58 protein-coding genes (2 of these 58 cut by a window edge) are annotated in these 56372 nt (G+C 64.2%); 39 read left to right on the top strand and 19 right to left on the bottom strand.

All coding sequences use genetic code 11. The features are described 5' to 3' along the window. On the bottom strand, positions 1-140 hold the 5' portion of the coding sequence (gene hemC / locus AKG11_RS22825; RefSeq protein WP_050745548.1) for a hydroxymethylbilane synthase. It extends 790 nt beyond the left edge of the window; only the first 140 of its 930 coding nucleotides appear in the window; the start codon lies at positions 138-140; its stop codon lies off the left edge, out of view. A 75-nt stretch (positions 141-215) separates the two neighbouring features. Between hemC and tsaD the strand changes: the two genes are divergently transcribed. The 5 genes from tsaD (at position 216) to AKG11_RS22800 (ending at position 3795) form a co-directional block, all read left to right on the top strand. Next, a complete protein-coding gene (gene tsaD / locus AKG11_RS22820; protein WP_050745547.1) occupies positions 216-1310 on the top strand; it encodes a tRNA (adenosine(37)-N6)-threonylcarbamoyltransferase complex transferase subunit TsaD in 1095 nt (364 codons plus the stop codon). After that, entirely contained in the window at positions 1307-2293 is a 987-nt protein-coding gene (locus AKG11_RS22815; protein ID WP_050745546.1) for an NAD(P)H-dependent glycerol-3-phosphate dehydrogenase, read from the top strand. Before tsaD ends, AKG11_RS22815 begins: the two co-directional genes overlap by 4 nt. 43 nt (positions 2294-2336) lie before the next feature. Next, positions 2337-2630 (top strand): YciI-like protein, encoded by a 294-nt coding sequence (locus tag AKG11_RS22810; protein ID WP_050745545.1) that lies wholly within the window; start codon positions 2337-2339, stop codon positions 2628-2630. Positions 2631-2636: 6 nt separating this feature from the next. Then, complete coding sequence (locus AKG11_RS22805; RefSeq protein WP_050745544.1) at positions 2637-3068, top strand: EVE domain-containing protein; 432 nt, start codon at positions 2637-2639, stop codon at positions 3066-3068. A gap of 64 nt (positions 3069-3132) precedes the next feature. Next, the gene (locus tag AKG11_RS22800; RefSeq protein WP_050745543.1) at positions 3133-3795 is read left to right on the top strand and encodes a class I SAM-dependent methyltransferase; all 663 of its coding nucleotides are present in this window, start codon (positions 3133-3135) and stop codon (positions 3793-3795) included. Positions 3796-3810: 15 nt separating this feature from the next. Here AKG11_RS22800 and AKG11_RS22795 read toward each other — a convergent pair whose 3' ends face one another. Then, positions 3811-4275 carry a hypothetical protein gene (locus AKG11_RS22795; protein ID WP_050745542.1) on the bottom strand — a complete coding sequence of 155 codons (465 nt, stop codon included), beginning with the start codon at positions 4273-4275 and terminating at the stop codon, positions 3811-3813. A gap of 299 nt (positions 4276-4574) precedes the next feature. Here AKG11_RS22795 and sdhC point away from each other — a divergent pair, with 299 nt between their 5' ends. The 17 genes from sdhC (at position 4575) to AKG11_RS22710 (ending at position 22273) form a co-directional block, all read left to right on the top strand. Beyond that, on the top strand, positions 4575-4967 hold the full coding sequence (gene sdhC, locus AKG11_RS22790) for a succinate dehydrogenase, cytochrome b556 subunit (RefSeq protein WP_050745541.1): 393 nt from the start codon (positions 4575-4577) through the stop codon (positions 4965-4967). Between the two features lie 10 nt (positions 4968-4977). Beyond that, positions 4978-5358: a succinate dehydrogenase, hydrophobic membrane anchor protein gene (gene sdhD, locus AKG11_RS22785; protein WP_023514882.1), complete on the top strand. Its 381-nt coding sequence runs from the start codon at positions 4978-4980 to the stop codon at positions 5356-5358. Positions 5359-5364: 6 nt separating this feature from the next. Then, a complete protein-coding gene (gene sdhA / locus AKG11_RS22780; protein ID WP_023514883.1) occupies positions 5365-7206 on the top strand; it encodes a succinate dehydrogenase flavoprotein subunit in 1842 nt (613 codons plus the stop codon). 18 nt (positions 7207-7224) lie between these two features. After that, positions 7225-8004, top strand: coding sequence for a succinate dehydrogenase iron-sulfur subunit (locus AKG11_RS22775; RefSeq protein WP_023514884.1), 780 nt, complete (start codon positions 7225-7227; stop codon positions 8002-8004). Positions 8005-8147: 143 nt separating this feature from the next. Next, positions 8148-8690 (top strand): AprI/Inh family metalloprotease inhibitor, encoded by a 543-nt coding sequence (locus AKG11_RS22770; RefSeq protein WP_023514885.1) that lies wholly within the window; start codon positions 8148-8150, stop codon positions 8688-8690. Positions 8691-8728: 38 nt separating this feature from the next. After that, a complete protein-coding gene (gene zapE, locus AKG11_RS22765; protein WP_050745540.1) occupies positions 8729-9922 on the top strand; it encodes a cell division protein ZapE in 1194 nt (397 codons plus the stop codon). A 167-nt stretch (positions 9923-10089) separates the two neighbouring features. Next, entirely contained in the window at positions 10090-11052 is a 963-nt protein-coding gene (mdh, locus tag AKG11_RS22760; protein ID WP_023514887.1) for a malate dehydrogenase, read from the top strand. Positions 11053-11119: 67 nt separating this feature from the next. Further along, positions 11120-12313, top strand: a complete 1194-nt coding sequence (gene sucC, locus AKG11_RS22755) for an ADP-forming succinate--CoA ligase subunit beta (protein WP_023514888.1) — start codon at positions 11120-11122, stop codon at positions 12311-12313. A gap of 18 nt (positions 12314-12331) precedes the next feature. Continuing rightward, positions 12332-13234, top strand: coding sequence for a succinate--CoA ligase subunit alpha (sucD, locus tag AKG11_RS22750; RefSeq protein ID WP_023514889.1), 903 nt, complete (start codon positions 12332-12334; stop codon positions 13232-13234). A 141-nt stretch (positions 13235-13375) separates the two neighbouring features. Continuing rightward, positions 13376-16372 carry a 2-oxoglutarate dehydrogenase E1 component gene (locus tag AKG11_RS22745; protein ID WP_050745539.1) on the top strand — a complete coding sequence of 999 codons (2997 nt, stop codon included), beginning with the start codon at positions 13376-13378 and terminating at the stop codon, positions 16370-16372. Between the two features lie 51 nt (positions 16373-16423). Continuing rightward, a complete protein-coding gene (gene odhB / locus AKG11_RS22740) occupies positions 16424-17659 on the top strand; it encodes a 2-oxoglutarate dehydrogenase complex dihydrolipoyllysine-residue succinyltransferase (protein WP_023513142.1) in 1236 nt (411 codons plus the stop codon). A 104-nt stretch (positions 17660-17763) separates the two neighbouring features. Then, entirely contained in the window at positions 17764-18177 is a 414-nt protein-coding gene (locus AKG11_RS22735) for an MAPEG family protein (RefSeq protein ID WP_023513143.1), read from the top strand. Between the two features lie 198 nt (positions 18178-18375). Then, a complete protein-coding gene (locus AKG11_RS22730; protein WP_050745538.1) occupies positions 18376-19020 on the top strand; it encodes a LysE family translocator in 645 nt (214 codons plus the stop codon). Positions 19021-19023: 3 nt separating this feature from the next. After that, complete coding sequence (locus AKG11_RS22725) at positions 19024-19512, top strand: hypothetical protein (RefSeq protein WP_023513145.1); 489 nt, start codon at positions 19024-19026, stop codon at positions 19510-19512. Continuing rightward, positions 19509-20261, top strand: a complete 753-nt coding sequence (locus AKG11_RS22720; RefSeq protein ID WP_050745537.1) for an SDR family oxidoreductase — start codon at positions 19509-19511, stop codon at positions 20259-20261. The genes AKG11_RS22725 and AKG11_RS22720 overlap by 4 nt, the downstream gene beginning before the upstream one ends. Positions 20262-20285: 24 nt before the next feature. Then, positions 20286-21692 carry a dihydrolipoyl dehydrogenase gene (lpdA, locus tag AKG11_RS22715; protein ID WP_050745536.1) on the top strand — a complete coding sequence of 469 codons (1407 nt, stop codon included), beginning with the start codon at positions 20286-20288 and terminating at the stop codon, positions 21690-21692. An 83-nt stretch (positions 21693-21775) separates the two neighbouring features. After that, positions 21776-22273, top strand: a complete 498-nt coding sequence (locus AKG11_RS22710) for a DUF2867 domain-containing protein (RefSeq protein ID WP_050745596.1) — start codon at positions 21776-21778, stop codon at positions 22271-22273. Between the two features lie 3 nt (positions 22274-22276). Here AKG11_RS22710 and AKG11_RS22705 read toward each other — a convergent pair whose 3' ends face one another. Both AKG11_RS22705 and AKG11_RS22700 read right to left on the bottom strand, forming a co-directional pair. Then, positions 22277-23359: a TraB/GumN family protein gene (locus AKG11_RS22705; RefSeq protein ID WP_050745535.1), complete on the bottom strand. Its 1083-nt coding sequence runs from the start codon at positions 23357-23359 to the stop codon at positions 22277-22279. 141 nt (positions 23360-23500) lie between these two features. Beyond that, a complete protein-coding gene (locus AKG11_RS22700) occupies positions 23501-24436 on the bottom strand; it encodes a tyrosine recombinase XerC (protein ID WP_024271130.1) in 936 nt (311 codons plus the stop codon). Positions 24437-24582: 146 nt separating this feature from the next. On the opposite strand from AKG11_RS22700, the gene AKG11_RS22695 reads away from it, so the two are divergent. The 9 genes from AKG11_RS22695 (at position 24583) to AKG11_RS22655 (ending at position 35571) form a co-directional block, all read left to right on the top strand. Then, positions 24583-25719, top strand: a complete 1137-nt coding sequence (locus AKG11_RS22695) for an AAA family ATPase (protein WP_050745534.1) — start codon at positions 24583-24585, stop codon at positions 25717-25719. Between the two features lie 58 nt (positions 25720-25777). Next, positions 25778-27982 (top strand): primosomal protein N', encoded by a 2205-nt coding sequence (locus AKG11_RS22690; protein WP_050745533.1) that lies wholly within the window; start codon positions 25778-25780, stop codon positions 27980-27982. Positions 27983-28086: 104 nt separating this feature from the next. Then, positions 28087-28470: an AGROH133_08824 family phage infection protein gene (locus tag AKG11_RS22685; RefSeq protein WP_050745532.1), complete on the top strand. Its 384-nt coding sequence runs from the start codon at positions 28087-28089 to the stop codon at positions 28468-28470. 262 nt (positions 28471-28732) lie between these two features. After that, the gene (locus AKG11_RS22680; protein WP_024271131.1) at positions 28733-29299 is read left to right on the top strand and encodes a F0F1 ATP synthase subunit delta; all 567 of its coding nucleotides are present in this window, start codon (positions 28733-28735) and stop codon (positions 29297-29299) included. Next, positions 29299-30828, top strand: a complete 1530-nt coding sequence (atpA, locus tag AKG11_RS22675) for a F0F1 ATP synthase subunit alpha (protein ID WP_050745531.1) — start codon at positions 29299-29301, stop codon at positions 30826-30828. The genes AKG11_RS22680 and atpA overlap by 1 nt, the downstream gene beginning before the upstream one ends. A gap of 116 nt (positions 30829-30944) precedes the next feature. Then, complete coding sequence (locus tag AKG11_RS22670; RefSeq protein WP_023516620.1) at positions 30945-31826, top strand: F0F1 ATP synthase subunit gamma; 882 nt, start codon at positions 30945-30947, stop codon at positions 31824-31826. 26 nt (positions 31827-31852) lie between these two features. After that, the gene (atpD, locus tag AKG11_RS22665; RefSeq protein WP_023516621.1) at positions 31853-33382 is read left to right on the top strand and encodes a F0F1 ATP synthase subunit beta; all 1530 of its coding nucleotides are present in this window, start codon (positions 31853-31855) and stop codon (positions 33380-33382) included. 122 nt (positions 33383-33504) lie between these two features. Further along, on the top strand, positions 33505-33912 hold the full coding sequence (locus AKG11_RS22660) for a F0F1 ATP synthase subunit epsilon (RefSeq protein ID WP_050745594.1): 408 nt from the start codon (positions 33505-33507) through the stop codon (positions 33910-33912). A gap of 222 nt (positions 33913-34134) precedes the next feature. Continuing rightward, positions 34135-35571, top strand: a complete 1437-nt coding sequence (locus AKG11_RS22655) for a mannose-1-phosphate guanylyltransferase/mannose-6-phosphate isomerase (RefSeq protein WP_050745530.1) — start codon at positions 34135-34137, stop codon at positions 35569-35571. On the opposite strand, the gene AKG11_RS22650 is transcribed toward AKG11_RS22655, so the two are convergent. The 4 genes from AKG11_RS22650 to AKG11_RS22635 all read right to left on the bottom strand — a co-directional run bounded on the left by AKG11_RS22650 (position 35568) and on the right by AKG11_RS22635 (position 38829). After that, the gene (locus AKG11_RS22650) at positions 35568-36317 is read right to left on the bottom strand and encodes a metallophosphoesterase family protein (protein WP_050745529.1); all 750 of its coding nucleotides are present in this window, start codon (positions 36315-36317) and stop codon (positions 35568-35570) included. The two genes, AKG11_RS22655 and AKG11_RS22650, sit on opposite strands and share 4 nt — an antisense overlap. 57 nt (positions 36318-36374) lie before the next feature. Then, positions 36375-36998: a thermonuclease family protein gene (locus AKG11_RS22645; protein ID WP_050745528.1), complete on the bottom strand. Its 624-nt coding sequence runs from the start codon at positions 36996-36998 to the stop codon at positions 36375-36377. Then, positions 36995-37756, bottom strand: coding sequence for a DUF6030 family protein (locus tag AKG11_RS22640; protein ID WP_050745527.1), 762 nt, complete (start codon positions 37754-37756; stop codon positions 36995-36997). Before AKG11_RS22640 ends, AKG11_RS22645 begins: the two co-directional genes overlap by 4 nt. A 149-nt stretch (positions 37757-37905) precedes the next feature. Continuing rightward, a complete protein-coding gene (locus tag AKG11_RS22635) occupies positions 37906-38829 on the bottom strand; it encodes a LysR substrate-binding domain-containing protein (protein WP_245290186.1) in 924 nt (307 codons plus the stop codon). A gap of 91 nt (positions 38830-38920) precedes the next feature. Between AKG11_RS22635 and AKG11_RS22630 the strand changes: the two genes are divergently transcribed. The 4 genes from AKG11_RS22630 (at position 38921) to ubiG (ending at position 43612) form a co-directional block, all read left to right on the top strand. After that, positions 38921-40063 (top strand): iron-containing alcohol dehydrogenase, encoded by a 1143-nt coding sequence (locus AKG11_RS22630; RefSeq protein WP_050745592.1) that lies wholly within the window; start codon positions 38921-38923, stop codon positions 40061-40063. A gap of 8 nt (positions 40064-40071) precedes the next feature. Then, complete coding sequence (locus tag AKG11_RS22625; protein WP_050745526.1) at positions 40072-41571, top strand: aldehyde dehydrogenase family protein; 1500 nt, start codon at positions 40072-40074, stop codon at positions 41569-41571. Between the two features lie 72 nt (positions 41572-41643). After that, a complete protein-coding gene (locus AKG11_RS22620; protein ID WP_050745525.1) occupies positions 41644-42768 on the top strand; it encodes a mandelate racemase/muconate lactonizing enzyme family protein in 1125 nt (374 codons plus the stop codon). 94 nt (positions 42769-42862) lie between these two features. Next, a complete protein-coding gene (ubiG, locus tag AKG11_RS22615; protein WP_050745524.1) occupies positions 42863-43612 on the top strand; it encodes a bifunctional 2-polyprenyl-6-hydroxyphenol methylase/3-demethylubiquinol 3-O-methyltransferase UbiG in 750 nt (249 codons plus the stop codon). Positions 43613-43638: 26 nt separating this feature from the next. On the opposite strand, the gene AKG11_RS22610 is transcribed toward ubiG, so the two are convergent. From AKG11_RS22610 to AKG11_RS22590, 5 genes are read right to left on the bottom strand one after another with little or no spacing between them, the layout of a single operon-like run. Beyond that, positions 43639-44217, bottom strand: coding sequence for a DUF3291 domain-containing protein (locus AKG11_RS22610; RefSeq protein ID WP_050745523.1), 579 nt, complete (start codon positions 44215-44217; stop codon positions 43639-43641). Next, positions 44217-44645: a DUF1178 family protein gene (locus AKG11_RS22605; protein ID WP_050745522.1), complete on the bottom strand. Its 429-nt coding sequence runs from the start codon at positions 44643-44645 to the stop codon at positions 44217-44219. Before AKG11_RS22605 ends, AKG11_RS22610 begins: the two co-directional genes overlap by 1 nt. Beyond that, a complete protein-coding gene (locus AKG11_RS22600; protein WP_050745521.1) occupies positions 44642-45499 on the bottom strand; it encodes a carbon-nitrogen hydrolase family protein in 858 nt (285 codons plus the stop codon). Before AKG11_RS22600 ends, AKG11_RS22605 begins: the two co-directional genes overlap by 4 nt. A gap of 10 nt (positions 45500-45509) precedes the next feature. After that, positions 45510-45767, bottom strand: coding sequence for a glutaredoxin 3 (gene grxC / locus AKG11_RS22595; protein ID WP_050745520.1), 258 nt, complete (start codon positions 45765-45767; stop codon positions 45510-45512). A 35-nt stretch (positions 45768-45802) separates the two neighbouring features. Continuing rightward, positions 45803-46594 (bottom strand): ComF family protein, encoded by a 792-nt coding sequence (locus AKG11_RS22590; protein ID WP_050745519.1) that lies wholly within the window; start codon positions 46592-46594, stop codon positions 45803-45805. Positions 46595-46656: 62 nt separating this feature from the next. Here AKG11_RS22590 and AKG11_RS22585 point away from each other — a divergent pair, with 62 nt between their 5' ends. Next, entirely contained in the window at positions 46657-47526 is an 870-nt protein-coding gene (locus AKG11_RS22585) for a methyltransferase domain-containing protein (protein WP_050745518.1), read from the top strand. Between the two features lie 5 nt (positions 47527-47531). Here the strand turns inward: AKG11_RS22585 and AKG11_RS22580 are convergent, their stop codons facing one another. The 6 genes from AKG11_RS22580 to AKG11_RS22555 all read right to left on the bottom strand — a co-directional run bounded on the left by AKG11_RS22580 (position 47532) and on the right by AKG11_RS22555 (position 51577). Further along, entirely contained in the window at positions 47532-47714 is a 183-nt protein-coding gene (locus AKG11_RS22580; protein WP_023514891.1) for a Flp family type IVb pilin, read from the bottom strand. A gap of 39 nt (positions 47715-47753) precedes the next feature. Next, positions 47754-48071 (bottom strand): hypothetical protein, encoded by a 318-nt coding sequence (locus tag AKG11_RS22575; protein WP_023514890.1) that lies wholly within the window; start codon positions 48069-48071, stop codon positions 47754-47756. 112 nt (positions 48072-48183) lie between these two features. Next, entirely contained in the window at positions 48184-48606 is a 423-nt protein-coding gene (gene mutT / locus AKG11_RS22570) for an 8-oxo-dGTP diphosphatase MutT (protein WP_050745517.1), read from the bottom strand. Then, complete coding sequence (locus AKG11_RS22565) at positions 48603-49382, bottom strand: GNAT family N-acetyltransferase (protein WP_023515896.1); 780 nt, start codon at positions 49380-49382, stop codon at positions 48603-48605. Before AKG11_RS22565 ends, mutT begins: the two co-directional genes overlap by 4 nt. A gap of 12 nt (positions 49383-49394) precedes the next feature. Next, complete coding sequence (gene argJ / locus AKG11_RS22560; RefSeq protein ID WP_050745516.1) at positions 49395-50627, bottom strand: bifunctional glutamate N-acetyltransferase/amino-acid acetyltransferase ArgJ; 1233 nt, start codon at positions 50625-50627, stop codon at positions 49395-49397. 50 nt (positions 50628-50677) lie between these two features. Continuing rightward, positions 50678-51577, bottom strand: coding sequence for a peptidylprolyl isomerase (locus tag AKG11_RS22555; RefSeq protein WP_050745515.1), 900 nt, complete (start codon positions 51575-51577; stop codon positions 50678-50680). A gap of 238 nt (positions 51578-51815) precedes the next feature. On the opposite strand from AKG11_RS22555, the gene secA reads away from it, so the two are divergent. The 3 genes from secA to AKG11_RS22540 all read left to right on the top strand — a co-directional run. Then, a complete protein-coding gene (gene secA / locus AKG11_RS22550) occupies positions 51816-54542 on the top strand; it encodes a preprotein translocase subunit SecA (RefSeq protein ID WP_050745514.1) in 2727 nt (908 codons plus the stop codon). 254 nt (positions 54543-54796) lie between these two features. Beyond that, positions 54797-56224, top strand: coding sequence for a lipopolysaccharide biosynthesis protein (locus AKG11_RS22545; protein ID WP_050745513.1), 1428 nt, complete (start codon positions 54797-54799; stop codon positions 56222-56224). Further along, positions 56214-56372 carry the beginning of a GNAT family N-acetyltransferase gene (locus AKG11_RS22540; RefSeq protein ID WP_082342596.1) on the top strand. The gene runs 1110 nt beyond the window's last position, so 159 of the gene's 1269 nt are visible here — the first part of the coding sequence; it begins with the start codon at positions 56214-56216; the stop codon falls past the right edge of the window. The genes AKG11_RS22545 and AKG11_RS22540 overlap by 11 nt, the downstream gene beginning before the upstream one ends.

Here is a 56372-nt window from a genome sequence, read left to right as displayed (position 1 = left end):
CCCTTCGTTGAAAGCACGACGATCTCGAACATGTCTTCCGGCAGGCCGTGGGCAGCCATCAGGCGTGAGCGGGTCTCGTAGGCCTGGGCGAGCGCCAGCGGGCTACCCCGTGTGCCGATCCTGAAAGGTTTTGTTTGCATCCGCCTTGATCCGTTGTTACCGGGATGTCTCGTAACCGGGTTTCCGGCCCATCGCAATCAATTCCCAAGTGCTACATGTCGTCCCATCTGACCATTCTGGGCATCGAAACGAGCTGCGACGAGACCGCGGCGTCCGTCGTCGTGCGTGATGCCGAAGGCCGGGGCGCGATTCTTGGCGAGGTGGTGCTGAGCCAGCTCGAGGAACACAGCTCCTATGGCGGCGTGGTGCCGGAGATTGCCGCGCGCGCCCATGTGGAAGCGCTGGACAGCCTGATTTCCGAAGCCTTGCTACGGGCCGGCCGCTCGCTCGAGGATGTCGATGCCATTGCCGCGACCAGCGGTCCGGGGCTGATCGGCGGCCTCATCGTCGGGCTGATGACCGGCAAGGCGATCGCCCGGGCGACGGGCAAGCCGCTCTACGCCGTCAACCATCTCGAAGGTCATGCGCTGACGGCGCGGCTGACGGACGGGCTCCCCTTTCCCTATCTCATGCTGCTCGTCTCCGGTGGTCACACGCAGCTCGTGCTGGTGCGCGGCGTCGACGACTACGAGCGCTGGGGCACGACGATCGACGATGCGCTCGGCGAAGCCTTCGACAAGACGGCCAAGCTGCTTGGCCTGCCCTATCCGGGCGGACCGGCCGTGGAGCGCATGGCGAAGAGGGGCAATCCGGAGCGCTTCACCTTCCCGCGGCCGCTCGTCGGCGAAGCGCGGCTCGATTTTTCCTTTTCCGGCCTCAAGACGGCGGTGCGGCAGGCCGCGCAGTCGATCGAACCGGTGACGGAGCGGGACATCGCCGATATCTGCGCCTCCTTCCAGCGCGCCGTCTCGCGCACGCTGAAGGACCGTATCGGCCGCGGTCTCGAGCGCTTCCGCACGCTGTTTCCGGATGCCGGGGCACCGGCGCTGGTCGTTGCCGGCGGGGTGGCGGCCAATGCAGAGCTGCGTGCGACGCTGCAGGCGCTGTGCGACAAGCAGAAATTTCGCTTCATCGCGCCGCCGCTGGCGCTGTGCACCGACAATGCATCCATGATCGCTTGGGCGGGGCTGGAGCGTATGGCGGCCGGTTTTCCGCCCGATGACCTTGCCGTCGCGCCGCGTTCGCGCTGGCCGCTTGACCGCGAGGCGGCAACCGTTCTCGGATCCGGCAAACGGGGAGCCAAGGCATGAGCACCAGTCCGAGGATTGCTGTCGTTGGTGCAGGCGCCTTCGGGACGGCGCTGGCGAGCGTGGCCGCGGCAAGCGGCGGTGACGTCACCCTGATCGGCCGCGACAAGGCGGCCGTCGATCTGATGTGCACCTCGCGGCGCAACGAAAAGGCGCTGCCCGGCATCGACCTGCCGCCGGCGCTTTCCTTCAGTGCCGATGCGGAGGCGATCCGCGGTGCGGGTATCGTGCTGTTCGCCATGCCCTCGCAGGCCCAGCGTGATGCGGCGCGGTCCCTTGCGCCCCTGCTTGCGCCGGGTGCGGCTGTGGTGATCTGCGCCAAGGGCATGGAAAAGGGCACCGGGCGGTTGCTGACGGAGGTTCTGGAGGAAGAGCTTCCCGGCCGCGAGGTCGCCGTGCTTTCCGGCCCCGGCTTTGCAGCCGACATCGCGAAAGGCCTGCCGACGGCGATGGTGGTCGCCGCGCGTACCGCCGAAACCGGCGCGGCGCTGGCGCAGGCCCTTTCGGGACCGACATTCCGGCTCTACCCTTCGACCGATCGCATCGGCGTTCAGCTCGGCGGCGCGCTGAAGAATGTGCTGGCGATCGCCTGCGGCATCATCGAAGGCGCCGAACTCGGCGATTCGGCACGGGCGGCGCTGATTTCGCGTGGACTTGCGGAGCTGTCCCGCTTCGTCGCGGCCCATGGCGGGGAGGGCATCACGGTCACCGGGCTCTCTGGCCTCGGCGACCTCGTGCTGACGGGAACGAGCCACCAGTCGCGCAATTTGCGTTTCGGCATCGCGCTCGGCCGTCATGGCAACGCCGCCGGCTGGTCGGGCGATCTCGTGGAAGGCGCCTTTGCCGCCTCGGTCGCATCCGGTGTTGCCGCTGAAAAGGGTATCGACATGCCGATCACCGATGCGGTCGCCCGCATCATCGACGGCAGCCTCGACGTGAAGACCGCCATAGGGCAGCTGATGACGCGCCCGATCACCCAGGAATGACAGAGCGGCCAGGAACAGCCCGGAACAGAAAAAGGATCGTTTCATGCATTTCGCATTTCTCTGCCAGGACAAGCCCGGTGCGCTGCAGGTGCGCCTCGATACGCGCCCGGATCACCTCGCCTACCTGAACGGCCTGAATGCCGACGGCAAGCTCGCCTTCGCCGGTCCCTTCCTCGGCGATGATGGCAAGCCGACCGGCAGCCTGGTGGTGGTCAAGGCGGAGACGATCGAAGAGGCCCGGCAGATCGCCGAAAACGATCCCTACGCCAAGGCCGGCCTTTTCGCCTCTGTCGAGGTAAAGGCCTGGAACTGGGTCTTCAACAATCCGGAGGCCTGATTTTCCATGGCATACTGGCTCTACAAGTCCGAACCCTTCAAATGGTCCTGGCAGATGCAGAAGGATGCCGGCGAGGCGGGCACCGAATGGACGGGCGTACGCAACTATCTCGCGCGCAACCACATGCGGGCGATGACGATCGGCGACAAGGGCTTCTTCTACCACTCCAACGAGGGATTGGAGATCGTCGGCATCACCGAGGTCTGCGCGCTTTCGCATCCCGATTCGACGGCCGGTGAAGACCCGCGCTGGGATTGCGTCGATATCCGCGCCGTGCGCGACATGCCCAAGCCCGTCTCGCTGAAGGACGTCAAGGCCAACCCGAGGCTGGCCAACATGTCGCTCGTCACCTCCATGCGTCTTTCGGTGCAGCCGGTGACCGAGGAAGAGTGGATCGAGGTCTGCCGCATGGGCGGTCTCGACAAGCCGCCGCGCTGATGGTTCGGCCCTTCGCCCGCCACATTGCTTTCCTTAGAGGCCGACGCCGCGGAGCGATGTTTCCGTGAAGACGGATCCCGAGGTCTTCATTCGCGACAACACCGACGTGCTCTCTCCGCCGCATGTGCCGGAGGTGAGGCTGCGGCTTGCCACGGAGGCGCATGACCTCTGGCTGAAGACCGAGGAGGAGCTGCAGGAGATCGGCCTGCCGCCGCCCTTCTGGGCGTTCGCCTGGGCGGGCGGACAGGGGCTTGCCCGGCACATTCTGGATCATCCCGCCCTGGTGACCGGAAAATCGGTGCTGGATTTTGCCAGCGGTTCCGGCCTTGTCGGCATCGCGGCGCGGCTCTCCGGTGCCTCATCCGTGCTGGCGGCCGATATCGACCCCTGGAGTGAAGCAGCTGTTCGCCTGAACGCCATCCTGAATGGTGTCGACCTCATCCACACTGCGGAAAACATGATCGGCCGGGACGAGGGCTGGGAGGTCGTGTTGGCCGGCGATGTCTTCTATGACCGCGGTTTTGCGGATGTGCTCATTCCCTGGCTCTCGACGCTAGCGGCACGGGGCGCCATGGTGCTCGTCGGCGACCCCGGCCGGGCCTACTGCCCGCGCGAGCGCATGGAGGCGCTCGCCACCTATACGGTGCCGGTGACACGGGCGCTGGAGGACAGCGAGGTCAAGAAGACGACGGTCTGGCGCTTTGGCGTAATCCCGCAAAAGGCGTAATGCTTTGCCCGACCGTCAAAGGCCCGGGCGGATGACGCAGACGCCGGCTTCCCACGAGCAGCTGTTCTGGCCTGGCGTCACCACAATGACTTTCGGTCCGCGGTTCTCGGCTAGGGGGGCATCGAACAGGTCGTCATAGTAACGCTCCCGATCGATATAGAAGTAGATGCTGTTGCCCTTGTCGCGATAGGCGGAGATGGCGCCGCCGTAGAAATTGCGGTCCTTGCGCCAGTGGCGATCGCGATGCCGCTCGACCCGGCGATCGTCGCGGTAGCGATCGCGTGGCCGCCATTGGCGGTGCTCACGCCGTTCGATGCTGCGGCCGATGAAGCTGCCTTTCGACCAGTTCGTGTCGGAATTGTCCGACCAGCCGGTATCGGGGGTACGGTCGCGGGCCGCGACGGGCGTCATGCCGCCGGCCGCAAGGGCGACCGCAAGCGCTAGAACTTTGGTCGCATGGGGCGCTGAAAACAGAGTCATTCTGTCGTGCCTTCCGGATTACGCTTAACAGATCCTTAACGGCAAGATGGGGCAGCGCCCGGCAAAAGTCACGGATTTGGTTATGATTTTTCCGGTTATCGTTAATTGGCGGAGCACGTCCCGGAATGGCACAAAAGCGGCAGGCGCTTAATCGATTAAATTCATTTTGCACTGCAAGAAGGCTTGTGGTTCCGCTTTCCGGTGATTAAACGTCGCAATCACTGCATTGTGCACAACATACTGCAATTCCGGAGAAATTCTGTCCAGTTTATGGCTCTCCGGGGTTCCGTGAGGTTCAGATGGCGAATGTCACTCGAAGCCGGCCGCTCTCGCCGCATCTCCAAGTCTACAAGCCGATCCCGACGATGGTCATGTCCATCGTGCATCGCATAACCGGCGCCGCCCTTTACTTCGGCACGGTGCTCGTTGCCTGGTGGCTCATCGCCGCCGCTTCGGGCGAAGCCTATTTCGATTGGGTCAACTGGTTTTTCGGCACGCTGATCGGGCGCCTCGTGCTCTTCGGCTACACCTGGGCGCTGATGCACCACATGCTGGGCGGTCTTCGCCACTTCATGTGGGACATGGGGCGCGGCTATGAAAAACACTTCAATACAAAGCTCGCCATCGCCACCCCGATCGTCTCCGTCGCCCTGACGGTTTTGATCTGGATCGTCGGTTACCTGGCGCGCTGAGGAGAAACCCATGGACATGCGCACTCCCCTCGGCAAGGTTCGTGGTCTCGGCTCGGCCAAGGATGGCACGGAGCATTTCTGGCGCCAGCGCCTGACGGCCGTTGCCAACGTTCCGCTACTCTTGTTCTTCGTCGGCTTCCTGATCTGCTACAACGGCGCGTCCTATGCGGAAGTCACCGCGGCGCTGTCGAACCCGATCGTCGCCGTGCTCATGGGCCTTGTCGTCGTCTCCGGCCTCATCCACATGAAGCTCGGCATGCAGGTCATCATCGAGGACTACGTGCATGCGGAAGGCGTGAAGATCGCGCTCCTCATGCTCAACACCTTCTTCGCGATCCTGGTCGGCGGGCTCTGTCTTTTCGCCGTCCTCAAGATCGCCTTCGCAGGATAATCCATCATGGCAGCGAACTCCTCCCCGGCGGCCAACGGCAAGGCCTATACTTATGTGGACCACTCCTTCGACGTGATCGTCGTCGGTGCCGGCGGCGCGGGCCTGCGCGCCACGCTCGGCATGGCCGAACAGGGGCTCAAGACCGCCTGCATCACCAAGGTTTTCCCGACACGCTCGCACACGGTCGCTGCCCAGGGCGGCATCGCGGCCTCGCTCAGGAACATGACGCCGGACAGCTGGCAATGGCACCTCTACGACACCGTCAAGGGTTCCGACTGGCTCGGCGACGTCGATGCCATGCAGTATCTCGCCATGGAAGCGCCGAAGGCGGTCTATGAGTTGGAGCACTACGGCGTTCCCTTCTCGCGCAATGCGGAAGGAAAAATCTACCAGCGGCCGTTCGGCGGCCACATGCAGAATTACGGCGAAGGCCCGCCGGTGCAGCGCACCTGCGCTGCCGCCGACCGGACCGGCCATGCCATCCTGCACACGCTCTACGGCCAGTCGTTGCGCAACAATGCGGAATTCTTCATCGAATATTTCGCGCTCGACCTGATCATGTCGGCCGACGGCCGCTGCACCGGCGTCGTCGCCTGGAACCTCGATGACGGCACGATCCACCGTTTCGCCGCCAAGATGGTGGTGCTGGCGACCGGCGGCTACGGTCGCGCCTATTTCTCGGCCACCTCGGCGCACACCTGCACGGGTGACGGCGGCGGCATGATCGCCCGCGCCGGTCTGCCGCTCCAGGACATGGAATTCGTCCAGTTCCACCCGACCGGCATCTATGGCGCCGGCTGCCTTATCACCGAGGGCGCGCGCGGCGAAGGCGGCTATCTCGTCAATTCGGAAGGCGAGCGCTTCATGGAGCGCTATGCGCCGTCGGCCAAGGACCTGGCGTCTCGCGACGTCGTCTCGCGCTGCATGACGATGGAGATCCGCGAAGGCCGCGGCGTCGGCAAGAACAAGGACCACATCTTCCTGCATCTCGACCATCTCGATCCCGCCGTGCTGCACGAGCGCCTGCCGGGCATTTCCGAGAGCGCGAAGATCTTTGCCGGCGTCGACGTGACGCGCGAGCCGATCCCGGTCCTGCCGACCGTGCACTACAACATGGGCGGCATTCCCACGAACTACTGGGGCGAAGTGCTGAACGCCGACAGCCAGAACCCGGAGCGCCTGGCGCCCGGCCTGATGGCGGTAGGCGAGGCCGGCTGCGCCTCGGTGCACGGCGCCAACCGCCTCGGCTCCAATTCGCTGATCGACCTCGTGGTCTTCGGCAGAGCCGCCGCGATCCGCGCAGGTCAGGTGATCGACCGCGCCGCCCCCGTTCCGGCACTCGACATCGCTGCCTGCGACAAGATCATGGACCGCTTCGATCGCCTGCGGAACGCCAATGGCGGCACGCCGACGGCAATCCTGCGCGACAAGATGCAGCGCACCATGCAGGACGACGCGGCCGTGTTCCGCACCCAGGAATCGCTCGAAAGCGGCTGCCGCCGCATGAGCGAGATCTGGAAGGAAATGCCCGACATCAAGGTCACCGACCGCTCGATGATCTGGAACTCCGATCTCGTTGAGACGCTGGAACTGGAAAACCTGATGGCCAACGCCATCACGACCGTCTACGGCGCCGAGGCCCGCAAGGAAAGCCGCGGCTCGCATGCCCGTGAAGACTATGTCGACGGCCCCTTCGCCGGCCGCGACGACGTCAACTGGCGCAAGCACACCCTGGCCTGGGTAAGCGAGGCGGGCGACGTCAAGCTCGACTATCGCCCTGTTCACACCGACCTTATCGCCGACGGCATCGATCCCCAGAAGATCGCGCCCAAGGCCCGCGTCTATTGATCCCGAGGAGAACAGGACATGGTTGAACTCGCTCTCCCGAAAAACTCGCAGATGACCGAAGGCAAGGTCTGGCCGAAGCCGGCCGGCGCCGCGAACACCCGCGAGTTCCGCATCTATCGCTGGAACCCCGACGACGGCAAGAACCCGTCGATCGACACGTTCTACATCGACGTCGACGATTGCGGCCCGATGGTGCTCGACGCGCTGCTCTACATCAAGAACAAGATCGATCCGACGCTGACGCTGCGCCGCTCCTGCCGCGAGGGCATCTGCGGTTCCTGCGCCATGAACATCGACGGCACCAACACGCTCGCTTGCACGAAGGGCATGGACGAGGTGAAGGGTGCGGTGAAGGTCTATCCGCTGCCGCATATGCCGGTCGTAAAAGATCTCGTTCCCGATCTCACCAACTTCTACGCCCAGCACCGTTCGATCGAGCCCTGGCTGAAAACCGTCTCGCCGACGCCGGCCAAGGAATGGAAGCAGAGCCATGAGGACCGTCTCAAGCTCGACGGCCTCTATGAGTGCATTCTCTGCGCCTGCTGCTCGACCTCCTGTCCAAGCTATTGGTGGAACGGCGACCGCTATCTCGGCCCGGCCGTCCTCCTCCAGGCCTATCGCTGGCTGATCGACAGCCGCGACGAAGCCACCGGCGAGCGCCTCGACAATCTGGAAGACCCCTTCCGTCTCTACCGCTGCCACACGATCATGAACTGCGCCCAGGCTTGCCCGAAGGGGTTGAACCCGGCGAAAGCGATCGGCGAAATCAAGAAGATGCTGGTCGAGCGCCGGCTCTGACCCATATGATAGGCATTCACGAAACGTGAGGAGGCGGCTCGACTATTCGGGCCGTTTCGTCTTGATTCGTGCGGGCGATTCACGTTAATTCGGCGGAAATTGCTGCATGGCAGCAGTATCGGGCAGATATCGGGAGTAACGACATGCGGATTCACCATGTGGCAGGCGGGCTGATGATGGCGCTTGCTCTGGCCGGTTGCCAGCGCACGTCGATGGACAGCGTCAACACGCAGCAGAATATTACGCCGCTGCAGGCCCAGCCGATCGGCAGCGTTTCCTCCAGCCAGCTGCCCGACCCGACGACGGACACGTCGCAGTTCCCGGAAAAGCCGACGACCGACACGGCCATGGCGACCGGAACGGGTGTTGCCGGCGGTGCGGCGGATGCGGCAGCTGCGACGGCGCTCGACGTCACGAAGGAATCCATGGTCGGCAACTGGCGTGTGGCAAGCGGCCCGTCTTCCTGCGACATGTTCCTGACGCTCACCAATCTCGGCAGCGGCTCGCGCGGCGGCACGCGTGGTTGCGCCGGCGAGCTGACGACGATGGGCTCCTGGGAAGTTGCCGGCAAGCAGGTCGTGTTGAAGGACCGCAACGGCAATTCCATTGCCCGCCTCTACAAGTCTGCAGACGCTCGCTTTGACGGCACGACCAATTCCGGCCAACCCGTCAGCCTTTCGCGCTGATCCCGTCCTTCCGACACCGACACGGATAAAACCCGCCCATGGGCAAGGACTGGGACAGCGGATCGACACATCCGGACCATGGCGTTTCGGATAGGCTGCAGGCCCTTGTCCAGAGTGGCGAGCTGAAGCCGGACCCGGCGCAGAAGGCCATGGCCGCGCGCTTCGACCGGCTGCTTCTCGACCTGCACGCCCAGCGCCCGGCGCGCAAATCCAGCGCGCTCGGCTGGCTCTTCGCCTCCCGCAAACCCGAAACCGTCAGCGCCCCCAAGGGCCTTTACATCTATGGCGGCGTCGGGCGCGGCAAGACCATGCTGATGGACATGTTCTTCGAGCTGGCGCGGGTGAAGCGCAAGCGTCGGGCGCATTTCCATGAGTTCATGGCCGACGTGCACGATCGCATCCACAAGCACCGCCAGAAGCTGAAGGCCGGGGAGACCAAGCAGGCCGATCCCGTACCGCCGGTGGCCGCAAGCCTCGTCGAGGAAGCGCGGCTGCTCTGCTTCGACGAGTTTTCCGTGACGGATATCGCCGATGCGATGATCCTGTCGCGCCTGTTCGGCGAGCTGTTCCAGCGCGGCTGCATCCTGGTGACGACATCGAACGTCGAGCCCGACAATCTCTACAAGGATGGCCTCAATCGCGGCTTGTTCCTGCCCTTCGTCGATCTCCTGAAACAATATGTCGAGATCGTTCCGCTGGATTCGCTGACGGATTACCGGCTGGAAAAGGACAGTGGCCTGCCGGTCTTCCGCTATCCGCTGACGCCGGAAGCCGACATGGCGATGGATGCGGCCTGGCGGCGCGAGGTGGCGGGCAAGACGGTCGATGCCGAGACGATCGCCTTCCGCGGCCGCAGCATAACGGTGCCGCAGGCATCAGCCCGGGCGGCGCGCTTTTCCTTCGCCGATCTCTGCCAGCGTCCGCTGGGGGCCGCCGACTATCTCGAAATCCTGTCGCGCTACGACACGCTGTTCGTCGACCACATCCCCTTGCTCGGCGCGGACAAGCGCAACGAGACCAAGCGCTTCATCAATCTCGTGGACACGGTCTACGACCATCGCGTCCGGCTGTTCGCCTCCGCGGCCGCCGCCCCGGAAGAGCTTCTGGTGACCCGCAAAGGCACCGAAGGTTTTGAATTCGATCGCACCGTCTCGCGCCTCATCGAGATCCGCAGTACGGAATATCTTGCAGATCATACGGCCCGATATGGCGATGACGTGACGAAAGCGTGACAGGAATTCTTACGTTTACGTAAGAATTTTTGCATCTAACCGATTGAAAAATTTCGATACAAAAGTATGTGTTGAATTTTTAACCCGAGGGGCGTAAGCCCTTGCGCCGAAAGGTCCCGCAATTGCGACATTGGGGGCCTGTTGATCGGAGCAAGAGGAAGCTTTTCATGGCCCGCAAGAAGATCGCACTTATTGGTTCTGGAATGATCGGTGGCACGCTGGCGCATCTCGCCGGCCTGAAGGAGCTGGGCGACATCGTCCTCTTCGACATCGCCGACGGCATTCCGCAGGGTAAGGGCCTCGACATTGCCCAGTCCTCGCCGGTCGAAGGCTTCAATGCCTCGCTGACGGGCGCCAGCGACTACGCCGCCATCGAAGGCGCTGATGTCTGCATCGTCACCGCCGGTGTTGCCCGCAAGCCCGGCATGAGCCGCGATGACCTGCTCGGCATCAACCTCAAGGTCATGGAACAGGTCGGCGCCGGCATCAAGAAGTACGCGCCAAACGCCTTCGTCATCTGCATCACCAACCCGCTCGACGCGATGGTCTGGGCGCTGCAGAAGTTTTCGGGCCTGCCGAAGAACATGGTCGTCGGCATGGCCGGCGTGCTGGACTCGGCGCGCTTCCGCCTCTTCCTCTCGGAAGAATTCAAGGTTTCCGTGCAGGACGTCACCGCCTTCGTTCTCGGTGGCCATGGCGACACGATGGTGCCGCTCGCCCGTTACTCCACCGTTGCCGGCATCCCGCTGACCGACCTCGTCAAGATGGGCTGGGTCACCAAGGAGCGCCTCGAAGAGATCATCCAGCGCACCCGTGACGGCGGCGCCGAAATCGTCGGCCTGCTCAAGACCGGCTCGGCCTACTATGCTCCGGCCGCTTCGGCGATCGAGATGGCCGAATCCTTCCTCAAGGACAAGAAGCGTGTCCTGCCCGTCGCCGCCCATCTCTCGGGCCAGTACGGCGTCAAGGACATGTATGTCGGCGTTCCCACGGTCATCGGTGCCGGCGGCGTCGAGCGCATCGTCGAAATCGACCTCAATAAGGCCGAACAGGAAGCCTTCGACAAGTCGGTCGCAGCCGTTGCCGGCCTGTGCGAAGCCTGCATCAACATCGCGCCCGCGCTGAAGTAATCCCGGCTCTTTTGTTTCACGCAATTCCAGCAGGTCCTGCTGGAATTGCTCAGACAGGATTTATCCCATGAACATTCATGAATATCAGGCCAAGGCTCTGCTCAAGAGCTTTGGCGCACCGGTCGCCGAAGGCGTCGCGATCTTCTCCGCCGACGAGGCGGAAGCGGCTGCCAAGTCGCTCCCCGGCCCGCTCTACGTGGTCAAGAGCCAGATCCATGCCGGCGGCCGTGGTAAGGGCAAGTTCAAGGAGCTTGGCCCGGACGCCAAGGGCGGCGTTCGCCTCGCTTTCTCGATCGACGAAGCCAAGGCCCACGCCAAGGACATGCTCGGCAACACGCTCGTCACCGCGCAGACCGGCGAAGCCGGCAAGCAGGTGAACCGCCTCTACATCGAGGACGGTGCCGACATCGACCGCGAACTCTATCTCTCGCTGCTCGTCGATCGCTCGGTCGGCCAGGTTGCCTTCGTCGTTTCGACGGAAGGCGGCATGGACATCGAGGCTGTTGCCCATGACACGCCGGAGAAGATTCTTACCGTCGCGATCAACCCGGAAGCCGGTGTCACCGCCGACGATCTGGCGAAGCTCACCTCGGCGCTGAAGCTCGAAGGCGAAGCCAAGGCGGATGCCGAAAAACTCTTCCCGATCCTCTACAAGGCCTTTGTCGAGAAGGACATGAGCCTGCTCGAGATCAACCCGTTGATCGTCATGAAGAACGGCCGCGTGCGCGTTCTCGACGCCAAGGTGTCCTTCGACGGCAACGCGCTGTTCCGCCACGACGACATCAAGGCGCTGCGCGACGAGACCGAAGAAGACGCCAAGGAAATCGAAGCCTCCAAGTGGGACCTCGCTTACGTGGCGCTCGACGGCAACATCGGCTGCATGGTCAACGGTGCCGGTCTTGCCATGGCGACGATGGACATCATCAAGCTCTACGGCAAGGAGCCGGCGAACTTCTGCGACGTCGGCGGCGGCGCCGGCAAGGAGAAGGTCGCGGCCGCCTTCAAGATCATCACGGCCGACCCGAAGGTCGAGGGGATCCTCGTCAACATCTTCGGCGGCATCATGAAGTGCGACGTTATCGCTGAAGGCGTGGTCGCAGCCGTGCAGGAAGTCGGCCTCAAGGTTCCGCTGGTCGTTCGTCTCGAAGGCACGAATGTCGAACTTGGCAAGAAGATCCTGAACGAATCCGGCCTGGCGATCACCGCCGCCGACGATCTGGACGATGCTGCCAAGAAGATCGTCGCCGCGATCAACGGCTAACCTGAAGGACCAGACCTCATGTCGATTCTCGTCAACAAGAACACCAAGGTCCTCGTTCAGGGCCTGACCGGCAAGACCGGGACCTTCCACACCGAACAGGCGCTCGCCTATTACGGCACGCAGATGGTCGGCGGCATCCACCCGAAGAAGGGTGGCGAAACCTGGACCGGCTCGAAGGGCGAAAGCCTGCCGATCTTCGCTTCCGTCGCCGAAGGCCGCGAGAAGACCGGTGCCGATGCATCCGTGATCTACGTTCCTCCGGCAGGCGCCGCGGACGCGATCATCGAGGCGATCGAAGCGGAAATCCCGTTCATCACCTGCATCACCGAAGGTATCCCGGTTGCCGACATGGTGCGCGTCAAGGCTCGCCTCGACCGCTCCTCCTCACGTCTGCTCGGCCCAAACTGCCCCGGCATCCTGACGCCGGAAGAATGCAAGATCGGCATCATGCCGGGCTCGATTTTCCGCAAGGGCTCCGTCGGTATCGTCTCGCGCTCCGGCACGCTGACCTATGAAGCGGTCTTCCAGACCTCCAACGAAGGCCTCGGCCAGACCACGGCCGTCGGCATCGGCGGCGACCCGGTCAAGGGCACGGAATTCATCGACGTGCTGGAGATGTTCCTGGCGGACGACGCCACGACCTCGATCATCATGATCGGCGAAATCGGCGGCTCGGCCGAAGAAGATGCGGCACAGTTCCTCATCGACGAAGCCAAGAAGGGCCGCAAGAAGCCGATGGCTGGCTTCATCGCGGGCCGTACCGCTCCGAAGGGCCGCACCATGGGTCATGCCGGCGCTGTCGTTTCCGGCGGCAAGGGTGACGCGGAATCCAAGATCGCGGCGATGGAGGCAGCGGGCATCCGTGTTTCGCCTTCGCCGGCGCGTCTCGGCAAGACGCTGGTCGAAGTCCTCAAGGGCTGAGAAACGAAACTGGGATTGGCCGGCTGAAAACGCCGGCCGATCCGTCTCTTCCTGGCGCTGGATAGAGCGCCGGGCGGCAAGCCGGGGAAAGCCCGGTCAACACGATCGTTCGGGAGGCGGGCGCGGCGCCCGCAAAACACCATGGCACGACTAGACGCCAACGAACAATTCCTGGCCACGTCCTTCCTCGATGGAGCGAACGCGGCCTATATCGAACAGCTCTACGCCAAGTATGAAGCGAACCCCGCCTCTGTCGGTGAGGAATGGCAGGCCTTTTTCAAGGCCCTCGAAGACCAGCCCTCCGACATCGTGAAGGCCGCCAGGGGCGCCTCGTGGCAGCGCGCCAACTGGCCGATCGCCGCCAATGGCGAACTGGTCTCGGCGCTTGATGGCAACTGGGGCGTCGTCGAGAAGGTTCTTGAAAAGAAGGTGCAGGCGAAGGCCGAGGCCGTTGCCGTGCAGACCGGCACGCCCGTCAACCAGGCGGACGTCAATCAGGCGACGCGCGATTCTGTTCGCGCCATCATGATGATCCGTGCCTACCGCGCCCGCGGTCACCTGCATGCCAAGCTCGACCCGCTCGGCCTTGCGGCGCCGGTTGAGGACTACAACGAGCTCTCGCCGTCGAACTACGGTTTCGAGGAGAAGGATCTCGACCGCAAGATCTTCATCGACAACGTGCTTGGCCTCGAATACGCGACCGTGCGCGAAATGGTCGAAATCCTCGAGCGCACCTATTGCTCGACGATCGGCGTCGAATTCATGCACATCTCCAACCCGGAAGAGAAGGGCTGGATCCAGGAGCGCATCGAAGGTCCGGACAAGGGCGTCGATTTCACGCCGGAAGGCAAGAAGGCGATTCTGCAGAAGCTGATCGAGGCTGAGGGCTTCGAGCAGTTCATCGACGTCAAGTACAAGGGCACCAAGCGCTTCGGCCTCGACGGCGGTGAAGCGCTGATCCCGGCGCTGGAGCAGATCATCAAGCGGGGCGGCCAGCTCGGCTTGAAGGAAATCGTTCTCGGCATGGCGCACCGCGGCCGCCTCAACGTTCTGACGAACGTGATGGCCAAACCCCACCGCGCCGTCTTCCACGAGTTCAAGGGCGGCTCCTACGCGCCCGACGAAGTGGAAGGCTCGGGCGACGTGAAGTACCACCTCGGTGCTTCTTCGGACCGCGAGTTCGACGGCAACAAGGTGCACCTGTCGCTGACCGCCAACCCCTCGCATCTCGAGATCGTCAACCCTGTCGTCATGGGCAAGGCCCGTGCCAAGCAGGACCAGATGGCGAAGGTCTTCGAGGGTGACATCATCCCGCTCTCCGAGCGCGTCCAGGTCATGCCGCTGCTGCTGCACGGCGATGCGGCCTTTGCGGGCCAGGGTGTGACGGCCGAAATCCTCGGCCTGTCGGGCCTGCGCGGCCACCGCGTTGCCGGCACGGTGCACGTCATCATCAACAACCAGATCGGCTTCACCACGAACCCGGCCTTCTCGCGCTCCTCGCCCTATCCGTCGGATGTGGCGAAGATGATCGAGGCGCCGATCTTCCATGTGAACGGCGACGATCCGGAAGCGGTGACCTACGCTGCCAAGATCGCGACCGAATTCCGCATGAAGTTCCACAAGCCGGTCGTGCTGGACATGTTCTGCTACCGTCGCTTCGGCCACAACGAAGGCGACGAGCCGGCGTTCACGCAGCCGAAGATGTACAAGGCGATCCGCGCCCACAAGACCGTGGTCAACCTCTATGGTTCGCGTCTCATTGGCGAAGGCGTGATCAGCGAGGGCGAATTCGAGAAGATGAAGGCGGATTGGCGCGCCAATCTCGAGCAGGAATTCGAGGCTGGCCAGTCCTACAAGCCGAACAAGGCCGACTGGCTGGACGGCGCCTGGTCGGGCCTGCGCTCGGCCGACAACCAGGACGAACAGCGTCGCGGCAAGACCTCCGTGCCGATGAAGCAGCTCAAGGAGATCGGTCGCAAGATCGCGACGATCCCGGAAGGCTTCAAGGCCCACAAGACCATTCAGCGTTTCATGGACAACCGCATGCAGATGGTGGAGACGGGCGAGGGTATCGACTGGGCGATGGCGGAAGCGCTTGCCTATGGCACGCTCTGCGTCGAGGGCACGAAGATCCGTCTCTCCGGCCAGGATTGCGAACGCGGCACGTTCTCGCAGCGCCATTCGGTTATCTACGATCAGGAGACCGAAGACCGCTACATCCCGCTTGCCAACCTCTCGCCCACGCAGGCGCGCTACGAGGTCATCAACTCGATGCTCTCGGAAGAGGCCGTGCTCGGCTTCGAATACGGCTATTCGCTGGCCCGTCCCAACGCGCTGACGCTTTGGGAGGCCCAGTTCGGCGACTTCGCCAACGGTGCGCAGGTCGTCTTCGACCAGTTCATCTCGTCGGGTGAGCGCAAGTGGCTGCGCATGTCGGGCCTCGTCTGCCTGCTGCCGCACGGCTATGAGGGCCAGGGTCCGGAGCACTCCTCCGCCCGCCTCGAACGCTGGCTGCAGATGTGCGCCGAAGACAACATGCAGGTCGCCAACGTCACGACGCCGGCGAACTACTTCCACATCCTGCGCCGCCAGGTGAAGCGCGACTTCCGCAAGCCGCTGATCATGATGACGCCGAAATCCCTGCTGCGCCACAAGCGCGCCGTTTCCTCGCTGTCGGAAATGGCGGGCGAGAGCTCGTTCCACCGTCTGCTGTGGGACGACGCCGAGGTGATCAAGGACGGTCCGATCAAGCTGCAGAAGGACGCCAAGATCCGCCGTGTCGTGATGTGCTCGGGCAAAGTCTACTACGACCTTCTGGAAGAGCGCGAAAAGCGCGGTATCGACGACGTTTATCTCCTGCGCCTGGAACAGCTCTATCCGTTCCCGGCCAAGGCGCTGATCAACGAGCTGTCGCGCTTCCGCAATGCCGAGATGGTCTGGTGCCAGGAAGAGCCCAAGAACATGGGTGGCTGGGCCTTCATCGATCCGTATCTCGAATGGGTGCTCGCCCATATCGACGCCAAGTACCAGCGCGTGCGCTACACCGGTCGTCCGGCCGCAGCCTCGCCGGCGACGGGCCTGATGTCGAAGCACATGGCGCAGCTCGCTGCTTTCCTCGAGGACGCGCTGGGCGGTTGATCCGCCCGGCTTCCCAGTAACCACGATAAGAATCACGAACGGAACACACTCATGGCTACCGAAATCCGCGTCCCGACTCTGGGCGAATCCGTCAGCGAAGCGACCGTCGGCACCTGGTTCAAGAAGGTCGGCGACGTCATCAAGGCCGACGAGCCGCTCTGTGAGCTCGAAACCGACAAGGTGACGATCGAAGTGCCGGCGCCGGCCGCCGGCGTCCTGTCGGAAATCACGGCCGCCGCCGGCGAGACCGTCGCCCCGGGTGGTCTGCTTGGCCAGATTTCTGCCAGCGGTTCCGCCGGTGCGAGCGCGCCTGCTGCTGCCGAAAAGGTCGAGAAGGTTGCGGCGGCTCCCGCTGCCGAAACCAAGCCCGCCGCGGCTGCGTCTTCCATGCCGGCTGCACCCTCGGCCGCCAAGCTGCTTGCGGAAAACAACATTTCCGCCGACCAGGTCGATGGTTCCGGCAAGCGTGGCCAGGTGCTGAAGGGCGACGTCATCGCAGCCGTTGCCAAGGGCATTACGGCGTCTACCGCTGCTGCCGCCGAACCGGTCAAGGTTGCCGCCCGCGTTCCGTCCTCCGAGGCGGACGCGCCGCGCGAAGAACGCGTGAAGATGACGCGTCTGCGCCAGACGATCGCCAAGCGCCTCAAGGATGCGCAGAACACCGCCGCCATGCTGACCACCTACAACGAGGTGGACATGAAGGCCGTGATGGACCTGCGTAATCGCTACAAGGACATTTTCGAGAAGAAGCATGGTGTGAAGCTCGGCTTCATGGGCTTCTTCACCAAGGCCGTCACGCATGCGCTGAAGGAACTGCCGGCCGTCAACGCCGAGATCGACGGCACCGACATCATCTACAAGAACTACTGCCATGTCGGCGTCGCCGTCGGCACGGACAAGGGTCTTGTCGTACCGGTCGTGCGTGATGCAGACCAGATGTCGATCGCCGAGATCGAGAAGGAAATCGGCCGCCTCGGCAAGGCCGCCCGTGACGGTGCGCTTTCCATGGCCGACATGCAGGGTGGTACCTTCACCATCTCGAACGGCGGCGTCTACGGCTCGCTGATGTCCTCGCCGATCCTCAACGCCCCTCAGTCCGGCATTCTCGGTATGCACAAGATCCAGGATCGCCCGGTCGTCGTCGGTGGCCAGATCGTCATTCGTCCGATGATGTATCTCGCGCTCTCCTACGATCACCGCATCGTCGACGGCAAGGAAGCCGTGACCTTCCTGGTGCGCGTCAAGGAAAGCCTGGAAGATCCGGAACGCCTCGTTCTCGATCTGTAATGAGACTGGCGGCGGGTGCTCTCTTCGGGCACCCGCTCCGTGCTCGTCGCCGACCGGCGGCGGGCTTCCCGTGATCGAGCCTGCGCCGGGATGAGCGAGGGGTGATGGAAGCAGCAGCAGCGTCGACGGAAATCTGGGTGCTCGGCTGGAGTGTCGTGCTTCTTATCGTGCACATCCTTGTTCAGGCATTGTCGCTCGATCTCGCCGGTGATCTCAGCGTCAAGTACCTGCTCGGCCCGCGCGACGAACAGCGCACGACGAAGAGCATCATGGCAGGGCGCCTGCTGCGCTCGCTGAACAACATGCTGGAGACCTATCCGGCCTTCATCGCGCTGGCGCTTGCGCTGGCCGTGACGGGCAAGACCGGAGGGCTCGGTGCGGCGGGGGCCGTGACCTGGATCCTGGCGCGCCTGGTCTTCACCTTCTTCTATGTTGCGGGCATTCCGATCCTGCGCACGGCTGCCTGGTTCGTCTCGATCATCGGGCTCGTCCTGATGGTCCTGCGCCTGATGCTATGACAAGCGCGGCCCGATGGCTTTCTCTCCTTCCACTATTCGGATGTCCGGCCGCATGCGTGACGGCGTGCCTGGTTCCTTGCCGCAGGGTGGAAGATCGACAGCGGCCGAACCGCAGGATACCCTCCGGCCAGCGCCCCTGATGCGCATGCAGCAACCCGCGGGTGCCGATAGGGCCCTCAACGCACCGGTGACGATCGTATGAGCCAATATCTCCTGGAACTTGCCTCGCTGATGGCGATCTTCGCCTTCGCCATCGTCTCGCCGGGTGCGGATCTCGCCATGGTCATGCGCCAGTCGATCGTGCATGGCCGGCGTGCGGCTGTCGTCACGTCCTTCGGCATCGGCACGTCGCTGATGTTCCACGTCACCTATACGATCCTCGGCCTCGGCCTTATCATTTCCCAGTCGATCTACCTCTTCAACATCGTGAAGTGGTGCGGCGTCGCTTACCTTGTCTATATCGGCATCAAGGCGTTGAGGGCCGGCAAGGCCGACCTTTCCGTGGAAGCGGTGAAGGGTCATGAAGAGGGCAGGGGCGGGCAATCGGCCGTCCGCGCCTTCGGCCTCGGTTTCCTTGCCAATGCGCTGAACCCCAAGCCGGTCTTCTTCTTCCTGTCGATCTTCTCGACGGTCGTCAGTGCCCATACGCCGATCGCGGTAAAATTCGGCTATGGCGTCGTCATGGCCACCTGCCTCATTGCCTGGTTCGTCGGCGTCTCGCTGTTCATGACGACGCCAAGGATGCGCGCCGCCTTCGCGCGCATGAGCCAATGGATCGACCGGGCCAGCGGCCTCGTCTTCATCGCGCTCGGCATCAAGCTCGCCACGGAAAAGGCTCACTGAGCCATGCGCGCCGCCCTCGTTGTTGCCGGATTGCTTGCCGCGACCGCCGCTTCTGCGGCGGAGTGCCGGCAGGACCGCGCGCTCTATGCGGATCGCGACGGGGGCTATGAGCTGGCATTCGAATCTGTCGGCTCGAATGCGGCGGCGACGAGCCATCATTTCAAGCTGAAGGTTCTGGCAAGCGGCGTGGTGCTTGACGGTGTCGTCATGCCGGGCGAACCCGCCCGCTCGAACGGCATGGCCATGTACAACTGCCCGGAAGGGGACGTCACCGGTGAGGAGATCGCCGCCTGCACCGTGTGGGAAGGCGTGATCTACGCGCTTGACGGCGCGGGCGATGCCGGCCTCCTGCCGGAGGAGGGGACTGTGGCAGCTGAAACCCTGCTTCTTTCCGGCTTCGGGCCGTCGGTCCGCTATTCGAAGCTGTGGGATGACGGCAAGGCGAGCGTTGCGCCCTGGGACGTCTTCATACGGAAGGGGTGTGCGGCATGACGGAGGCCCCTGTTCTTCTCGTTACCGGCGGCAGCCGCGGCATCGGTGCCAGTGTCTGCCGCATGGCGGGCGCCGCGGGCTGGCAAGTGGCGGTGAACTATGCCGCCAATCTCGAGGCAGCCGAGGCCGTGGTCGCCGATATCCGGGCGCTTGGCGGCTCGGCGATCCCGGTACAGGGGGATGTCGGCACGGAACTTGGCCTTGCCTCCATCTTCTCCACCATCGACGGCACCTTCGGTCGGCTCGATGGGCTGGTCAACAATGCGGGTATCGTTGCGCTGCCGCAGCGCGTCGACGAGATGTCCGCCGAGCGGCTGGAGCGTATGTTCGCCGTCAATGTGATGGGCTCGATCCGTTGCGCGCAGGAGGCTGTGCGCCGCATGTCGATCCGTCACGGCGGCAAGGGCGGCTCGATCGTCAACATCTCCTCCGTCGCTGCGCTGCTCGGCGCGGCCGGGCAATATGTCGATTATGCCGCCAGCAAGGGCGCCATCGAGAGTTTCACCGTCGGCCTCGCGCGCGAGGTCGCGGCGGAGGGCGTGCGCGTCAATCTCGTGCGACCCGGCATCATCGACACCGACATCCACGCCTCCGGCGGCCTGCCGGACCGGACGCGCGACATGGCATCGCTGATCCCGATGCAGCGGCCGGGCACGGCCGATGAAGTCGCCCATTCCATTCTCTATCTTCTCTCCGATGCGGCATCCTATGTGACGGGTGCCGCCCTCAACGTCAGCGGCGGGCGCTAGGCCCCCGCGCAGGAAGGACTTGTCATGGCATATGATCTCATCGTTATCGGTTCCGGCCCCGGCGGCTACGTGTGCGCCATCAAGGCGGCCCAGCTCGGCCTCAAGGTCGCGGTCGTCGAAAAGCGCGCCACCTATGGCGGCACCTGCCTCAATGTCGGCTGCATCCCCTCCAAGGCGCTGCTGCATGCGTCCGAAACCTACAGCCATGCCGCCCACGGCATGGACGCGCTCGGCATCGAGGGCGTCACGCCCACGCTGAACCTCGGCAAGATGATGGCGCACAAGGATGCGACGGTGAAGTCGAATGTCGACGGCGTCGCCTTCCTGTTCAAGAAGAACAAGATCGACGGCATCCAGGGCATCGGCAAGGTGCTCGCCGCGGGCAAGGTTTCCGTCACCAGCGACAAGGGTGAGGAGCAGGTTCTCGAGACGAAGAACATCGTCATCGCCACGGGCTCCGATGTCGCCGGTATTCCGGGCGTTCCGGTCGAGATCGACGAGAAGGTCATCGTCTCCTCCACCGGCGGTATCGCCCTCGACAAGGTGCCGGGTCACCTGATCGTCGTCGGCGGCGGTGTCATCGGCCTCGAGCTCGGCTCCGTCTGGGCTCGCCTCGGCGCCAAGGTCACCGTGGTCGAGTATCTCGACACCATCCTCGGTGGCATGGACGGCGACGTCTCCAAGCAGTTCCAGCGCATGCTGGTCAAGCAGGGCATGGAGTTCAAGCTGGGCGCCAAGGTGACGGGTGTCGAGAAGGCGGCTTCCGGTGCCAAGGTAACCTTCGAACCCGTCAAGGGCGGCGACGCGACCACGATCGAAGCCGATGTCGTGCTGATCGCTACCGGCCGCAAGCCCTATACCGAGGGCCTCGGCCTCAAGGAAGCCGGCGTCGTGCTGGACAACCGCGGCCGTGTCGAGATCGACAACCACTTCCAGACCAACGTTGCCGGCATCTATGCCATCGGTGATGTGGTGCGTGGCCCCATGCTTGCCCACAAGGCGGAAGACGAGGGCGTCGCCGTTGCCGAAATCCTTGCGGGCCAGGCTGGCCATGTGAACTATGACGTCATCCCGGGCGTCGTCTATACCCAGCCGGAAGTCGCCTCCGTCGGCAAGACGGAAGAGGAGCTGAAGGCCGCGGGCATCGCCTACAAGGCCGGCAAGTTCCCCTTCACCGCGAATGGTCGCGCCCGCGCCATGCTGGCGACGGACGGTTTCGTCAAGGTGCTGGCGGACAAGGAAACGGATCGTGTGCTCGGTGTGCACATCGTCGGCTTCGGCGCTGGCGAGATGATCCACGAGGCAGCCGTTCTGATGGAATTCGGCGGCTCCTCGGAAGACCTCGGCCGCACCTGCCACGCGCACCCGACCATGTCGGAAGCCGTCAAGGAAGCAGCGCTCGCAACCTTCTTCAAGCCGATCCACATGTGATCCGGTCAGGCGGCTGCGACAACCGGCCGCCTGTCTTCATCCGGTGAAGCGGGGCACCATGGAAGCCTTAAAGGATGGCCTTCATGTCCCCCGTTTCGAGACCGGTCTCGCTTCCACATCCGCTTCTGCCTGCCGCCGACTGGGCGGATCGCTTTACGTTGGGCCTGCCGGTCGAGCACCTCACGGCGCGGGAGGCGGCGCGGCTGGCGCTCGAACATCCCCCCGGCTGGGTGCGCCGCCTCATGGTGCTGCGCAATGCGCTCGTCAGGCCCTTCGGTCTGAAAGGGGCGGCGGAGAGGGTCGCGACGTCGGAGACGGAGATCGGCGGCTTTCCCGTGGTCAGCGCAAGCGACGACCGGGTGGTGCTCGGCTTCGACGACCGGCACCTCGACTTTCGCATCGTCATCGATGTCCGGCAGGATCGGCCGAGCGGCCAGACGCTCAGCGTCATGACGCTCGTCCATCGCAACAATCTCCTCGGCCGGCTCTATCTTGCGGCCGTGATGCCCTTTCACAAACTGATCGTGCGCACGATGCTGGCAGGCATCGGCCGAAGGGTCTCGTCCGTCCGGAAGCCCTGAGGCTCAGGGCACCGCCGTGACGGTGAAGTCTTGCTTGCGCAGCAGTTCGACGACCCCTTCCGGGCCGGCGAGGTGCAGCGCACCGACGGCGATGAAGACATTGCCGCCGGTCAGGATCGGCACGGCGCGCTCTGCCATCGTGTGGTTGCGGTCGATGATGATGCGCTGTTCAAAATCGGCATAGGCCTTGGCGTCCGTATCCGTCTCGGGCGCGGCAGCGCGCATCATCGGCATGATCATGCCGGTATCACCGGAGAGGTAGAGCTGGCTCATCGTCTCGATGACGTCCGTCAGCGTATCGCCGAGTTCCAGCGTCTGGACGAGGCCCTGGACCTGCGGCTCGAGCGGCAGGGAATCGAGGGCGGAAATCTGCTCGACGAGCGTTTCGAGCCCCTTCAGCGTCTTGCCTTCGGTGAGCGCATCCTTGGCGAGGCGCTGGTCGAGGAAGGCCGCGCCTGCTGTCTTGCGGGCGATCTCGCAAGCGGGCAGCGCCACGAAGCTTGCGATCATCCACGGTTTCATGCGGCCAACGGCAGCGAGCGAAAGCCCACGGTTCTTCAGGCCCTCGGCCAGTTTCTCGGCGCCCTCCTTGTCGAGGAAATCGGTGATGGACTTGCCGTCGGTGAACATGGTGAGGTCGGGGCGCGTGAGTATCGCCGCGCCGGCCTTCTTCTCGTCGGCGATCTCGTCCGACTCGACCACGACAGTGGTCGCTGCAGCAAAGGCGGCGCGCGCGGCCTCCGGCATGGCCAGCACCCGCGGATCCGTCACATGCATGGTGCCGAGCAGCCAGGAGCTGGGCTGGCCGTCCTTCTCGATCTTCCAGAAGATGCCCTTGCCGTTTTGCACACCATCGGCTTCGGCGCGCAGTTTGGCGTAGCCTGCCGGATCGTCCTTCTCGAACTTCTCGAGCAGGTTGATGCCGCCGCAGGCCGGCGGTTCTTCCGCATGGGCCGGTGACAGGGCGGCGAGCACGAAGAGAAAGGAGAGCGCGACCAGCACATGGACGACCGCCACGCCCCAGAGGCCGGCATCGGCCAGCCGGTCGGCAAGCGCCGCGCGCTGTTTGCGAAGAAGGACTGTCATGGTCGAGCTCCCTGTCTTTTCGGTGACCCTGAAGCACGTTGCGACCCTTGAGAATCGCCCCTCGTGCTTTCGACATTGGTTTTACGCATGTCGTTCTCACAATCCCTTAACAGGCCAGCGCCCTTCGACATCGAAGGGGTCTTATGCCCGCGGGTGGGCGCGGTCGTAGATTTCGAGCAGCCGGGCGGAATCGACGCCGGTATAGACCTGCGTGGTGGAAAGGCTGGCATGGCCAAGCAATTCCTGGATGGTGCGCAGATCGCCGCCGCCGGCAAGCAGATGCGTGGCGAAGGAATGGCGCAGCGCGTGCGGCGTCGCGCTGTCCGGCAGGCCGAGCGCGCCGCGCAGCTTCTGCATCTCGCGCTGGAGGATCGCCGGCTGCAGGGGGCCGCCGCGGGCGCCGCGGAAGAGCGGACTGCCCTCCGCCAACGAGAAGGGGCAGAGTTTTACATAATCCCTCACGCCGGCAAGGGCCGGTGCGATCAGCGGCACGATACGGGTCTTGTCGCCCTTGCCGGTGATGCGCAGCGATGTCGGCGTGCCGGCAAAGTCGGCCGGCGTCAGCGACAGCGCCTCGGAGATACGCAGGCCGCAGCCGTAGAGGAGCGTTAGCACGGCGGCGTTGCGCAGGCGGATCCATGGCTCCTCCGCCAGCTGCTCGCCGGCATCGACGACGGCGATCGCCTGCCGGTCGGAGAGCGGCTTCGGCAGGGATTTCGGTTGTTTCGGCGAGCGCACGGCCGCGGCGCCGGCGGCGTTGGCAAGCCCCTTGCGCTCCAGATGGCGCAGGAACGAGCGTAGCCCTGCAAGGCCACGGCCGAGCGTGCGGGCGCCTGCGCCGTCGCGGCGGCGGGCGGCGAGAAAACCGCGCAGGTCCGCCGGCCGCAGCTCGCCGATGTCCTTCAGTCGCGCGGGGGCGGCAAGGTGCTGTGTCAGGAAGGCGAGGAATTGCCGGGTGTCACGTTCATAGGCATCCAGCGTGTTGCCGGAAAGCCGCCGTTCCTCCGCGAGCGTGGCAAGCCAGCCCTGGCGCTCGGCCATCAATGTCGGGTCGGCGATGATGAGAAGATCGGTCATGGGCGGCCCCTTGGCGTTTGTCGGAGCATCGGCGATTTCCGCTTAAGGTTTTGCTAACGTTCGCGTCGGGGCTGGGCAAAGCGGTCTGCCTTCCTCTAGACACGGTGGCTGGTATAGAGAGGGTCTTCCTCCATTCCGGGGCCATCATGCTTTTGCGTTCCATGTCCGCCGAAAACTATCGTTCGCTGCGCTCGATCCGCATGGATCTCGGCCGCGTGAACCTGTTCGTCGGTGAAAACGGAGCGGGCAAATCGAATCTCTATCGATCGCTCCAGCTGGTGCAGGCCGCGGTGCGCGGAAACTTCGCGCATGAGATCGCGGCGGAAGGCGGTATGGCCTCGGCGCTCTGGACGGGTCGGCGGCGGGCGAACGAGCCGGTGCGTATCCGCCTCGAAACCGAACTCCTCGACGAAGAACGGGCGATCACCTTCCGCTACCGTGTCGAGGCCGGTTTGCGCCCGCCGAAAGCCGCGGCGGGTTTCGCCTTCGAGCCGCAGGTGAAGGCGGAGGAGTTGACCATCGAGACCGGCCGCCGGCCGGTGACGGTGATGAAGCGCACCGGGCCGGGCATACTGGTGCGCGACGAGAGCGGCCGCATGGTCGAGCATCCCGAGCAGGCACTGACTTCGGAAACGGCCATCGCGCTGCTGGGTGATGCCGGCCACTATCCTGAGATCGGCACCTTCCGCCGTGCCGTCTCGCAATGGCGCTTCTTTCACGGCTTCCGCTCCGATCGGGATTCGGCGCTGCGCCAGCCGTGCCTTGCCGTTACCGCGCCATTGCTCGACCAGGACGGGGCGAACATGGCGGCGGTCTTTGCGACGCTCACCTGGACGCGGGAGGATACGCTCGATCTCGACCGAGCGGTGTCGGACGCCTTCGGCGGGGCGCGGCTTTCCGTACCGGAGCCGGAGGAGTTCGCGTCCTACGGTCTGGTGTTCCCGCAGTTTCCGCAGCGTGTCTTCCAGCCACGCGAGCTTTCGGACGGGCAGATCCGTTTCCTGGCGCTCGCCGCTGCCCTTCTTTCCTATCGTACGCCGCCCTTGATCGCGCTCAACGAGCCGGAGGCAAGTCTCCATCCGGACATGCTGCCGCCGCTGGCCGAGATGATCGCCCGGGCGGCGCAATCGAGCCAAATCTGGATCGTCACCCATTCCGAACGATTGGCGCAGGAGGTGGAGACGCGCTGCGGCGTCCGGGCGAAGCGTGTCATCCGCAATGACGGGGCGACCTGGATCGACGGCATGCGGCTGACCGGCGAAATGGCCGAGGACGACGAATGAGCGGGACGGCGATCTTTGCGGTTTTCTTCGCGCGGCGGTGGGGGCATCTTCGCGAGCGATGAGCAGCGATTCGATCGACCTTTTCGGGGAGAAACTCTTTCCGCGCACGGTGCCCGTGATGGTGCCGGTGCCGACGCCCGTGCCCTATTCCTATTCCGTGCCCGAGGGTATGGCGGTGGAACCGGGTTCGATCGTGCAGGTGCCGCTGGGGCCCCGGCTGGTGCCCGGTGTCGTCTGGGACGGTAGCGATGATGGAAGGGTCGATCCGAAGAAACTGCGGCCGATCGAAAAGGTGTTCGATTGCCCGCCGCTTTCGAAGGAGATGCGCGATTTCCTCGATTGGGTTTCCGCCTATACGGTGACGCCGCCCGGCCTCGTCGCCCGCATGGCGCTGCGCGCGCCGACCGCCTTCGATCCCGAACCCATGATCGAGGGGCTGCGTTTCACGGGCCATCGGCCGGAGCGGCTGACGAGTGCACGCGAGCGCGTGCTCGAGTTGATCGAGGACGGCATACCCTGGACGCGCTCCGGCCTTGCGCATGCCTCCGGCACGTCGACGAGCGTCATCGACGGACTGGTGAAGCAGGGCACCTTCGAGACGGTCTTCCTGCCGCCGCCGCCGGTGGTGGCTCTGCCGGACCCGGACTACGTCGCACCGCGGCTGGAAGGGCCGCAGACGGACAGCGCTGCGGAACTGGTCGAGAGCGTGCAAAAGGGGGAATTCTCCGTCTCGCTGATCGACGGCATCACCGGCTCGGGCAAGACCGAGGTCTATTTCGAGGCGATCGCCGAGACGCTGCGACGGGGCAAGCAGGTGCTTATCCTGCTGCCGGAAATCGCGTTGACGGCAAGTTTTCTCGAGCGGTTTCATGATCGTTTCGGAGCAAAGCCCGCGGAGTGGCATTCCGATCTCGCCCCGCGCACCCGCGAACGCGTCTGGCGGCAGGTGACGACGGGCGATGTGCGGGTCGTGGCCGGTGCGCGGTCGGCACTGTTCCTGCCCTTTGAAAATCTCGGCCTCGTCATCGTCGACGAGGAGCATGACCCGGCCTACAAGCAGGAGGACCGCGTCTTCTATAATGCCCGCGACATGGCGGTGGTCAGGGCGCGCATCGGTGATTTTCCGGTCGTGCTCGTCTCGGCGACGCCTTCGGTCGAAAGTCGCGTCAACAGCGATGTCGGGCGCTACCGCAAGCTGCACCTGCCGACGCGCTACGGCGATGCGGCGCTGCCCGATTTGCATCTCGTCGACATGCGCCGCCATCCACCGGCACGCGGCGGGTTTCTCTCGCCGGTCATGCTGCGCGGCATCCAGCGCACCATCGAGAAGGAACAGCAGGCGCTGCTCTTTCTCAATCGCCGGGGCTATGCGCCGCTGACGCTCTGCCGGGTCTGCGGCCATCGGTTCCAGTGCCCGCAATGTTCGAGCTGGCTGGTCGAGCACCGGTTCCGCGGGCAGATCCAGTGCCACCATTGCGGCCATGCCGAGCGCACGCCCGAGGCCTGCCCGGAATGCGGCACCTTCGACCACCTTGCTGCCTGCGGGCCGGGGGTGGAGCGTATCGCCGAGGAGGTGGAACGGCACTTTCCGGAGGCGCGCACCATCGTGCTTTCTTCCGATCTGATGGGTGTAAAGCGGCTCAGGCTGGAGCTGGAGGCGATCGCGCGCGGTGAGGCGGACATCGTCATCGGCACGCAGCTTGTCGCCAAGGGGCACAATTTCCCGCTGATGTCGCTGGTCGGTGTGGTGGATGCGGATCTGGGACTCTCGAACGGCGATCCACGCGCGGCGGAGCGGACCTTCCAGCTCCTCTCGCAGGTGACGGGGCGTGCGGGCCGCTCGGGCCTCAAGAGCCATGGTCTTATCCAGACCTACCAGCCGGCGCATCCCGTCATGCAGGCCATCGTCTCGGGCGACGCGCAGGCCTTTTACGATCGCGAGATCGGCGAACGGGAAAAGGCGCTGTTGCCGCCGTTTGGCCGGCTCGCCTCGGTCATCGTCTCCGCTGACACGCGCGGCGAGGCGGAGGCCCATGCTCGCGGGCTACGGCAGGCGGCACCGCAGGTCACCGGCATCTCGATCCTCGGCCCTGCGGAGGCGCCGCTGGCGTTGATCCGCGGCCGCCATCGTTTCCGTCTGCTGGTGCATGGGCGGCGCAACAGCGACATGCAGACTTTCCTGCGGACCATGCTCGCCAACGGGCCGAAGGAGCGGGCCTCGCTTCAGGTGCAGCTTGATATCGATCCGCAGAGTTTCCTCTAAGGCCGAGGGTTAACAAAGAGTTGTGCGAATGTTTCAGACGCGCTTCTGCCTGTCGGTTGCCTGTGCGATAGAGGGCGACGGGCACTGACGGGAGAAACGCTGCGATGGAATTCTACATCCCCACCGAGACGGGCGAGTTCCTGGCCTTCTGTGCAGCCGCTGTGACCGTGCTCTTCGGCCTTTTCGCTCTGTTCGCGCCGGGCACTGCGTTGAAGCTTGCAGGGCTCCAGATGCGGGACGGAAGCCGCGAGGGATATGCCTTCGCCCGCTCGGCCGGCGGCTTCTACGCGGGGATCGCCATCGTCGCGCTGTTGATGGCGCAGAGCTGGATCTACATGGCGATCGGCGGTGGGTTCGCACTGGCCGCTTTCGGCCGGATTCTCTCGTTGATGTCGGACGGTTCCTTCACAGCCAAGAACCTCCTCGTTCTCGCGGTGCAGGCGGTACTCGCCGCGCTGCCGCTCGGATATGCCTTCGGCTTCTTCTGAGCGCAAAAAGCGGCTTCTTACGCTCAAAGGTGAGAGAACATAGTCCGCGCAGTCAACTTTTGCCCCGACTGTGGCCGACTTATGGCGCATTCCTGCGCCCGGCGTGTTGCGAGTCCCGGTTTCCTATGCTAGACGAACCGCGAAATTCAGAAAAAGCGGGCGCCAAAGCCTGTAGGAACTGAAGATTACCGCAACGATTTCAGGTGGTTAGGACCGTAGCTCAGCTACTGCCCTGCCTCTTGAATGAAAAGAAGAGAAGCTTGTGCCCGTGGCAGACACATCCCAGCTTGTTTCCGGTGTTGCAGAAAGATACGCGTCTTCGCTTTTCGACCTCGCTCAGGAAGCCGGTTCGGCTGACAGTGTCGGTGCCGATCTTGCCCGTTTCCAGGCGATGATCGACGAAAGCGACGACCTGAAGCGGCTGATCGCCAGCCCCGTCTTCTCCGCCGAAGATCAGACCAAGGCCATTGCTGCCGTTGCCGCCAAGGCCGGCATTACGGGCCTCGTGGCAAACTTCCTCAAGGTGGTTGCGTCAAATCGCCGCCTCTTCGCCGTTCCGGGCATGATTAAGGCATACCGCGTCATCGCGGCCCGCGCCCGCGGTGAAATCACGGCCGAGGTCACCTCGGCCCATGCGCTGACCGCAGCGCAGGAAACAGAATTGAAGGCGGCGCTGAAAGGCGTCACCGGCAAAGACGTGGCGATTGCCGTCACCGTCGATCCGTCCATTCTCGGTGGTCTGGTCGTCAAGGTGGGATCCCGCCAGATCGACACGTCCCTTCGCACCAAACTCTCTACTCTTAAGCTTGCACTGAAAGAGGTCGGCTGATGGATATCCGCGCCGCGGAAATTTCCGCAATTCTCAAAGATCAGATCAAAAACTTCGGCAAAGAGGCGGAAGTCTCGGAAGTCGGCCAGGTGCTCTCCGTCGGTGACGGTATCGCCCGCGTTTACGGCCTCGACAATGTCCAGGCCGGCGAAATGGTCGAGTTCCCCGGTGGCATCCGCGGCATGGCGCTGAACCTGGAAAGCGACAACGTCGGTGTCGTTATCTTCGGTTCCGACCGTGACATCAAGGAAGGCGACACCGTCAAGCGGACCGGCGCCATCGTGGACGTGCCGGTTGGTCCGGAGCTGCTCGGCCGCGTCGTTGATGCGCTTGGCAATCCGATCGACGGCAAGGGCCCGATCAATGCCAAGCAGCGCGCCCGCGTTGACGTCAAGGCTCCGGGCATCATTCCGCGCAAGTCGGTGCATGAGCCGATGTCGACCGGCCTCAAGGCCATCGACGCCCTCATCCCGGTCGGCCGCGGCCAGCGCGAGCTGGTCATCGGCGACCGCCAGACCGGCAAGACCGCCATCATTCTGGACACGATCCTGAACCAGAAGGCGATCCACGACAACGGCCCGGACGGCGACAAGCTGTACTGCGTCTACGTCGCTATCGGCCAGAAGCGCTCGACCGTCGCCCAGTTCGTGAAGGTTCTCGAAGAGCGCGGCGCTCTCCAGTACTCGATCATCGTTGCTGCTACCGCCTCCGACCCGGCGCCGATGCAGTACCTCGCGCCGTTCGCCGGCTGCGCGATGGGCGAATACTTCCGCGATAACGGCAAGCACGCCCTCATCGGCTACGACGACCTTTCCAAGCAGGCCGTTTCCTATCGCCAGATGTCGCTCCTGCTGCGCCGCCCGCCGGGCCGCGAAGCCTATCCGGGCGACGTCTTCTATCTGCACTCGCGTCTCCTCGAGCGCGCTGCAAAGCTCAACGACGAGATGGGCGCTGGCTCGCTGACGGCTCTGCCGGTCATCGAAACCCAGGGCAACGACGTTTCGGCGTTCATCCCGACCAACGTGATCTCGATCACCGACGGCCAGATCTTCCTTGAAACGGACCTGTTCTACCAGGGTATCCGCCCGGCCGTGAACGTCGGCCTGTCGGTTTCCCGCGTCGGCTCGTCCGCTCAGATCAAGGCGATGAAGCAGGTCGCCGGCTCGATCAAGGGTGAGCTCGCCCAGTACCGCGAAATGGCAGCCTTCGCCCAGTTCGGCTCGGACCTCGACGCCGCAACGCAGCGCCTGCTCAACCGCGGTGCCCGCCTGACCGAACTCCTGAAGCAGCCGCAGTTCTCGCCGCTGAAGACGGAAGAGCAGGTCGTCGTGATCTTCGCAGGCGTCAACGGCTACCTCGACAAGCTGCCGGTCGCCCAGGTCGGCAAGTTCGAGCAGGGCCTGCTCGGCTACATGCGTTCCGAGGGCAAGGCGATCCTCGACACGATCCGCACCGACAAGGCGATCAGCGACGACACCAAGGGCAAGCTCAAGGCTGCTCTCGATGCCTTCGCCAAGAGCTTCGGCTGAGACCTAACGGTTCGAGCCCTGCGCGCCTCCGGCGCGCAGGCAGCCCGGGAACTTTGATTGACGCATGATCCGCTGAGGGAACCTTCTCCCGGATCGTGTTACAGGACGGAAAACGGATGCCTTCACTTAAGGATCTGAAAAACCGGATCGCCTCCGTCAAGGCGACGCAGAAGATCACCAAGGCGATGAAGATGGTCGCCGCGGCAAAGCTTCGGCGTGCCCAGGAAGCGGCCGAGGCCGCCCGGCCCTATTCGCAGCGCATGAGCGCCGTTCTCGCCAACATCGCCCAGGCTGTCGGCCAGGACGATTCGGCGCCGCGCTTGATGACCGGTACGGGCAAGGACCAGGTTCATCTCCTCGTCGTCTGCACGGCCGAACGTGGCCTTTGCGGCGGCTTCAACTCGCAGATCGCGCGTCTGGCGCGTGACCATACCCGCAAGCTTCTGGCGAGCGGCAAGACGGTCAAGATCATCTGCGTCGGCAAGAAGGGTTTCGATATCCTGCGGCGCGAATTCGCCTCGCTGATCATCGACCGTGTGGACTTGCGTGAAGTCAAGAAGATCGGCTTCGCCAATGCAGACCAGATCGGCCACAAGGTCATCGGTCTGTTCGAGCAGGGCGAATTCGACGTCTGCACGCTCTTCTATTCCGAGTTCAAGTCGGTCATCGCGCAGATCCCGACAGCGCTCCAGCTCGTTCCGGCGTCCGCTCCTGCGGTTGCTGCCGAGACGACGGGCGCGACGGCGATCTACGACTACGAGCCGGATGCTGGCGCGATCCTCGGGGATCTCATCCCGCGCAACATTTCCGTCCAGATCTTCCGGGCCCTGCTCGAGAACGTCGCCGGCGAAATGGGTGCCAAGATGAGCGCCATGGACAACGCGACCCGCAATGCTGGTGAGATGATCAACAAGCTGACGCTCAACTACAACCGTCAGCGTCAGGCTCAGATCACCAAGGAACTCATCGAAATCATCTCGGGCGCTGAAGCGCTCTAAGGACCAGGACAAAGAGGGTAAGATACATGGCTAAGGCAGCTACCCCGAAGGAAACCGCCGCAGTAGAAAAGAAGCCGGCAGCTCGCAAGCCGGCAGCAAAGACGGCTGCTGCAACCAAGGCGGCGGCTCCGGTCGCAGCCGGTGCAACCGGTCGCGTTACCCAGGTTATCGGCGCCGTCGTTGACGTCGCCTTCGACGGCGACCTGCCGCTCATCCTGAACGCGCTGGAAACCGACAACAACGGCAACCGCCTCGTTCTCGAAGTCGCCCAGCACCTCGGTGAGAACACGGTTCGCACGATCGCCATGGACTCGACCGAAGGTCTCGTCCGCGGCCAGCCGGTCACCGATACCGGTGCTCCGATCACTGTTCCGGTCGGCGACGAGACGCTCGGCCGTATCATGAACGTCATCGGCGAGCCCGTCGACGAAGCCGGCCCGCTGGTCACCTCCGGCCGCCGCGCCATCCACCAGGACGCACCGGCCTATGTCGAGCAGTCCACGGAAGCGCAGATTCTCGTCACCGGCATCAAGGTCGTCGACCTGCTCGCGCCTTACGCAAAGGGCGGCAAGATCGGCCTCTTCGGCGGCGCAGGCGTCGGCAAGACCGTTCTCATCATGGAACTGATCAACAACGTCGCCAAGGCGCACGGTGGTTACTCGGTGTTTGCAGGCGTGGGTGAACGCACCCGCGAAGGCAACGACCTCTACCACGAAATGATCGAATCCGGCGTGAACAAGCACGGCGGTGGCGAAGGCTCCAAGGCTGCCCTCGTTTACGGCCAGATGAACGAACCGCCGGGCGCCCGCGCTCGCGTCGCCCTGACGGGCCTGACGATCGCCGAAGACTTCCGCGACAAGGGCCAGGACGTTCTGTTCTTCGTCGACAACATCTTCCGCTTCACCCAGGCAGGCTCCGAAGTGTCGGCTCTGCTCGGCCGTATCCCGTCGGCCGTGGGCTACCAGCCGACGCTCGCCACGGACATGGGCCAGATGCAGGAACGCATCACCACCACGACCAAGGGCTCGATCACCTCGGTTCAGGCCATCTACGTTCCCGCCGACGACTTGACCGACCCGGCGCCGGCAACCTCGTTCGCCCACCTGGACGCCACGACGGTTCTGTCCCGTTCGATCGCCGAAAAGGGCATCTACCCGGCCGTCGACCCGCTCGACTCGACCTCGCGCATGCTTGACCCGATCGTTGTCGGCGAAGAGCACTACGAAGTCGCCCGTAAGGTCCAGACGACCCTGCAGCGCTACAAGGCCCTCCAGGACATCATCGCCATCCTCGGCATGGACGAACTGTCGGAAGACGACAAGCTGGCCGTTGCCCGCGCCCGCAAGATCGAGCGCTTCCTGTCCCAGCCGTTCTTCGTCGCCGAAGTCTTCACCGGTTCGCCGGGCAAGCTCGTCGCTCTCGAAGACACGATCAAGGGTTTCAAGGGCCTCGTTAACGGCGAGTACGATCACCTGCCGGAAGCCGCCTTCTACATGGTCGGTTCCATGGAAGAAGCGATCGAGAAGGCCAAGAAGCTGGCTGCTGAAGCCGCTTGATGAACTTAGGGCGCCCGTCAAGGGCGCCCTCTCATATTCCCGCAATTCCGGATGGAAAGCCGTCTCGCGCTTTTCCAAGAATTGCTCTGCTGACCGGATTAGTCAAAAAGAAGTGAATGGTCATGGCCGACAGTTTCAACTTTGAACTCGTTTCTCCCGAGCGCCTGCTGGTTTCCGGCAGTGTGAGCGAAGTCGTCATCCCGGCGACCGAGGGCGAGATGACCGTCATGGCCAACCACGCGCCGACCATGACGACGATCAAGCCGGGTATCGTCACCGTGAAGTTCGCGGACGGCAAGAAGGACCGCTACGTGGTCTTCGGCGGTTTCGCCGACATCATCCCGACCGGGTGCACGCTGCTGGCCGAATCGGCCGTGCATGTCGACGACTTCAAGAGCGACGACATCGTTCGCCGCATCGAAGCTGCGCGTGCCGAGCTTGATCACGCCAAGTCCGACGACCAGAAGTTCGGTATCGAGACCTATCTCGCCGAACTCACCACCCTGCAGGGCATCGTCGTACCGGTCTGATTGCGGTTCGCAGTCCGGCCTATCAACCCCGCCGTTTTGGCGGGTTTTTTGTTGCCCGCGATTTACTGCTTCCGAAGAAGGTCCTCTTTACCTTATCCGCAACATTGCGTACCCGACCGGAACGTCAGGTTGTGGTAGTTTGCTGTTTCTTTACGACGCCGGGCGAGAGTGGCGCGCAAAGCGTGCGCCATGACGGCGGACCAACGCATCAGGACGAGCAGGATGAGCAGCAAGATCGTACCCGTCATCATGGCCGGCGGTAAGGGCACCCGCCTCTGGCCTCTGTCGCGCGCTTCCGCGCCGAAACAGTTCCTCGAATTCCTGGGGGAAACCACGCTCTTCCAGAAGACGCTGGCGCGTGTCGCCGATGCAGGGCTCTATGCGGCGCCGATCGTCGTCACCAACAGCGATTTCCGCTTTCTCGTTGCCGAACAGGCCCGGGCCGCCGGTGTCGCGCTGACCTCGATCCTGCTTGAGCCCGTTGCCCGCAACACGGCGCCGGCGCTTGCGGCGGCCGCGACCTTCATCGCGCGCCTCCACGGCGATGACGCGATCATGCAGGTGCTTGCCTCCGACCACGAGATCGATGCCAACACCACCTATTTCGATTGCATCGCCAAGGCGGCCGCGGCCGCCCAGGCTGGTCGTCTCGTGACCTTCGGTATCACGCCAAGCGAGCCGGCGACCGGCTACGGCTATATCGAGATCGGCGAGGACCTTGGCAACGGCGCCAATGCTGTGCGCCGGTTCGTCGAGAAGCCCAATCATGAGAAGGCGACAGCCATGCTGGCCGCCGGCGGCTATCTCTGGAATTCAGGCATGTTCATGCTGCCGGTCGGGCTTTTCCTGCGCGAGCTTCGTCAATATGCGCCCGAAGTGCTGGACGCTGCGGGTGAGGCCGTCGCCAGGGCACAGCACGACCTCGATTTTGAACGGCTCGACGAGGCGGCGTTTTCGCGGGCACCCGATATTTCCGTCGATTATGCGATCTTCGAGAAAACGCCGATCGCCGCGGTCGTGCCTTCGCCGATCACCTGGTCCGACCTCGGCAGCTGGGATTCGGTGTGGAAGACCGGCCGACAGGATGAGGCCGGCAACGTTGCCGATGGCAGCACGACGGTGCTCGATACCCGGAATTCGCTGGTCATCTCGCGGGATATCCATGTTGCCGTGCAGGGCCTCGACAATGTCGCGGTCATTGCCAGCGAGGACGCCGTCTATGTCGGCCGCATGGAGGACAGCCAGAATGTCGGCAAGCTGGTGAAGCATCTGGCCAGTCTGCCGAAGACGGCCAAACTGACCGAGACGCACCCGACATCCTACCGGCCCTGGGGCGGCTACACGTCGGTGCTGAACGGCGAGCGTTTCCAGGTCAAGCGCCTGTTCGTGACGCCGGGCAAGCGGCTGTCGCTGCAAAAGCACCATCATCGCTCCGAACACTGGATCGTGGTGCGGGGCACGGCCGAGGTGACGATCGGCGACAGGACGATCCCTTTGCGCGAGAACGAGTCCGTCTACATTCCGCAGGGCGAAGTGCACCGTCTCGCCAATCCGGGAAAAATCCTGCTCGAACTGATCGAAGTGCAGACCGGTTCCTATCTCGGCGAGGATGATATCATCCGCATCGAGGACGAATTCGGGCGGGGTGACGATCCCTAAACCAGATCCGCGCCCGCAAGGGTCACCCTGAGGGCGGTCAAGCGGCCGGTGGCGTAGCAGGTCGTATCGATGCAGATGCGGCCCTTGCCGAAGACCGGCTCGCGCCCCGCGGTATGGCCATGGATGACCGTCAGCGGCAGGCCGGGACCTTCGCTGAGGAAGGGTTCGCGGATCCAGATCAGATCGTGGTCTTCCTGGTGGGCGAGTGGGATGCCCGGCATGATCCCCGCATGCACGAAGAGCCGGTCGCCGCTGGCCAATGCGATCGGCAGGTTCTGCAGGAAATCGACATGGTGCTGCGGAACCGTCCGGCGCAGATCTTTGCCGAGTGTGTACATCGCCGCGTCGCGGTCCGGATAATCCGCAAGATCCAGCCCATAGGAGCGCAGTGTGGCGTCGCCGCCGTAGTCCAGCCAGCGCAGGTGCTGGTGCGGATTGAAAATGAACTTCAGGAATGTGTCGTCATGGTTGCCGCACAACGCGATGCGCGCGATGCCGTCGCCATGATCGGGCGTTGCCAGATGCTCGATCACCGCCGCGGAAGCCGGGCCGCGGTCGACATAGTCGCCGAGATAGAGGATGAGCGGCTGCTCGGACATCCGGCCCGCGGCGTCGCGGCGAATCCGCTCTTCCAGCGCCAGCAGGGCATCGAGGCAGCCATGCACGTCACCGATGGCGTAGATCAGCGGCCGTTCGGCGGAAAGGGTGAGGCGCTGACGAAAGATGGGCTGGGCAGGAAGGGTCATAGGCCCGTCATAGCGGGGATGGGTCGGGGAGGGAACCGACAAAGTGGCGCATCAACGTCAGCGCCGCCCGGCCGATGGGCATCGTCCGCGCGCGCGGCATTCCGCGTCCATCCAGATGCCGGCCTTCCGCTGCATGGCGTCTTCCTGGACGCGAACAAGCCGCGGCGTGGCGGCCGAAGCCGCACCGCTCGCGACAAGCGTTTCGGCGAGATCCCTGCCGCCGGCCGAGCAGGTGACGAACGATACGCCGGCAAACCGGATATCTTCCTTGCAGCTCAGGCTCTTGCCGGCAACCAGCCGCTTGAGGGCGATGCGCGCCTTCTGGCCGCAGACGGCGACCGAGCCGTCCGTGTCGCGGCAGAAGCGTTTCGGATCGACGGGCACGGCGTCCGTCAGCACATAGAGCCGCCCGCGGTCCGCAAAGGAGGCGCTGTCGAAGGCTGTGGCGCGGGTGGTTGGATGAAGGCGCAGCGGCACCAGGACCGGGTCGACGGCCAGCCGTTCATAGGCCTGTGTCTTCCGGTCGATGCGCACGGGCTTGTCGGTCCAGATCGGGTCGTCCGAAACCGGGCCGGGTTCGAGGCCAGTGGCATGGGCGGCGGCGACTGCAAGGAGGAGGGCAAAGATCGCGGTCCACCGTCCCGTACCCTTTCTGACCTTTATCGACCTCTTGCGCGTCATAATTTGTCGGGCAGCGGCAGCCAGCGGCCGCGGTCGAAATAATCCGGCAGATAGGATCCGCGGTTTCGCGTGCGGTCCGGCGTGATGATGAAATTGTAACGTGGCGTCTCGCTGAATTCCTTCTTGAGCTGGATGCGGTTGCCGAAGCGGATGATGTCGAACTCCTTGAGGGCCCGGATATCGGCGACGATGTCGGGCGCGTCTTCCCAGCGCAGCTCGTCGAGGAAGACCTCGATCGCCGCGATGACGGCGTCGGTCACGCGGTTCTGTGTCGCGGTGTTCTCGATGTTGAGCTTGATGCGGAAGGAGGAGACGCGGGTTTCCGCATTACCCTTGATCGACAGGAAGGCGGAGGAGGACGGATTCGTGCTGTCGCTTGCATCCACAAATTCGCGATAGGACTGGCATTCCCAGCTCTGCTGGTCGAACAGGCCGGCCTTCCAGCCTGCCGTCTCGAAGCCGCTGCGGCGCAATGCCTCGCAAAGCATTTCCGGTGCCTTGCGGATGGAGCGGACAAACTGGGTCTGCATCGGCGTGACGGGCGTCAGGAGTCGTTCGGAAATGAGGCCCTTGGGGCGCGGCACGCGGTTGCCCTTCAGCTCATAGGGGCGCAGCGCGCGTGTCTGCGGCGTTGCCGTGACGGGAGCGTAGCCGAAGCGGTCGAGCAGCCGGTTGAGATTGCGGTAGTCGTTGGCCAGGAGAACGGTCGCGCCGATCGCTCCGAGCAGCACGATGGCCAAAAGCCCGAAGACAACCAAGCCGGATCTGCCTTGCTTCCGCTCCGTCATGCTGAACCGCGCCGTTGCCCGTGTCGATGCGGTGATGCCGGACCCCTTCACGCCGGGCCGGATCCATCGATCTCCCGCTCCTGATAGGCTACTCCCCGGATGCCTGCAAGCGCACGGTCCTACGGTGCGGTGCGGCCGGCAAGCAGGCTTTCGTACAGCCGGACCGCTTCTGGGGGCGAGGTGCGGAATTTCGGCAGGCCGAGATGATAACCGTAGCCTGTGACGAGGCGCGTGTCCCCAAGCTGCACCAGCGTACCCTCGGCAAGCGGGGCGGCGAGGAGGTCGAGGCTGCCGAGCGCCACGCCGTCGCCGCTGAGGGCTGCACCGATGGCGAGCGCATAGGTGGAAAAGGTGAGGTGCGGTCGCGGCGCCGCTTTGCGAAGCGCCTGTGGCGCGACCCGCTCCAGCCAGGGCCGGAAGGAGATCCAGTTGGCGTTGAAGCGCTCGTAGTCGATGAGATCGAGGGCGGCGAGATCGGTTGGCGCGATTGCGGTGGCATCAAGGCCTTTGCGGGCGATGTAGTCCGGTGCGGCGACAGGGGCGAGCGTTTCGGAGAGCAATGGCGTCAGCGTCCAGCGGGGGTGCTCACCTGCGCTGTAGAGGATGACGAGGTCGTTGTTTTCCGAGGCGAGGTCTGCCGGGCTGTCCGAGGTGACGAGGCGGAGCGCGACGTCGGGATTGTCGCGAGCGAAATCGCGCAGACGCCTGCCGAGCCAGAGATGGGAGACAGATCCGCTGGCGGCGAGCGAGATACTCTGTGCCGCGCCGATGCGGAACGGCTCCAGGCTTTCCTCCAGATAGTCGAGCGAAGCGCGCACGCGCTGGAACAGCTTTTCGCCGCTCGGCGTCAGTGCCAGGTTTTTGCCGCTGCGGGTGAAGAGCTGCGTGCCGAGATGATCCTCCAGTCCCTTGATGCGTCGGCTGACGGCTGCCTGGGTGATGTTCAGTTCCCGCCCGGCGCGTGAAAAATTCATGTGCCGGCAGGCGGCATCGAGGACACGGAAGGCCTCAAGGGGAATATGGGCGAGCAGGGCGTCTTTCATGATGTCATGTTATCAAAAAGACCGAATAATCCCAGTATTTGAAAATCTGAAATTGTGATGCACGGTTCGGCAAATCCATTTGGGAGGTTCCGTGCAGTTCACAACGTCTTTCGTGCCCGAGATCCGTTTCGGCGAAGGGGTTCATGAAACCATCGCCGCATCCGCGCGTGCGCTTGGTGCCCGCGCCGTGCTTGTCGTCATGGACGGGTTTCTTGCTGCCGGTGGGCTCGGTGAGCGGTTGGCCGCCCAGTTTAATGCCGAAGAGGTAACGGTGGAGTTCTTCTGCGGATTTTCCGGCGAGCCGAAGCTGGCTGCCGTCGAGGCCGCCATGGCCGCCGCTCGCGGCAAGGACCTTGTCGTCGGTCTCGGCGGCGGCTCGGCGCTGGATATCGCCAAGATTGCCGCCTGCGTGGCGGCGGATGCGCATGGCCCGATGCACTATGCGCTTGCCGCCCATCCGCTGCCTTGCCGGCCGCTGCGCAAGATCCTGGTGCCGACGACGGCGGGCACCGGCTCTGAAACCTCGGCGACGACCATCTTCACTGGGCCGGAAGGCAAGAAACTGTGGATCTGGGGGCCGGAAACCAAGGCGGACCTCGTGCTTCTCGATCCGGCGTTGACCGTAACGCTTCCGCCAAACCTTACCGCCTGGTGCGGTCTCGACGCCTTCGTGCACGCCTTCGAGGCAACGACCAACCGCAACGCCCATGCCGGCGCCGCGCTCTATGCCCACGCCGCTCTCGGTCTCCTCGTGGAGGCGCTGGAAACGGCGGTGAAGAACCCGGCGGACAGGGAGGCACGGGGCAAGGTGCTGCTCGGTGCCTGTTATGCCGGTATCGCGATCGACAATTGCGGTACGGCGATCGCTCATACAATCAGTCACGCGCTCGCGGGGCTTGCGTCGGTGCATCATGGGCTCGCCACGGCGCTCGGCTTCGAGGCGACGCTCGCCTGGCTCGTCGAGGCCGACACGGCCGATCTCGCCGCGGCGGCACGGGCTTGTGGCTTGCAGGATGCGGCGATGCTGCCCGGGTTCGTTGCCGGCCTGATGGATCGCTGCGGCATCGTCCGCGCCTTGCCGGCCGCCTTTGCGGCCTTCACCGCCGACGACCTTGCCCGTGAAATGCGCGCGCCGGAGAACCAGCCGATGCGTCGCGCGACGATCCGGCCGGTTTCCGATGCCGATATCGATGCCTTCGCCACCATCATGATGGCCCTGCCCCGGGTGCTCTGAGGACGACCATGACCAATCAGCACAGCCGCGCCTATTGGGAAGAACGCCTTGCCGGTCTCTTGCTTGCCCGCGGGCATTTTATCGATGGCAGGGGGCAGCCTGCTGTTTCCGGCCGAACCTTTACCCGAACGCGGCCCATGGACGGTCAGCCCGGCGCTGTTCTGGCGCGTGGCGATGCGGCCGATGTCGACCGTGCTGTTGCCGCTGCCCGCACGGCCTTTGCCAGCGGCGTATGGCGTGGCAAGGAGCCGCTCGAGAAAAAGCGGATCATGCTGCGCTGGGCGGAGCTGATCCGGGTCCACGGCGAAGAGCTGGCGCTTCTCGAAACGCTCGATGTCGGAAAGCCGGTGCAGGCCTCGCTCGGCGTCGACGTGCGCCTCTGCGCCGAGGGCATCCAGTACTACGGCGAGATGATCGACAAGATGTATGATGAGATCGCGCCGACCGGGCCGAAGGCGCGCGCTCTCGTCCGCAAGGTGCCGCTCGGTGTCGTCGCGGCGATCACGCCATGGAACTATCCGATGATCATCGACGCGTGGAAGCTGGGGCCGGCGATCGCCGCCGGCAACTCCGTGGTGCTGAAGCCGGCGGAGCAATCCTCGCTCTCGGCGTTGCGGCTCGCCGAACTTGCCATCGAGGCGGGCTTGCCTGCGGGCGTCTTCAACGTCGTCACGGGCTTCGGCGAGGAGGTCGGCAAGCCGCTTGCGCTGCACATGGACGTGGACATGGTCGCCTTCACCGGCTCGACCGAGGTGGGCAAGCTGATCATGGGCTATGCCGCCCAGTCGAACCTCAAGCGCGTGGCGCTGGAGCTCGGTGGCAAGTCGCCGCTCGTCGTCTTCGCCGATGCGGACCTCGACGCGGCGGCGAGTGCGGCCGCCTGGGGGTGCTTCTACAATTCCGGCGAAACCTGTCATGCCGCGACACGCCTTCTCGTGCAGCGCCCGGTGCAGGACGCACTGATCGAAAAGATCGAGGCCGTGGTGAGGCGCGAGATCGTGCTGGCGCATCCCTTCGAGCCGTCTGCGCAGATCGGAGCCTTGATCGAGGCGGAGCACATGGACAAGGTCCTCGGCCTCGTCGCGGCGGGCGAGAAGGACGGTGGACGCCGCGTCTTCGGTGCGGAGCGGGTGCTGTCCGAGACGGGTGGATACTATGTCTCGCCCGGTGTCATCACGGATGTGACGAACGACATGCGTATCGCCCGGCAGGAGATTTTCGGGCCTGTGCTTGCGGCCATCGCCTTCGACACGGAGGAGGAAGCGCTCGCCATCGCCAACGACACGATCTACGGGCTTGCCGGCGCCGTCTTCACACGCGACATGGAGCGGGCGCACCGCTTTTCCGAGGGCATCCATGCCGGAACGGTCTGGATCAACACCTATGACATGTCGAATTTCGCGACGCCCTTCGGCGGCTTCAAGCAGTCGGGCTTCGGCCGGGACCGCTCGGTGCATGCGATCGACAAATATTGTGACTACAAGACGATCTGGCAGCAGTTCGGCTGAGGCTCTTGGTTTGGCAAACGCTCTGGAAGAAGGCTGTGCGCCGTTCCAGGAATTGCTCTCGGGGAGGGGCACATGAGCAAGATCGTTTCCATTGGCATCAGCCATCACCGGCTGCCGCTCGATCCGCCGTTCAAGGCAAGCTGGGACGGGCGCCCGCGCCGGTATTTCGATGTGACGATCGTGCGTGTGCGCGATGAAGACGGCCGCGAAGGGGTCGGCTCGGGTGATCTGATGAAGGGGTTCGAGGGGCATGAGGACCTGTTCATCGGCGAGGATCCGCGCCATCTCGAACGGCACTATGAAGTGCTCTCGCACATCAATTTCCACTATGGCCGCTGCTGGCCGCTCGATCTGGCGCTCTGGGACCTTGCGGGCAAGGTGACGGGCGAGCCGGTCTGGCGCATGCTGGGCGGCCGCGCCGATCGGGTACGGCTCTATGCCTCTTCCGGCGTGCTGCGTGCGCCTTCCGCCATGGCCGACCAGGCCGAGCGCTACCTCGCGGAGGGCTTTCCGGCGATGAAGGTGCGCTTCTCTTCCTCCGCCGGTGGTCGCGATGGCTGGCGGGCGGACGTGAAGGCACTGGAGGCGATCCGTACGCGGGTCGGCGACCGGCTGGAGCTGATGGTCGACTGCAACCAGGGTTGGCGCATGCCCTGGGACACGACGCTCCCCTGGAGCTTCAAGGACGCGCTCGTTGCTGCGCGGGAGCTGGAACGGCTCGGTGTCTACTGGATGGAGGAGCCGCTGCACCGCTCCGACCGCAAGGGCATGAAGGCCTTGAAGGAGGCGACGAGCGTGCGCATCGCGGGCGGGGAAATGACGCGTGAGCTCTATGAGTTCCGCGACATTATCGAGGAGCGGGCCTTCGATGTGATCCAGCCGGACGTGGCGCTGGTCGGCGGCATCACGGGATGCAGGCGGCTTGCCTTCCAGGCGCGCGAGGCGGGTGTCGCCTTTACCCCGCATTCCTGGACGAACGGCATCGGCGTGCTTGCCAATGCGCATCTGACGGCGGGCGCAGGCGATGCTCCCTTTCTCGAATATCCCTATGACGGGCCGGAATGGAGCGAGGCACGCCGCGATTATCCGCTGCGGGCGCCGCTGCGGCACGAGGGGGGATGGCTGGTGCTTGGCGATGCGCCCGGCCTCGGTGTCATCCTCGACGAGGATAGGCTCCGCGCGACGCGGCTCGGCTGAGCCGCTTCACTTCGTCTCCCTCGGCATTCAACCCTTGACATCCGTGCCGGGGAGGCCGACTTCACGGGGGACACGGACGCGAAGGAGACGAGCCATGAGCGAGGCAGCCCGCACGACGATCGACCAGGCGGAAGTCGACCGCTTTTCGGCGATGGCGGCCGAGTGGTGGGATCCGGCCGGGAAGTTCCGGCCCCTGCACAAGTTCAATCCGGTCCGCCTCACCTATGTCCGCGATCTCGTTTCCGCACAGTTCGGCCGCGACCCCACGGCGCATCGCCCGCTCGAGGGCCTGCGTATTCTCGATATCGGCTGCGGCGGCGGCCTGCTCTCCGAGCCGATGGCGCGCATGGGAGCGGATGTGCTCGGTGCGGATGCCTCGGAAAAGAACATCGGCATCGCCAGGGCCCATGCGGCTGGCAGTGGCGTTCCGGTCGACTACCGCGCCGTGACCGCCGAGGCACTGGCGGAAGCCGGCGAGACCTTCGATGTCGTGCTCAACATGGAAGTGGTCGAACACGTTTCCGACGTCGATTTCTTCCTTACCACCTGCGCCTCCATGGTGCGCCCCGGGGGCATGATGTTCGTTGCCACGATCAACCGCACGCTGAAAGCGGCGGCGCTGGCGATCTTTGCCGCGGAGAACGTGCTGCGCTGGCTGCCGCGCGGCACCCATCAATACGAAAAGCTGGTGCGTCCGGAGGAAATCGAAAAGCCGCTGACGGCCTCGGGGCTGACGGTGACGGATCGCACCGGCGTGTTCTTCAATCCGCTGTCCAACCAGTGGAACCTGTCGAAGGACATGGATGTGAACTACATGCTGGTGGCACGCCGCGCTTCTGCCTGAAGCCGGCGCGGAGGAAAGTCTTCGGTTCAGGCCTTCAACGTTTTTGCGACGGCCAGCAGGTCCTCCTGCCCGGCCGCATTGCGTGCGGCAATCGCCTTCACGCCTTCCCGGTCGATGCCAATGGCCTTGCCGTCGGGGCAGAAGGGTGTCTTGAAAGTAAAGGCGCGGGGCGTCGGGCCGTGATCGGCAAGATGCTCCAGCCGTTCGGCGCCATCGGCCCAGACCGGCAGGTCGCCTTCCGCCACCCACCAGAGCACGAGGGCGGGCCAGGCCTGCCGCTGGTTCCAGTTGCGGGCGTGTTTCAGGGCATCGGCATGCACGCCATTGTAGCTGAAGGCCATCAGTGCCTCGAGGCTGACCCACAGTGAAAGTGAGGAAGGGGCATCCAAAAAGCCGCTGCCGGCGATAAACCGCGGATAGACCTTTTTGCCCCAGCTTTCCGGCCCCGGCTCGCCGTCATAGCCGGAACGGCCGGCAAATCCTTCCGCCCGGTTCGCGGCCTCGAAATTCAGCGGCTCGCGCAGACGGAAGCCTTCGACGCGCGGGCTTTCGTAGTCGTCGATATGCAGGCCGAAATTGTAGATTGCGAGATGATGGCCGCGCATCAGTTGGTTTCGTCGGGCAGGACGGGAAGGGGCGCGACCTCGACGCCTTCCTCCAGCAACTCGCGCACCTCTTCCGCGGAGGCCCGACCGATCAGACCGCGCTGCTCGGCCTCGCCGTAGTGAATCTTGCGGGCTTCCTCGGGAAAGCGCTCACCGACATCCTCCGAATTGGCGCGGATGGTCGAGACGATTTCGCGAAGCTTGTTTATCATCTCCTTCTGGCCGGCCTGCACCACGAGCTCCTGGCGGCGCTCTTTCTTGCGGGCGGTCGAGACGGAGGGCGCCATCAGGCGCTTGGCGACATGGCTGGAGCCGCAGGTGGGACAGGAGACGAGCGCCTTCTTCTGCTGGCGGTCGAAATCGTCCGCCGAGCCGAACCATCCTTCGAAGGTGTGCCCGTTGTCACAGGAAAGCTCGTAGCGGATCAAGCGGCAACGCCTCCCTTCGCGGGGGCCTTCGCCGCTTCAAGCGTGAAGGTGCGCCCGTTGCGCAGGTTGGGGATCTTGTCATGCGCGGCCTTGACGGCGGCGCTGTCGATCTCGGCAAGCACGATGGCCTCGCCGGTGCCGCCGGCGCAGGCCAGGACGCGCCCCCAGGGATCGATGATCATGGAATGGCCGAAGGTCTCCCGACCATCCTCGTGCACGCCGGCCTGTGCGGCGGCGATGATGTAGACGCCGTTTTCGATGGCGCGGGCGCGCAGCAGCGTTTCCCAATGGGCTTCGCCGGTCTGGCGCGTGAAGGCGGCGGGAACCGAGATGATCTCCGCACCGGCCTGGGCCTGCAGCTTGAAGAGCTCAGGGAAACGCACGTCGTAGCAGATGGCGAAGCCGAGCTTTGCGAAGGGAAGCTCGGCCATGCGCGCGACGGAACCCGGCGAATAGACCGCGCTTTCGCGCCAGCTCTCGCCGTTGTCGAGATCGACATCGAACATGTGGATCTTGTCGTAGCTGCAGACCTGCCCGCCATCAGGGCCGAACAGGAAGCCGCGATTGGCGACCTTGCCGTCGGCGAGCGCGATGGCGGTGGAGCCGACATGCAGGTGAATGCCGAGTTCAGCGGCAAGCTCGGCTGCAGCGGCGACCACGAGATCATCGGCCTCCGTGCGCAGAATGGCGCGCAGTCCCGCGCGGTCGCGCTGGAGTGCGCCGGTCATTTCCGGCGTCTGGACGTAGACGGCGCCCTTGGCGGCTGCCTCGCGCACGAGGCGCCGCATTGCCTCCACGTTGCGGACGGGATCCGTCCCGGAACACATCTGGAGGGCGGCGATCGTGACGGTCATGGGATGCTCCTCAGGCGGCGAGCAGGGCGTCGAGTTCGCCGGCGCGCTCCAGGGCATGCAAGTCGTCACAGCCGCCGACATGGCGTTCATTGATGAAGATCTGCGGGAAGGTGCTGCGGCCGTTGGCGCGCTTGATCATCTCCTGGCGGATCTCCGGCGCATAGGTCGCGTCGTGCTCCTCGTAGGTCACGCCCTTGGTTTCGAAAAGTTTCTTGGCGGCGCTGCAATAGCCACAGAACTGACGCGTATAGATGACGACCGAAGCCATATTCTCCTGCTCCAAAGCTTGGAAAACCTTATCTTTCATATAGGTCCGGGAAGCGCCCTTGCAAAGGTCAAAACGGTGATGTCGGCAGCACCCGCCCGTTTCAGCGCGCGCGTGACGGCCGAAACGGTGGCCCCAGTGGTATAGACGTCATCGATGAGCACCACGCGGCGGCCGAACAGCGCCTCGCGGCCTTCGGGCGTAACGGTGAAGGCCCCGCGCACGTTCTCCTCGCGGGCGCGGGGCCCGAGGCCGATCTGACGGCGGGTGCGTTTCGTCCGTCGCACGGCATCAATGAGGACGGGTGTGCCGGACAACTCGCCGAGTGCGCGGGCAAGCTCCGATGACTGGTTGAACTTGCGCCAGAGGAGACGGAAGCGATGCAGGGGAACGGGAACGATGGCGTGTGCGGCCTCCACGGTGCCGTCGCCGGCGCGTAGCATCCACCTCGCCATCATCGGCGCGAGATCGGTGCGGTCGCGGTATTTCAGCGCATGGACGAGTGCACGGGCAAGGTCGTCGTAGAGGGCGACGGAGCGCAGCCGGTCGAAGGGCGGCGGGCTGGCGATGGCGTCGGCGCTGAGGATCCCCGGGCCGAGATCGTGGGAGAAGGGAGTGCCGAGCACCTCGCAATAGGGGCGTTCGATCAGGGCGAGCTTCAACCAGCAGTGCGGGCAGAGGCTTGCGCGGCTGCCGAGCAGCACGCCGCAGCCGGCGCAGGCCGGCGGATAGACGAGGTCGAGGGCGCCGTCCGCAAGATCGCGCAGCCGACGGACGAGGGCCAGCCGGAGCGGGACTGCCGGCGTTGTTTCGGCCTCGATTTCGCCCATGCGGTTGACAATAGTCGGTGCAAGCGGCCAAAGCGAATGGAATTGCGAACTGGACCTCTCCCATGGAAACGCTCTTCGACCAATCCCTGATCGACACGAACCGGCGGCGCGCGCTTGCCGGCCAGCCGGCGGATTTCCTGCTCGACGTGGTGGCGCGGGAACTTGCCGAAAGGCTCAGTGTCATCGAGCGCCGGTTCGAGCGGGCGGTCGAGCTGCACGGCCACACGGGGGCTACGGCGCGGGCGATCGTCGCGACGGGTAAAGTGGACGCAATGGAGCGGGTGGAGAGCGATGCACGGTTTGCGGCGCCGGACGAGGCGCTGATGGTTTCCCCGCTCGAAACGGTGCCGCTGGAGCCGCAATCGGCCAACCTCATCGTCTCGCCGCTGGCGCTGCACCTCACCAACGACACACCGGGCGTCTTCGTGCAGATCCGCCGCGCGTTGAAGCCGGACGGGCTGTTTCTTGCGGCCATCCCGGGCAGTGGCACCCTGCAGGAACTGCGCGAGGTGCTGCTTGCGGCGGAAAGCGAAATCATGGGTGGGGCGAGCCCGCGGGTCATTCCCTTCCCGGATGTGCGCGATGTCGGCGCGCTTCTGCAGCGTGGTGGCTTCGCCCTGCCGGTGACGGACCGGGAGACCTATACGGTGCGCTACGACTCGATCTTTCCGCTGATGAAGGACCTGCGGGCCATGGGCATGGCCAATCCACTCGCCGGCCGCAGCCGCCGGCCGCTGACGCGCGGCACGTTCCTGCGCGCGGCGGAGCTTTACGCGGAACGGTTCTCCGATCCGGACGGGCGTATCCGCGCGAGTTTTTCGATCATCTACGTATCGGGCTGGGCACCGCACGAAAGCCAGCAGAAGCCGTTGAAACCCGGTTCTGCGACGATGCGCCTCGCCGATGCTCTGAAGCAAGGCGGTTCTGACTGATCCGGCTAGCCCTTGCCGGCGGAATCCATACTGTTCGAGATCGTGGTGAGGGTGTTCGAGAGGCCGCCGCTGAAGGCTTCGAGACCTGCCAGCAGGCCAATCGAGATCAGCGTCAGCAGGAGCCCGTATTCGATAGCCGTGCCGCCGGCGCGGTCGGAGCAGAATGATCTCAGCAATTTCAGCACCATTCCACTCTCCCGCGCCCGTCGCGCATTTGTATCGCCCGTTCAGCAGCCGTTGCTGACACCGTTACCGTTCACGATGCACACGGCGCCGGGCATTTCCTGCAGGACGCTGCGGCGCACCGTATAGCGTTTTCCACCTTCCGACGGGATCGAGCCCGTCGAGATCATGTCGAATTCATCGGGCACATTCGCCATCATGCGCTTGTCGGTCTTGGCGGACAGGACCGGGGTCAGAACCAGAGCAAGCGCGATGACGGCGGTGCCGAAGAGCAGGGCGAGGTTGAGCGCGCCGGTCCGGCTATCGCCGGCCGGCGTGAAATCCTTCTCCTGAACGGTTTTCCAGAAGTCTTCGTCACGCATCTGAGGGTCTCGTAGGCATTCATTGCAACGTTAGGCCCAATCTTTGAACCATGGTGCTAAACGATTGCTTAACGGAGACTGAAAAATACGGGGTAAATCCCTGCCGTTCCGTTCAGAGAAGGTCCATCAGGAAGGGAATGAGCGGCTCGTCGGCCGGCGGCATGGGATAGTCGCGCAGCGCCTTCGGGCGCACCCATTTGATCGCCTGCCCCTCGCGGCCATGGGCGGTGCCCTCGAAACGGCGGCAGATGTAGAGCGGCATCAGGAGATGAAAGTCGTCATAGGTGTGGCTGGCGAAGGTCAGCGGGGCCAGGCAGGCAACCTTCGTGCGGATGCCGAGTTCCTCGTCCAGTTCGCGGATCAACGTCTCCTCCGGCGTCTCGCCGGGTTCTACCTTGCCACCCGGAAATTCCCAGAGACCGGCGAGCGTCTTTCCCTCCGGGCGCTGGGCCAGAAGGATGCGGCCATCAGCGTCGACGAGTGCGCACGCGGCGACGAGCAGAATGCGGCGGGGTTTCGCTTCGGTTTCGCTCATGCCGCGGCGGGCCCCCTGTAGCAATACTGGTAGACGTCCTTGAAGCCGGCGCGGCGGTAGAGTGCGATGCCGGCCGCATTGTCGGCCTCGACCTGCACCCAGGCCTGCCGGGCGCCCTTGAGCTTTGCCCAGCGCAGGGCGGCGTGAAGGACGGCAGTGCCGAGGCCGCTGCCGCGCTTCTCCTTTGCGACGCCAAGCTGGAGGACACCGACAAGGTCGTTGTCATGCACGGCGATCGCCACCGCTGCAGGGCCGAAATCGGGCTCCTCGAAGATGAAGAGGCCGGTTTCCGGCTTGATGGCGTTGATAATCTCGGTGAGGCCGGGCTTCAACGCCGGGTCGTCGCCGGCAACGCGGATGCGCGCATCGACGAAGCGGCCGACGTCGCGGCTCGGCAGATGGTCGAGGCCTTCGTCGCGCGGAAGGGTCGCAAGGTCCGCCATCATGACGATGGTGCGGCCCGCCTCCGTCCAGCCGGCCTCGTCCATATGGGCGACGAGTTTCGGTGGGGTCAGCGGCGTCTGGCGCACCAGCAGCGGGCGCCCATAGTCGGAAAACTTCTTTGCCGCCTTCTGGAGGCGGATGTCGAGATCGCGGGTGTCGGACGGGTCGAGCGGGTTCACCGAGTTCAGCCGGCGTGAGGGGTGGCCGGCGGTCAGCCGGAACAGCCAGCTTCCATCATAGTGCACAGAGGCGGCCGGCCACGCGCGGAAGCCGACGGCTTCGAGCCGGCGGACTTTTGGCAGATCGCTGGTGTTTTCTTCTGATGGCGTCACGCAAGAAGGCCTTTAGCTGCGGTAGTCGCCGTTGATTTCGACATACTCCTTGGTGAGGTCGCAGGTCCAGACCGTCGCCTTGCCGGTGCCGAGACCGATCTCGACGCGGACGGGGATATCCTGCCGCTCCATGACCGCGGTGGTCGCCTCTTCGGAATAGGCGGGGTCGCGTTCGCCATCGACGGCGACGCGCACGTCGCCGAACCAGATGGCGAGGCGGTCGCGGTCGGCCATCTCGCCGGACTTGCCGACGGCCATGACGATACGGCCCCAGTTGGCATCCTCGCCGGCAACCGCGGTCTTGACCAGCGGCGAATTGGCGATGGAAAGCGCGATGCGCTTGGCTGCCGCGTCGCTTTCGGCGCCCTCGACGGTGACTTCCACCATCTTGCGCGCGCCCTCGCCGTCGCGCACGACCTGGAGCGCCAGGTCGCGCAGGAGGTCGTTCAGCGCCGCCCGGAAATCGTCGAGCGCGGCGTCGTCAGCGGTGACAGGGGCTTGGCCCTCGGCTGCACCGGTCGCAAACAGCATGAGCGTGTCAGAGGTCGAGGTGTCGCTGTCGACGGTGACCGAATTGAAAGTCGGGCCGACACCGGCGGAGAGCAGCGATTGCAGAACCGGTGCCGGGATGTCGGCATCGGTCACGACGAAGGAGAGCATGGTCGCCATGTCGGGCGCGATCATGCCCGCGCCCTTGGCGATGCCGTTGATGCGCACGGTGACGCCACCGAGTTTTGCGGTGCGGGTCGCGACCTTCGGATAGGTGTCCGTCGTCATGATCGCCTTGGCGGCTTCAAACCAGAAATCTTCCGTGCCGGATGCGGCAAGGGTGTCGAGCACACCGGAAAATTTGGTGGCGTCGAGCGGTTCGCCGATCACGCCGGTCGAGGCGAGGAAAACCTCGCCCTCCTGGCAGCCGATCGCCCTTGCGGCGGCTTCCGCCGTCATCCTGGTCGATTCGCGGCCCTTGCGGCCGGTGAAGGCATTCGCATTGCCGGAATTGACCACCACGGCACGGGCGATGCCGCCAGGCAGGTTGGCACGGCAGAAATCGACCGGCGCCGAGGGGCATTTCGAGCGGGTGAAGACGCCCGCGACGGTCGCGGGGCGGTCGAACACCATCATCAGCACGTCTGTCCGGTTCTTGTACTTGATCCCGGCGGCAGCGGTCGCCATGCGCACGCCGCGTACTGGCGGCATTTCGGCATAGGTTTTGGGAGCGAGCGGGGAGACGGAACCGGACATCGTACTTTCCTGTTTCAAGAATGGCCCGACAGTTGCCGGGCCGTTGTCTGTTACTGCTGGCCTTCGGTTGCCGGTGCGGCTTCGCCTTCACCCGCGGCTTCCGGCTTGTTGACCGCGTCATAGGCGGTCTTCAGTGCGGCATCCTGGATGTCGACCGGGGCTGCAGCCTTGGCCTTTTCCAAAAGTTCCAGATACTTGTCACGCATGACAAGCTGACGAACCTGGCTTTCAACCTGGTCTAGCGCCGGGGGCTGCTGCTTGCGCTTGTCCTCGATCTTGATGATGTGGAAGCCGAACTGGCTCTTCACCGGCTCCTTGGAATAGGCGCCCTTTTCCAGTGCGAAGGCGGCCGCTTCGAATTCCGGAACCATGCGGCCCTTGCCGAAGTAGCCGAGGTCACCGCCTTCGGATTTGTTCGGGTCGGTCGACTTTTCCTTGGCGATTTCGATGAAATCCTTGCCAGAATCGAGATCCTTGATGATGGCCTTGGCCTCTTCCTCGGTCTTGACGAGGATGTGGCGGGCGCGGATTTCATCTTCCGGCTCGATGGCAGCGACTTCCTTGTCGTAGCGGGCCTTCACCTCTTCCGGGGTCACCGCATCGACGACATGCTTCTTGAAATAGGCATTGTGCAGTTCGCGATCGGTGAGGAAGGCGAGGCGCTGCTTGAAGTCGGGCGTATCCTGCAGGCCTTCCTTGCCTGCATCGGCGGCGAGCAGCTTCACGTCGATGATCGAGGAGAGGGCGGCAACGCGCTTCTGTTCGTCCGGCAGGTTGGCAAGCTGCGGGTCTAGGCCGGCAATGGCGAGCTTCAGTTCCGATTCGTGGATCTCGAGCGTGCCGACCTTGGCGATGATTGGATCGGCGGCGGCATCCTGGGCGCGGACGCTGGTGCTTGCGGCGGCAATCGCAATAAGGGCGACTGCTGCGAGCTTGCTGTACTTGAACATATTGAAAAAGACCTTTCAAATCCTCGCCGGAATCGGGCCGATATCCGGTGCCAGACGGCTCAACACCACCAGAATGTGGCAGTTGTGCAACCGCCTGAGCCGTTGACATCATTCGACCCCCCTCTTATCTGTCACGCAATCCCGCGTCCAGAACAGTTTCCGGGCGTCTCAAGGCTTTGCGCGCAAATATCGTGCGACCTGTCACGCGCCGGGCGCCCATGAAGAAAGGACCATCCTGATGGTCAGCCTCGGCGGCATAGCCCGCAAGTTGTTCGGTTCCTCGAACGATCGTCGCATCCGCTCTTACAAGCCGCGCGTCGATGCCATCAATGCGCTTGAACCGCAGATGAAGGCGCTCTCAGACGACGCGTTGCGGGCGAAGACCGTGGAATTCCGCGAGCAACTTGCTAGCGGCAAGACGCTCGACGACATTCTGGTGCCGGCCTTTGCGGTTGCCCGCGAGGCGGCCCTTCGTGTTCTTGGCCTGCGTCCCTTCGACGTCCAGCTGATCGGCGGCATGATCCTGCACGAAAAGTCGATCGCCGAGATGAAGACCGGTGAAGGCAAGACGCTGGTGGCGACACTTCCCGTCTACCTCAATGCGCTTGCCGGCAAAGGCGTGCATGTCGTGACGGTCAACGACTACCTCGCGACACGCGACAGTGCGCTGATGGGCAAGATCTACAGCTTTTTGGGGCTTTCCACCGGCGTCATCATGCACGGTCTCGATGACGACCAGCGCCGCGCCGCCTATGGCTGCGACATCACCTACGCGACGAACAACGAACTCGGCTTCGACTATCTGCGCGACAACATGAAGTACGAGCGCGGCCAGATGGTACAGCGCGGCCACTTCTTCGCCATCGTCGATGAAGTGGACTCGATCCTGGTCGACGAAGCACGCACGCCGCTGATCATTTCCGGCCCGCTCGACGACCGGTCCGACCTCTATACGACGATCGATGCCTTCATCCCGATGCTGGACGAGGCGGACTACGAGATCGACGAGAAACAGCGCTCGGCCAACTTTTCCGAAGTCGGCACGGAGAAGCTGGAAAACCTCTTGCGTCAGGCGGGCCTGCTCAAGGGCGAATCGCTCTACGATGTCGAGAACGTCGCGATCGTCCACCACATCAACAACGCGCTGAAGGCCCACAAGCTCTTCACCCGCGACAAGGACTACATCGTTCGCAACGACGAGATCGTCATCATCGACGAGTTCACCGGCCGCATGATGCCGGGCCGCCGCTATTCGGAAGGCCAGCACCAGGCACTGGAAGCCAAGGAAAAGGTGACGATCCAGCCGGAAAACCAGACGCTGGCTTCGATCACCTTCCAGAATTATTTCCGCATGTATTCCAAGCTCGGCGGCATGACGGGTACGGCTTCGACGGAAGCAGAAGAGTTTGGCAACATCTACGGCCTCGACGTCGTGGAAGTGCCGACCAATCTGCCGATCCAGCGCCTCGACGAGGACGACGAGGTCTACCGGACGGTCGAGGAGAAGTACAAGGCGATCATCCAGGAGATCAAGGATGCGCGCGAGAAGGGCCAGCCGGTCCTCGTCGGCACGACCTCGATCGAGAAGTCGGAATATCTTGCCGAACGCCTCAAGATGGCAGGATTCCAGGATTTCCAGGTGCTGAACGCCCGCTACCACGAGCAGGAAGCCTATATTGTTTCGCAGGCCGGCGTGCCGGGCGCTGTCACGATTGCCACCAACATGGCTGGCCGCGGCACGGACATCCAGCTCGGCGGCAACCTTGAAATGCGCCTCGAGCGTGACCTTGCCGAGATGGAGCCGGGTCCCGAGCGGGATGCCAAGCGTGAGGCGATCATCGCCGAGGTGAAGAAGCTGAAGGAGCAGGCGCTTGCCGGCGGCGGCCTCTATGTTCTCGCCACCGAGCGCCATGAAAGCCGCCGCATCGACAATCAGCTGCGCGGCCGTTCCGGCCGTCAGGGCGACCCGGGCCGGTCGAAATTCTTCCTGTCGCTGCAGGACGACCTGATGCGCATCTTCGGCTCCGAGCGCATGGATTCCATGCTGCAGAAGCTCGGCCTCAAGGAAGGCGAGGCGATCGTCCATCCCTGGATCAACAAGGCTCTGGAGCGTGCGCAGAAGAAGGTCGAGGCGCGCAACTTCGATATCCGCAAGAACCTCCTGAAGTATGACGACGTGCTGAACGACCAGCGCAAGGTCATCTTCGAGCAGCGCATCGAGCTGATGGATGGCGAGAACCTCTCGGAAATCGTTGGCGACATGCGTCACGAAGTGGTCGAAACCCTCGTCCGCCTGCACATTCCGGAAAACGCCTATGCCGAACAGTGGGATGTCGCGGGCCTCAAGAAGGGTGTTCTCGAACAGCTCAACCTCGATCTGCCGATCGACGCCTGGGCAGCCGAGGAAGGCATCGACGAGAAGGACATCCTGGAGCGCCTGCACAAGGCGACCGACCAGGCTGCTACCGACCGTGCGGAGCGCTTCGGCCCCGAGATCATGACCTATGTCGAGCGCTCCGTGCTGCTCCAGACGCTGGACCATCTCTGGCGCGAACACATCGTCAACCTCGACCATCTGCGCTCTGTCATCGGCTTCCGCGGCTATGCCCAGCGCGACCCGCTGCAGGAATACAAGGCCGAGGCTTTCGAACTCTTCCAGGCTCTGCTCGCGAACCTTCGCCAGACCGTGACCGCGCAGCTCATGCGCGTCGAGCTGGTGCGCCAGGCTGCCGACGCCCCGGCGCCGGTGCCGCCGGAGATGGAGGGCCATCATATCGACGGCACGACCGGCGAGGACGACTTCGGCGAAGGCAATGGCGGCGGTTTCATGGCCGTCGGCGTGTCGCCGGAAGATCGTGATCCGGCCGACCCGGCGACCTGGGGCCGCGTGTCGCGCAACGAGGCCTGCCCATGCGGCTCGGGCAAGAAATACAAGCACTGCCACGGCGCTTTCGAGCAGGCCTGACCGGCTGCAGGAGTAAATGGCGCATCGTTCACATGAACCGTTGCCCCACCGTCAAACGTCATCTCCGGGCTCGATCCGAGGATGCCGGAAGAGAGATATGCGGATATTGATCCGCTCCCATTGAATGCCGCCCCCGGGCGGCATTTTCTTTGGTGGGCGCTGCACCGTTCACGGCCGACCCAACCGTTTGTTAACCCTGATCTGACAAGACTGATCCTGGTTCAGTTCTGCGTTGCGTACGGGTTCCTGTGTTGATGGCGGTCATTCAGTCGGCGGAGAAATTGCTGCCATCGGCCCTGCGCGGCAAGGCGGAACCGCTGGTGCGCGCGCTCGCAACGATCCTCGTCAGCGACGACCCTCGCAACCTTGCGCAACGCATGGCGCTCATCACCTTCGCCATTCGCGTGATCAATGCGGCAATCGCCTTCCTTTCGCAGATCATCCTCGCCCGCGTGATGGGCGAGTTCGAATACGGCATCTTTGTCTTTGTCTGGGCACTCGTCGTCATCTTCGGCGACATGTCCTGTCTCGGCATCCACACCACCGTGGTACGCTTCCTGCCCGACTATGCAGGACGCAGCGCGCACGCAGAAATCCGTGGCCTCACCTCGACGGCGCGCGTCTTCGCCATGCTGTCCTCGACGGTGCTGGCGACCATCGGCCTGCTCGTGCTGTGGTTCTTCCATGACAGTTTTGCCGACTACTACGTCGTGCCGCTCTTCGTTGGCTTCTTCTGCATGCCGATGATTGCGCTCGGCGACGTGCTCGACAGCACGGCGCGGGCTCATAGCTGGGCGGTGGTGGCCCTCAGCCCGACCTACATCATCCGCCCGCTGCTGATCCTCGCCTTCATGGTTCTGGCGGTTTTGCTGGACGCGCCCCACACGGCGCTGACCGCCATGGTCGCGGCGCTCGCCGCCACCTATCTTACGACCGTCGTGCAGTTCTTCAACATCCTGCGGCGGCTCAGCAAGCGCTACGTCAAGGGGCCGCGCAAGCTGGAATTCTCCCTCTGGATCAAGGCGGCCTTGCCGATCTTCCTCATCGAGGGGTTCGGCTTCCTGCTGACCAATTCCGACGTCATCGTGGTCGGCCTCTACCTCGATCCGGAAAGTGTCGCCATCTACTTCGCTGCGGCGAAGACCATGGCGCTCGTGCACTTCGTGTTCTTCTCGGTGAAGGCCGCTGCGGCGCCCCGCTTTTCTGCGCTGTTTTCGGCCGGCGACCGGCTGGCATTGGCGCGCTTTGCCGGCGAGACGGTGCGCTGGAGCTTCTGGCCGTCGCTGGCCGTCGGGCTCGGCGTGCTGGCGCTGGGCCATTTCCTCCTGTCCCTGTTCGGTACCGCCTTCACGGCGGGCTATAGTCTGATGTTCATCCTCTTCGTCGGCATTCTCGCCAAGGCGCTGATCGGGCCGGGCGAGGTACTGCTCACCATGGCCGGCCAGCAGAAACTCTGCGTTCTCGTCTATGCGGTGGCCTTGGCCGCCAACATCAGCTTCAACGTCACCCTCATTCCGCTCTTCGGTCTGACGGGTGCGGCGACGGCCACCGCCGGTGCCATGATCCTCGAGGCGCTGCTGCTGCACCTCGTCGTGCGTAGAAAACTCTCCATCATTCTCTTCGCCTTCGCCAATCCGGTGACGGCAAGCCTTGCCAACGGGGTGGACCGCCATGACCGATAGCCACGGCTTAGACCACACGATCGTGACCGGCCGTGCCCAGGCCGCCATTCCGCCTGCCTTGCCGCATGCGCCGCCGGCGGACCAGCGCTTCCTTGTCGGCCGGCCCGGCCGCTCGCTGGCGCTCTATCCGGCGACAGCCGGCTACGAA

Source organism: Shinella sp. SUS2 (genome assembly GCF_001262505.1).
Classification (GTDB): domain Bacteria; phylum Pseudomonadota; class Alphaproteobacteria; order Rhizobiales; family Rhizobiaceae; genus Shinella.
The sequence above is the reverse complement of the archived record's forward strand: the minus strand, read 5'-3'. Positions and strand labels throughout refer to the sequence as shown.

Coding starts and splice junctions, on each gene's coding strand:
- tsaD (WP_050745547.1), top strand. CDS start 216: ATGTCGTCCCATCTGACCATTCTGGGCATCGAAACGAGCTGCGACGAG.
- AKG11_RS22815 (WP_050745546.1), top strand. CDS start 1,307: ATGAGCACCAGTCCGAGGATTGCTGTCGTTGGTGCAGGCGCCTTCGGG.
- AKG11_RS22810 (WP_050745545.1), top strand. CDS start 2,337: ATGCATTTCGCATTTCTCTGCCAGGACAAGCCCGGTGCGCTGCAGGTG.
- AKG11_RS22805 (WP_050745544.1), top strand. CDS start 2,637: ATGGCATACTGGCTCTACAAGTCCGAACCCTTCAAATGGTCCTGGCAG.
- AKG11_RS22795 (WP_050745542.1), bottom strand. CDS start 4,275: ATGACTCTGTTTTCAGCGCCCCATGCGACCAAAGTTCTAGCGCTTGCG.
- sdhC (WP_050745541.1), top strand. CDS start 4,575: ATGGCGAATGTCACTCGAAGCCGGCCGCTCTCGCCGCATCTCCAAGTC.
- sdhD (WP_023514882.1), top strand. CDS start 4,978: ATGGACATGCGCACTCCCCTCGGCAAGGTTCGTGGTCTCGGCTCGGCC.
- sdhA (WP_023514883.1), top strand. CDS start 5,365: ATGGCAGCGAACTCCTCCCCGGCGGCCAACGGCAAGGCCTATACTTAT.
- AKG11_RS22775 (WP_023514884.1), top strand. CDS start 7,225: ATGGTTGAACTCGCTCTCCCGAAAAACTCGCAGATGACCGAAGGCAAG.
- AKG11_RS22770 (WP_023514885.1), top strand. CDS start 8,148: ATGCGGATTCACCATGTGGCAGGCGGGCTGATGATGGCGCTTGCTCTG.
- zapE (WP_050745540.1), top strand. CDS start 8,729: ATGGGCAAGGACTGGGACAGCGGATCGACACATCCGGACCATGGCGTT.
- mdh (WP_023514887.1), top strand. CDS start 10,090: ATGGCCCGCAAGAAGATCGCACTTATTGGTTCTGGAATGATCGGTGGC.
- sucC (WP_023514888.1), top strand. CDS start 11,120: ATGAACATTCATGAATATCAGGCCAAGGCTCTGCTCAAGAGCTTTGGC.
- sucD (WP_023514889.1), top strand. CDS start 12,332: ATGTCGATTCTCGTCAACAAGAACACCAAGGTCCTCGTTCAGGGCCTG.
- AKG11_RS22745 (WP_050745539.1), top strand. CDS start 13,376: ATGGCACGACTAGACGCCAACGAACAATTCCTGGCCACGTCCTTCCTC.
- odhB (WP_023513142.1), top strand. CDS start 16,424: ATGGCTACCGAAATCCGCGTCCCGACTCTGGGCGAATCCGTCAGCGAA.
- AKG11_RS22735 (WP_023513143.1), top strand. CDS start 17,764: ATGGAAGCAGCAGCAGCGTCGACGGAAATCTGGGTGCTCGGCTGGAGT.
- AKG11_RS22730 (WP_050745538.1), top strand. CDS start 18,376: ATGAGCCAATATCTCCTGGAACTTGCCTCGCTGATGGCGATCTTCGCC.
- AKG11_RS22725 (WP_023513145.1), top strand. CDS start 19,024: ATGCGCGCCGCCCTCGTTGTTGCCGGATTGCTTGCCGCGACCGCCGCT.
- AKG11_RS22720 (WP_050745537.1), top strand. CDS start 19,509: ATGACGGAGGCCCCTGTTCTTCTCGTTACCGGCGGCAGCCGCGGCATC.
- lpdA (WP_050745536.1), top strand. CDS start 20,286: ATGGCATATGATCTCATCGTTATCGGTTCCGGCCCCGGCGGCTACGTG.
- AKG11_RS22710 (WP_050745596.1), top strand. CDS start 21,776: ATGTCCCCCGTTTCGAGACCGGTCTCGCTTCCACATCCGCTTCTGCCT.
- AKG11_RS22705 (WP_050745535.1), bottom strand. CDS start 23,359: ATGACAGTCCTTCTTCGCAAACAGCGCGCGGCGCTTGCCGACCGGCTG.
- AKG11_RS22700 (WP_024271130.1), bottom strand. CDS start 24,436: ATGACCGATCTTCTCATCATCGCCGACCCGACATTGATGGCCGAGCGC.
- AKG11_RS22695 (WP_050745534.1), top strand. CDS start 24,583: ATGCTTTTGCGTTCCATGTCCGCCGAAAACTATCGTTCGCTGCGCTCG.
- AKG11_RS22690 (WP_050745533.1), top strand. CDS start 25,778: ATGAGCAGCGATTCGATCGACCTTTTCGGGGAGAAACTCTTTCCGCGC.
- AKG11_RS22685 (WP_050745532.1), top strand. CDS start 28,087: ATGGAATTCTACATCCCCACCGAGACGGGCGAGTTCCTGGCCTTCTGT.
- atpA (WP_050745531.1), top strand. CDS start 29,299: ATGGATATCCGCGCCGCGGAAATTTCCGCAATTCTCAAAGATCAGATC.
- AKG11_RS22670 (WP_023516620.1), top strand. CDS start 30,945: ATGCCTTCACTTAAGGATCTGAAAAACCGGATCGCCTCCGTCAAGGCG.
- atpD (WP_023516621.1), top strand. CDS start 31,853: ATGGCTAAGGCAGCTACCCCGAAGGAAACCGCCGCAGTAGAAAAGAAG.
- AKG11_RS22660 (WP_050745594.1), top strand. CDS start 33,505: ATGGCCGACAGTTTCAACTTTGAACTCGTTTCTCCCGAGCGCCTGCTG.
- AKG11_RS22655 (WP_050745530.1), top strand. CDS start 34,135: ATGAGCAGCAAGATCGTACCCGTCATCATGGCCGGCGGTAAGGGCACC.
- AKG11_RS22650 (WP_050745529.1), bottom strand. CDS start 36,317: ATGACCCTTCCTGCCCAGCCCATCTTTCGTCAGCGCCTCACCCTTTCC.
- AKG11_RS22645 (WP_050745528.1), bottom strand. CDS start 36,998: ATGACGCGCAAGAGGTCGATAAAGGTCAGAAAGGGTACGGGACGGTGG.
- AKG11_RS22635 (WP_245290186.1), bottom strand. CDS start 38,829: ATGAAAGACGCCCTGCTCGCCCATATTCCCCTTGAGGCCTTCCGTGTC.
- AKG11_RS22625 (WP_050745526.1), top strand. CDS start 40,072: ATGACCAATCAGCACAGCCGCGCCTATTGGGAAGAACGCCTTGCCGGT.
- AKG11_RS22620 (WP_050745525.1), top strand. CDS start 41,644: ATGAGCAAGATCGTTTCCATTGGCATCAGCCATCACCGGCTGCCGCTC.
- ubiG (WP_050745524.1), top strand. CDS start 42,863: ATGAGCGAGGCAGCCCGCACGACGATCGACCAGGCGGAAGTCGACCGC.
- AKG11_RS22610 (WP_050745523.1), bottom strand. CDS start 44,217: ATGCGCGGCCATCATCTCGCAATCTACAATTTCGGCCTGCATATCGAC.
- AKG11_RS22600 (WP_050745521.1), bottom strand. CDS start 45,499: ATGACCGTCACGATCGCCGCCCTCCAGATGTGTTCCGGGACGGATCCC.
- grxC (WP_050745520.1), bottom strand. CDS start 45,767: ATGGCTTCGGTCGTCATCTATACGCGTCAGTTCTGTGGCTATTGCAGC.
- AKG11_RS22590 (WP_050745519.1), bottom strand. CDS start 46,594: ATGGGCGAAATCGAGGCCGAAACAACGCCGGCAGTCCCGCTCCGGCTG.
- AKG11_RS22585 (WP_050745518.1), top strand. CDS start 46,657: ATGGAAACGCTCTTCGACCAATCCCTGATCGACACGAACCGGCGGCGC.
- AKG11_RS22580 (WP_023514891.1), bottom strand. CDS start 47,714: ATGGTGCTGAAATTGCTGAGATCATTCTGCTCCGACCGCGCCGGCGGC.
- AKG11_RS22575 (WP_023514890.1), bottom strand. CDS start 48,071: ATGCGTGACGAAGACTTCTGGAAAACCGTTCAGGAGAAGGATTTCACG.
- mutT (WP_050745517.1), bottom strand. CDS start 48,606: ATGAGCGAAACCGAAGCGAAACCCCGCCGCATTCTGCTCGTCGCCGCG.
- argJ (WP_050745516.1), bottom strand. CDS start 50,627: ATGTCCGGTTCCGTCTCCCCGCTCGCTCCCAAAACCTATGCCGAAATG.
- AKG11_RS22555 (WP_050745515.1), bottom strand. CDS start 51,577: ATGTTCAAGTACAGCAAGCTCGCAGCAGTCGCCCTTATTGCGATTGCC.
- secA (WP_050745514.1), top strand. CDS start 51,816: ATGGTCAGCCTCGGCGGCATAGCCCGCAAGTTGTTCGGTTCCTCGAAC.
- AKG11_RS22545 (WP_050745513.1), top strand. CDS start 54,797: ATGGCGGTCATTCAGTCGGCGGAGAAATTGCTGCCATCGGCCCTGCGC.